Source organism: Candidatus Goldiibacteriota bacterium HGW-Goldbacteria-1, from assembly GCA_002839855.1.
Classification (GTDB): domain Bacteria; phylum Oederibacteriota; class PGYV01; order PGYV01; family PGYV01; genus PGYV01.
Genome location: PGYV01000003.1, coordinates 57,672 through 115,342 on the forward strand (window position 1 = coordinate 57,672; position 57,671 = coordinate 115,342).

Consider the following 57,671-nt stretch of genomic DNA (forward strand, 5'->3'; position numbering starts at 1 on the left):
GAATTTGCATCGCTGGTTATAATAGAAGGCGTGACAAGGCTTCTGCCGGAAGTGCTTGGCAATGAAGAGTCCGCCGTGCACGAATCCTTTGAAAAGGGCATACTGGATTTTCCCCAGTACACCAAACCAAGGGAGTATGAAGGGATGCAGGTTCCAATAGAGCTTGTGTCCGGAAATCACGAAATGATAAAAAAATTCAGAAGGCAGCAGGCCCTGTTAAAGACAAAAAAAAACAGGCCCGAACTGCTGGAGAAAATAAAACTGTCTGATGAAGACAGAAAATTCTTGAAAGGGTAAAGGAGTACAGAAAAATGGCGACAAAAATTAAGGAAATTATTGAAAAACAATATAAGAAGAAGGGTGTTGATTTCAGTAAGATTTCCGTAGGAAGCACGGTAAAGGTTAATACAAAAATTAAAGAAGGAAACAAGGAAAGAATACAGGCCTTTGAAGGCGTTGTCATAGCCAAAAAAGGAACAGGCTTAAATGCCATGTTTACTGTAAGAAAGATATCCTTTGGCGCTATCGGCGTTGAAAGGACTTTTCCGATAAACACCCCCAGCATTGACAGCATCAAGGTTACAAAAGAAGGAAAAGCAAAAAGGGCAAAACTTTATTACATCAGGGAATCTTTTGGAAGAAAGGCAAAGAAAGAAAACAGAAGGTTTGATACAGGCGTCGGCGCGTTAGCTGAAATGAGAGAAGTGGTTGCAGCGCCCGCGGAAGCTCCGAAGGAAACAAAAGAAGAAGCAAAATAGTTTTTTTATGATATTAAAAGCGGCAGGCTGAACAGCCTGCCGCTTTTTTTTTGCCTTAAACGCCCCGGGCCTCCGCGAAAACCCGCACAAGGCCCCCGGATTTTTATAAGGCAGTTTTATTATAATTATGTACTGCGCGCTGTTTTTAATGATATAATATGTAAACTATTGGAACGCAGGGGGCGTCAAAGAAGTATAAAAAACAGGAGGTAATTTATGAAAAAAACCAAAAAGTTTTTACTGTTGGGTGCCCTTATTACAGCAATGTTCTCATCCGGATGTACTGTTTACGTTCAGGATTCCCCTTATGATTACTCTTATACTGAAAGATATTATTCCAATGTAACACCTGTTATTGTACAGCCCGGAACGGCTGTTGCGGCAGCTACGGCGGTACCAACCGCGCAGGTTGTTGTAAATAGTGTTAATGTCACCAATATTGATGTGGAAGTGGTAATCAAGCAGGAAGGTAATAAGACGGTTTTTTACAGGGGGGATAAACGCATAGCAGTATGGAGCCCCGGCCCCGGTAATACTGTAATTAAAACAGGTGAAAAAATTACCGCAACCGTACGCAAGTATAACAGGAACGGCGTAATAATAGAAAAGGTGGATTACAAAAATAATTTAAAAAACGGCATCAGCAAGATATATGATGACAGGGGAAATCTTAAGGTTAAGACAACATACAGGAATGATGCTCCGGATGGCGCGTATTATTCTTATTATGAAAACGGCGCGGCTGAAACATACGGATATTACAGGGGTGGAAAAAAGCAGGGGGCGTTTAAATCCTATTACTCCAACGGGCTTTTAAAACAGTACGAAGAATTTGACAGGGATGTAAGGCACGGCAGGTTTCAGGCCTATGATAAAAATGGAAATCTTAAAGAGTCTTTCAGGTATATAAACGGAAAAAAGGAAGTGCCAACTGTTGTGGCTACAAATACAGTAACCGCTTCCAATACGCCGGTGCCTGCTGTGACAGTTATTTATATAAAAGAAGTGGTTGTTACGGCAACCCCGGTAAATACAATTGTTCCGGCGGCCACTGATGTACCAACTGTTGTTCCTTCGGCAGCCGCCACAAATGTCCCTGAACCTTCTGCTACAGCAGTGCCAAAAAAGGACAGGGATAAAACTAATAAAGGGAATCACTTTGGCGATAAAAAACACGCTGACGGATGGGAAAATTACAAGAGAATGAAAGAAGAACAGGCGAAGAATAAGGATGAGGTTAAGGGTAAGGAAATAGATAAGGATGATAAGGCAAAGGAAGAGGTTGAGGAAAAGGAAATAGATAATGATGAGAATGAAGACACAGAAAAGGATAAGAAAAAAGAAAGAAAAGATAAAAAATAACAGATACCCCCGCGCAGGCGGGGGTTATCTTATTGACAAAGTTTAAACGTATAAGTATAATTCACAAAAGCGGCAGATTATTGAAATATCTAAATCGGGGGTAATGAAAATGAAAATAGGACAGAGGGTTACGGTAAAGAATTTGGATTTTATGGATTCGGATGACAGCCTTAAAAGGCCCAAAAGCCTTATTGGAAAAGAAGGCACCATCAGTGATGTTTATCTGGGTGTTTTTAAGGTTGATGTTGACGGCAAGATATTAAGTTTTGACGGCAGGGAACTTCAGCTTAACGAGCATGTTACTGTTGTTAAGGCGGAATGGGTTTTTGTTTCATGGCAGAAGAACGGTAAATCCGTATATAATACAAAAGAAGGCGACCCTCTTTTTATAGGTGACTTTCATCACGGCACAGGATTTAAAGGCGAAATAGAACTTACCGATGAAGAGATATACAGGATTAATGAAGCCGCAAAAAAGGGCATAGCCCCTGTATTTGATTTAAGGATAGAAAAAGGCGAAAAAAGGAATAACAGAAGATAATAAATTTAGTTAACAGAAAATATATTTAAAACATGGGCTAAATGCCCATGTTTTTTTATAAATCTGTTTTAACGTAAAAACAAATGGAGCGCGACATGGAAGATATTCAGCTGACGAAAGGTTTTATTCTTGGAACCGCCACATCATCTTATCAGATAGAAGGCGCATGGGACGAAGACGGCAAAGGGGAATCCATATGGGACGAATTCTGCCGCAGGCAGGGCACAATTGTAAACGGCGATGACGGAAAAATTGCGTGTGACCACTACCACAGGTATAAAGAAGATGTAGCGCTTATGAAAAAGATGAACATAATGTCATACAGGTTTTCTATTTCATGGCCAAGGATTTTCCCCGGAGGGTACGGGGCGGTAAATGAAAAAGGGGCTGCTTTTTATGATTTGCTTATTGATGAACTTATTAAAAACGGCATAGAGCCGTCTATTACTTTATATCACTGGGACTTGCCGCTTAAATTTCATGAGGAAGGCGGCTGGTTAAAAAAAGAAAGCGCGGACATCTTCGCGGATTACGCCGGCTATTGTTTTAAGCGTTACGGGGACAGGGTTAAAATGTGGGCGACGTTTAATGAGATGTATGTGGCGGCGCACCTGGGTTATGAAAACGGGAAATTCGCACCCGGCATTAAAGACACAAAAAAAGCGCTTCAGGCGGCTCATCATATGCATCTGGCGCACGCCAAAGCGGTAAAGGCATTCAGGGAAGAAAAAATTGAAGGCGGAAAAATAGGAATAGTGCACTGTATGTCGCCGGTGCATGATATGGACAAAACAAAAAATTCCGCGGTAAACACGCGGCAGGTTGACGGAATCTGGAACAGGTGGTTCTGTGAGCCGTCGTTAAAGGGCACATACCCTGAAGATATTATGGAACTTAGAAAAAAACAGGGCACAGCCCCTGAAATCACGCCGGAAGATATGGAATTAATAAAAAACAACAAGTCTGACTTTTTAGGGATAAATTTTTATTTCCGTTTCAGGATATATGACGGGGAGAGTGAAGAGTTTAACTGGATGAAATGCGTTAACAGCAAGCCGGTTGAAAACGCGAAAATTACGGAAATGGGGTGGGAAGTCTACCCTGACGGGCTGTTTGAACTGGTGAAAAGGATAAATGATGAATACGGAAACATACCTGTGTATGTTATGGAAAACGGAATGGCGGCAAAAGATATAGTCAATGTTAAAGGCGAAGTGGACGATGATGACAGGCTTGAATATATAAAAGGCCACCTTAAAGCGTGTGAGCGGGCGGTTAAGGCGGGATATAACCTGAAAGGTTATTACTACTGGTCATTAATGGATAATTTTGAATGGTCTTCCGGATATTCCAAACGTTTTGGCATTGTAAGGGTGGACTATGGCACGCAGAAGAGGACTATAAAGAAAAGCGGCAGGTGGTACGGGCAGTTTATAGAAAACCACCGCGGTTAAAATCAATATACGCGTAAAACACGCTTTCCAAATCATCTGTTTTAGATTATGATTATCCTGTGGTTTGATTAAAACGCAGGGTGCCTGCAGGGAGGCTTAATATGAAAAGAATAACAGCGGTTTTACTGGCGGTAATAATGTTATCAATTACAGGGTGCGCGTCTGCCGGAAAAAAAGCGTCGGACGGGCAGCAGTTTCTTGGCGCTGTTATAGTGACCGGGGCAGTGGCGGGCGGCGCTATAGCAGGCACACAGATGGCTGATTCAAATAATATGTCTGACACGCAGGCGGTTTTAACAGGCGCGGGCATGGCTGTTGCGGCGGGTGTGGCAGCCGGTTTTATATACGACCTTATACTTGAAGTTTTTAATTTGAAAGAAAGTGCCGTTGAAAAAACACCTGCAACAGACGAGGGGGAAACGCCCGATTTTATGCTTCAGAAACGGTAATAGGCGGCTGTTTACTTGGTTTAACTTTGGTATTTCTTAAAGCCAGCCATATTCCAAACGGCGCCAGCGAAATCATAAAGATAGTGGCTTTGATTCCGTGAACAGGAAGGTGCTGAAGCAGAAACATAAAAAACAGCATCATTGATATCCTTCCCGCCGCAATGGGAAGGTCGCGCGCCACAAGGTATTCCATTTTTCTTTTGCCTTCAGGGTCGCTTTCCGAAATTACATCCATTGAATACGCCGATATGGGGATTCTTATTAAATTATCGCCTATGGGGAATAAAAGGCCCTGGATCACAAGAAAGATAAAATCTATTTTTACAAGCAGCACAAGCGATGCGGCAAACTGAATTATGGCGCCGTAAAGGATAAGCTTTTCCCGGTGTACAGGTTTTGAAATTTTGCCAAGCAGGTAAGCGGAGGTAATTGACACCGCGGAAAAAAGAATGGTTATTTTTCCAAAGGTAAATTCACTGTCCGTTACTTTTACAAGCAGCACCGCGAATAGGAACATTGTTATGGCATCGCGCGCCGCAAGAAAAAAGTAAGCGATTAAAACCCCGCGCCACTTTTTATCACGGGTGAAGATAAGGTCCTTAATTCTGTATGGATGGTCAACGGGCTCTGATTTAAGGCTTGATGACATAAGTATGGCGCCTATGAAAAGAACAGCGGAAGTGATGAAGATAAAATAATACCCGTTATACCCGCCAAGTTTTACTATCATATATCCCGCCACCGGCGGCGCAAGCAGTGAAGTAATTCCGGAAGCCACAGACGTAATGGAATAAAACTTATCCCTGTTTTGGGGGCTTGTGTAATCAAAAGTTAGTACGTGGTAGCCAAACCAGTAAAATCCCATTGCCAGGCCTTTTAAAACTCCAAGCAGAATCAGGTAGTCTGTCACTTTTTGGTTTAAGACAAGCACGCAAAGGTAAAAAGCCGTGTAAAATAGTATTCCAATCCTGTAAATTGACACGCGGTCCAGTTTTCTGGCAATAAAGCTGTTGGCGTAAAAAATAAAGGGGACAACGGCATAAGTGGAAAGCATGTATAAGGATAAAGACGCATAGTTGTTCTTAAGCCGCCAGATGTAAATATTTACGAAAACGTCCGAAAGTACGACGGCGACGGTAAAAAGCACTGTAATGCCAATAAGCCTGTTTAAACGTAATTGTTTTTCCATAATGTTGAATATTATATAATATGAAAGCGGGGTTATCAATCGGTAAGTTAAACGATTTTTCTGTTGATTTTATGATTATGTTAAGGTATTATTTGTGTGTAATGGGGCGGTAAAAAATCGGAGTGTTAAATGAAATTTAATAAGACTAAAAAAAGGTCTATTTTTATAACTTTGATATTACTTTTTATCTCTTCTATTATATATTCGGCAACCACCTACACCGAAAACTTCACAACAGACAATTTTAAGGATAATTCTGCCACAACTGCAAACTGGGATACTGTAAACAATCAGGGGATTTTGTTAAGAGAGCCGCGGTTTGCGGAAACTACCGGTGTAATAAACTGGGGCGGCGGCATAGAAGCGATAAAATATGACGGGGTTGGCACATGGGTAATAGCCGGTGACGGCGGAAAAATAAACAGTTATGACGGCTCGCATTTTGTTAACTTAAGTGTGGAAGCGGGTTTTGGCACTGATAATATTTATACAGTATGGCACAACGGAAGCAGCTGGTTAATAGGCGGCGCCGGCGGTAAGGTAAAAGGGTGGAACGGCACAACAACCTGGACAGATTATTCCGCAGGCCTTCAGAATTTCTCGGGCGACATCAGGGCAATTGGATACAAGAACACGCCGACGACATACTGGATGGTAGGCGGAACAAGCGGTTCGCTGAACAGTTTTAACGGGACCACATGGACAGACTTAAAGGCGCAGTTAAATTTTGGAACAAATGATGTCCTGGCGGTAAAGTGGAACGGCAGTTACTGGTTAATAGCGGGAAAGGGGGGAAAGATAGTAAAGTACGACGGCTCAACAACGTGGAGCGACCATTCATCTGCGCTTGCAACCGCACTGGGCGGAACGTATGACATAAACACACTGGAATGGAACGGAACCACATGGCTTGTGGGCGGCGGCGGAAGAATAGCGTCGTCAGCAGACGGACAGAATTTTACAAATAAAAGCACAAGCATCACAATGTCCGCGGTATACAAAATAAAGTGGAATGGCAGCTATTGGTTAATAGGCGGCGCAAACGGTTCGGCCACGGCATTATACACTTCCACAGATTTAAACACATTCAACCTTCAGACAAACCCGGCGTATTTCACGTCTGGCCCAATCTGGGCGATAGAAAGTAATGCAGGCGGGCTTAATTTACTGGGCGGGCAGAACGGAAAGTTTTATTCAAGGACAGGCACAGCCACAAGCCCGGTAAACACCGACCTTTCAAAAAGCATAAAGGATTTTGGAAAAGAAAATATAAAAGCGTCTGACTGGAACGGCAGCTACTGGCTTATAGTGGGAAATAAGGGGTGCATAAACAGGTATGACGGCACAACGTTTACGGATTTAAAAGCAGCACTGGGTTTTGGCGACAGCAATGTACTGTCGGTAAGATGGAACGGAAGCTACTGGCTGATAGGCGGGGCAGACGGCAAACTGGCATCATATGACGGTACAACATTCACTTTAAGGACCACGCAGCTGGCATTTGGCGGATACGCGGTAAACGCTATAGAATGGGCAAACAGTATGTGGTATTTAGGCGGGGACAATAATTATTTAAAGACCAGCACAGACGGGGTTGTTTTTACTGACAGAAGCTCTGTTTTAAGCGGCGGCGGATGGACATCCGGCGCGTCTGTAAACACAATAACATACAGGGGGCCGTCAAACGGGGATGTAATGATAGGCGGCGCTTCGGGGAATATAGGATTTTATGACGGCAATTTAACATATACGGATTTAAGGGCGGATTTAGCCGGCGCGCTGGGCGGATATTATAATGTAAACAGGATAGTATGGGATCAGGACGATACTTTTACCGCTACAATGAAAATAGCTTGCGACAGCGGAAAAATGGCGGATTTTTGGTTTGGCGCAATGAATGACAGAAGCGGTGATTTAACAGGCACCGGAGCCAACAACTTATACGGAATGGATTATGACGGCAACGCAAAGAAATTTTTTGTGGCTGGCGGCAGCGCAAAGATAAACAGCATAACCGGTGATTCTACAGTCGGATACACGTATGCGGATTTAAGTTCGCAGCTGGATAAATTTGGCGCGGTAACAATAAACACGGCAAAATATAACGGGGAGTACTGGATAGTGGCGGGGGATAACGCCAAACTAAATGTTTACGGTCTGGCGTACACATCGCCGGGGACGCTGCAGTCAATATCTGTGGCGCATTATTTTGCCAATTACAGTTCAATAACATTAAGTGCAAATTACACTCTTAATAATGAAGAGATAGTTTTTTCCCTGTCATCAAATAATGGAGCCACGTGGATACAGGTAACGCCGGGGACAGGAATATCATTTGACAGCCGGCCAGCCGACCAGGGGACAGACATATTATGGAAAGCGGTATTAAGGACTTATGACAATTTTATATCCCCGTTTATAAACAGCGTGACTTTAAGCTGGACAGAATATCCGGCGCCAACATACACAATAACGCCCACGTTTACCAATTCGCCGACAATAACACCCACGCCGTCAATTACAATGACTTCCACAGACACGCCCACTGATACAGTAACACCCACAGTTACACAGACAGTAACGGGCACGGTAACAGAAACGGTAACGGGTACAGTAACAGAAACCTCCACGCCGACAGCCACGCAGACTGTGACGCAGACGGTGACACAGACTAATACGCCAACATTTACACCTACGGTAACGCTTACAAATACACAGACTGTAACAGAAACCACTACGCAGACTGTTACCGGGACAAATACACAGACCAATACACAGACGATTACGCAGACATCCACACCCAGCACCACATGGACGATAACAAAGACAATTACGGGCACGGTAACGCCTACGGTTACTCAGACTGATACACAGACCGTCACGCAGACAAACACACAGACAGTTACCGGTACTATTACACGGACCAACACACAGACAGTCACGCAGACCAATACGCAGACAGCTACCGGGACTGTGACACGGACCAATACGCAGACAGTTACCGGGACTGTTACACAGACTAATACGCAGACGGTAACGCAGACGGTAACCGGAACGATAACACAGACCGCAACGCCCACGATTACATTTACAATAACAATTACGGCAACGCCTACAAGTACAAGGACGGTAACGCTTACAAATACAAGGACTGTTACTGCCACATCCACCCGTACGGTGACGCGCACAAATACGCGGACTGTAACACAGACCAATACGCAGACTATAACAGGGACAATAACACAGACCAATACGCAGACTGTGACGCAGACAGTAACCCCCACAATTACAATAACGGCAACACCAACGGCAACGCCTTCATCCACGCCGACAATGGTAACGGGAAGCCTTCTGGTTGAAGCACCGGATACAGTCACCGCGGGGGTTGCCTTCTTTATAACGGTCACCGCAAAAACAACCGCGGCATACGGCGATTTGACTGCGGAAAATTATGAAGGCACGGTTCACTTTACCACAAGCGCTTCTTTATACGCGCTTCCGGGCGACTACACCTATGTGGCGACAACAGATTTTGGCGTGCATATATTCCAGGTAATCATAAACAACACAGGCACGCAGTCTATTACATCCACTGATACAGTCATTCCGTCAATCACGGGTACTGATACGGTAAACGTGGTATCCGCAATGCCCACAAACTTTACTGTTTCCGCGCCGTCAGATGTAACTGCGGGCGGCTTGTTCTATATAACTGTTACTGCAAAGGACTCGTTTAATAATATAGTGACCGGGTATACCGGGCAGGTTAATTTTACCACCACTGACCCTTACACACCGTCGGGAATGCCGGCGGATTTAACGTTCCTTCCTTCATATCAGGGAGTGACAATTGTGGCAGTTACGCTTTACACAAAGGGAATACAAAGAATTTATGTGGCTGATACTTCAGAAACAAGTATTAACGGCACCAGCAATGAAATAAACGTGCACGCAGGCATACTGCACCACTTTGTGGTGGTGGCGCCAAGTTTTGTAAATTCCGGCGCGTTATTTAATTTTGTGGTAACTGCAAAGGATCAGTTTGCGAATACACTTGATAATTACACCGGAACTGTGGCGTTTACAAGCGGAGCAACAACAAAAACATTACCTGCCAACTATACTTTCCAGCTTGCGGATAATGGCACAAGGATATTTGATGCGTCAATTGTAACCGCAGGCACGTGGACAATTACAGCAACTGATACTGTAAATTCAATGAACGGCGTCAGCAATAACATTCTTGTAAGCACCACGGCCACGTCATACAACCAGCCGATAATGTTAACAGCTTATTTAACGGCGGCAAATACATATTCTTACTGTTATGTAAATATTGATAATGATGATGATTATCTTTTACCTGCAAATGCTGCTTACCTTATGTATGACCTTTTTGTTCCGGATGCAAGTTCCAACTTTTATACATCAATGGAAGTGGATGGAAATTGGACGGGCGGGCAGTTAAGAGATTTTGTACCATATATAATGGACCAGAATAGCATAAGAATTCATCCTTCAATGGATACCAAGGCTTATTCAAAGGGCAAGTGGTACCACAGAGTATTTGATATAAATGCCGTAAATGGAAGAACGGAGGCTATTTCACTTTCGCAGGATACGGGCAACATAGGAAACAACGGTGCGCCGACAAACAGTGCCGGAACATTTAACGGTTTCTTTGATAATATAAGAATCACTGATTCCAGCGGAGTAACAATACATGATATCTTCTCCAATGCAAATACATTACCAATAGGCGGAGTTTCCGGAAACAGCACGGCTAATTCCGGGGGAGTATCGGCAGGTTCAACAAATAACTGGGTTTATATAATCGGAAGCTTTTCAGGTGCTGCCTATCCCACAAATAATGTAGTGGCAAACGGGGTTGACGGGGCAAGAATTACGGCAACTGTAAGGACTCCGTCAGGTACTGCGGTACAGTATGCCATAGTTGATTTTAATTCCGAGAGGGAAGAAGACACTATAATCCCTGTAAGGACCGGCCTTAATAATTATGCTGTAACCAACGCCAGCGGTTTAGCTTTCGCGGATATAAAGTCCACAAAAGCGGGTTCCGCAAACGTTGAATTAACTATGGGACATTTATCAAGGATAGTAACTGTTAACTTTATAGCAGGGCCGCCTGCAAAGGTAAGTATATTACCGGATGTTTTAAACACACAGACAGGCGTTACCGGCACTCTTGCGGTAAAACTTGTGGACCAGTACGGAAACTGGGCAACAACCTCCGCAAGGGGAATTACGGTTTCGTCAAGTTCCGCCACCATGACATTCTCGCGCGATAACGGCGCAACGTGGAGCAGCAGCGTAATTCTTGATGGTTCTAAACAGACAAATATTCTTGTGGTGGATACCACGGCTAATACGGCAACGGTCACCGGTATTGCAACAGCTATGACAAGCGGAACTGCAACCGTTTATGTTAATAATGCCGCACCCACTTATCTTACGGTAAGCCCGCTTCTAAGCACCACAGAAGCAGGCGTACCTTACCCCGTAACGGTGCAGGCTAAAGATGTAAACGGTAACAACGCGTTTTCAAGCGCTGCCATTACAATTTCAAGGCCAATAGTGAACGCCACAATGGAATTTTCAGAGAACCTTTCAATTTGGGCATCGTCGCTTGTCACCAATTTAAAAAGCGGTGTCGCGCATTTATATTACAGGGATACTTTGGTAAACAGCGGCATCACAATTACAGCCAAAGATACATCAGGGGCACCTGTTCCCATGACAGACGGAACCGCTTACGCCAACATAACTGCAAACGACCCTTATCTTCTTGAAGGGTGGGCAAATAAATATACGGTTGTAGTAACAGGAAATAGGGCAGTTACAGTTACAGCAAAAGTCACGGATTATTACGGGAATCCCGTTGCCAATAAATGGGTTGGTTTTATTCCTTATGCGCAAAACGGAACATCAACAGTTAATCCGACAAGTGGTATTACAAATGCAAATGGTCTTATTACTACCTGGTTTACGGCAAGCAATCAGGTAGGCTGGAACTATGTGGGTATTACATCCACAGCATTGCAGGGCGTCACCCTTGCCATAACAGGGACTAATGGTTATGCAAATGCAATTAACATACTTCCAAATCCGATGTCACTTGGCGCGATGAAGGTTGGACTTCTTAATATAAATGGATGGAGGACTGGTCCTCCTGCTTTAAATGCGGCTTATCCTCCGGGTGACGAAAACATATATGTATCCAGTAATAATGCCAATGTCAGGTTCTCATCTGACGGCGGAAATACCTGGGTTCAGAATCTGACCATCAGGGCAAACGACAGCGGCGGGCTTACGCTTAATGTAAGGTCGTCTGCGATAGGTACTGCTGTAATAACAGCGCACAACGTTAGTAATGGGGCTATAACTGACGGAACAACAAACCTTACTGTTACAGAAGGGCTGTTCTTAAGAATGTCGCCGGTTTCCCAGACATATGCTGATGCCGGTTCTTATGTAACAATAACAGCGCAGATAGTTGACCATAACGGAAATACAAGAAATTTCCAAAATGTATCGGTAAAGTTCACCACAAACTATGGATATGTTTTCCCGCCTGAAGGCGTGACAAACGTAAATGGTTCTTTAACCGCGGGATTAACACTTTCAATAGTTTCCGGACTGCATCACATAGTCACAGGCACAATGACAAGCCCGGATGACGTAAGTTCCACAGCGGAAATAATCTCACAGCCTGTTACTTCTTTTGCCGTATCAGCGCCGTCAAGCGCTTATAACGGAATTCCTGTGTACGTGACGGTAAGGGCAAGAGACCCGTATGGTGTCACAGTTTCAGATTACACAGGCACGGTGCACTTAACTTCAACTGATGGGGCTGCCAATCTGCCTGCTAATTATACATTCACGGCAGGGGACGCGGGCGTTAAAGCGTTCCTTGTGACATTCAATACAAACGGAATTCAGACTGTCACCGTAACAGACACGGTTGATTCACAGATTAACGGAACAAGCAACAGCGTGCTTGTGGTAAACGCTCCTACGCCTACGGTAACACCGTCCGCCACAAAGACCATAACCGCCACTATTACAATTACAAGCACTCCTACCGTTACAAAAACAATTACGCAGACAGCCACACAAACTGTGACACAGACAAATACACAGACAGTGACACAGACTGTGACGCAGACAGTCACGCAGACGGTTACACAGTCAACAACACAGACTGTGACGCAGACTAATACACAGACCGTAACGCAGACCAATACAAATACAATAACCAGGACAAACACTCAGACCGTGACACAGACCAATACACAAACAGTAACACAGACAGTAACACAGACAAGGTCGCAGACGGTCACAAAGACTGTGACAGCTACAGTCACGCAGACAGTTACAGCCACTGTTACAAAGACAAACACAACCACGGTTACACAAACTGTAACGGGAACAGTAACACGCACAGTCACGGAAACTGTGACTGGGACAGTGACGCGTACTGTGACAAAGACAAATACACAGACTGCAACGCAGTCAACCACACAGACCAATACACAGACCAATACAGAAACCGTGACACAGACAAACACGCCTACAAATACAATTACAATAACCTTTACTGTTACCGCCACGCATACCCATTCACCGACTATTACAATGACGCACTCTATAACGGAAACGCACACGGTCACGCCGCAGTTTACGGCTACAACCACGCCTACAATAACTATTACGCTTACGTCAACGGCTACTGTGACAAATACTGTAACAGAAACGGTTACAAAAACGGCAACATCCACAGTGACGCAGACTGTAACGCAGACAGTGACGCAGACGGTTACGCAGACGGTTACGCAGACAAATACACAGACCGCTACAGGGACGGTAACAATAACTGTTACGCAGACGGCCACTTGCACAATGACACCAACAGTAACGCTTACGCTTACCTACACAAATACGCCCACTATAACTCAGACGTGGACAATTACAGAGACTATTACAGTAACTCTTACGTGGACAATCACGCCCACATGGACAATAACGCCCACATTTACGCCGACCCCCGAAGAAGTGCTGGTTTATCCGAACCCGCTGGACAGGGAAAAAGCACACGGACGAACCCTTAAATTCATACTTCCCATACCCTGTGATATTGAAGTGTTCAATATAGAAGGGTTTAAAATATTTGAAGTTAAGCGGGTTATCGGAAGGATAGAATGGAACGGAAGGAATAAAGCGGGAGAAAAGGTATCGCCGGGAGTCTATTACTACATAATAAAAAATGACAGGCAGACCATAAACGGGAAACTGTTTATAATAAAATAGTGCTGTTGATTACGGGAAAAATAATGGATATAATTAATTTATAACATAAGAGGTAAAATATGAAAAAAATATTAATGGCATGCGCGGTATCTGTGTTTATGCTGCCGGCACTATTACAGGCAGGCCCCGGAACCGCCGCTGTGGATATCTTAAAACTACCCACAGGTATTAAAGCGCAGGCAATGGGCGGTGCGTATATAGGGCTGGCGGAAGGGCTTGATGCCATGGACATAAACCCGGCCGGCATATCCTTTATTTCAAAAAATGAAATTTTGTTTGTCCATGACGTTTATTTTCAGGATACCTTTTTTGATTCCGTATATTACGGCAGGGGAATGGGGGAATCCGGTTCTTTCGCGGTAAGCCTTAAATATATGAATACCGGAATAATAACTTCCACGCTTGAAGACGCGCAGGGCAATTACGCGGGCGAAGGCGAAGAAGTATCCGGTTTTAATTATCTGCTGGGCGCCGGCTACGGCGTTGATTTTGGAAAACTTTTATACAATGAATTTACAAAAAATTTAAAAGCCGGAATAGCATTGAAGTTAAGCGGCGAATCATTGTCTTCGGACTACGCAAACCTTGCAATTTCCGTTGATGTGGGCGGAATATATACCATTGTTCATGAAGAAGCTGATTTTATGTCCAACAGGGGCGAAACCATATGGAATAAGACCGGATTCGGGGTTGTTTTCAGGAATCTGGGCACAAGTTTTTCTTCCGGAATTACGCCTATGTCTTTTGCCGCGGGTATGTACACGCAGATTTTAAACATGTTTATTCAGAGTAATAAAGTAAGGATAGGTGCTGATGTAGATTATAACCTGGGCAACGGAATTAATTTAAGGGCGGGGCTTGAATACAGTCAGAGGATAGAAAATTACATTTTATCCGGAAGGTTTGGCACCAATTTTAACCCTGAAGAGCGGGCTTTTTCGGGTATTGCCGCCGGCCTTGGGGCAGGGCTTGACATTAACGGGACTGTGTATGAATTCAATTACGCGTTTCTTCCTTATGGCGAACTTGGCAATAATCACAAGTTCGGACTATACATCAAATTCTGACACTTACCATTTTAATTGACACAAGATAGAAAATAATATACTATGTTATAAATATAAAAAATGCTTTTTAAATATTTCAGGAGGAAAGCATGAAAAAAGCAATATTATTACTTACGGTTGTATTTTTTGCCCTTTCAGTTTCATTTTTTGCCGGATGCGGCAAAAGCCAGAAAGTGAACGGGGTGTCTGATGAACAGTCACAGGTAATGCAGGAAGGCCAGGAAGCACAGCAGGAAGAACTTCCTACAACTTATGTTGTTGAAGAAGGGGATACACTATGGGGAATCGCGGAAAAGGCGGATATATACGGCAACAAGTACCAGTGGCCGCTTATCTATGACGCAAACAGAGACATCCTTGATTCGTACGAAACACTTGATGAAGGCCAGAAGTTAATAATACCCAGAAATGTAAGCGCGGTTGAAATAGAAGCCGCCGCAAACAGGGCGCGCGAATTAGGGCTTCCTCCTGCGGCTAAGACAGCTTACGCTGAGAACGAATATGAAGATTCATTATCTTCAGGCTCGGTTGCAGGTTTAGGCAGGGACAGCGATATGGAAACAGCAAGCAGGCAGGCAGCCAACAGGATAGAGTCCGAATCAGAAACAGCAATGGGTTCTGAAGAAGATATGTCAATGCCGACACCTGTTCCGGAACCGGCAAAGAAAGCAAAGGCCCCCAAGAAAGGCATGAACAACGGAATATTGCTTATGCTGCTTCTTTTAATCGGCGGCGCTGTTGCGATATACATGTACTTCCGCAAGAAGAAAAAAGAGGAAGAAGATGAAACAGAAGGCAAGGACGACAACAATATTCTCAATTAAGCGTAAAGAGAAAATATAAAAAACAAAGGGTGCGGCCTTGTGCTGCACCCTTTGTCATTTTAAGGGTATGATTGATTAAAATAATAAAGTTTAACAGGAAAAAATATGAAAAAATTTTTAAATTTATTGTTTTTAAACCTTGGCATACCGCTTATGTATGTATTCATCAGGCTTATCGGTTTAACTTGGCGTTTTAAAGAACTGAATGAAACCGGATTAACGCCTTTTCAAAACAAGAAGGAAATATATATTTATGGTTTTATGCATTCGCAGCTTATCCCCACAATATTTTTCTACAGCGGTACAAAGACTGCGTCTTTGGCGTCACAGCACAAGGATGGGGAAATTGCCGCAAGAGCAGCTTCGTTGTTTGGTATCAGGATGGTAAGGGGCAGTTCCACGCGCGGCGGGGCAGGGGCGCTTATTAAGCTTAAAACCTGCATAGAAGAAGGTTGGGATGTGGCAATAACAGTGGACGGCCCCAGAGGCCCCATAGGCAACGTTAATAATGGGGTTATGTATCTTGGCAAGCTTACCGGCAAAAAAGTGATTCCTGTGGCTTTTTATTGCGATAAAAAAGCGGAGCTTAGGTCCTGGGATAAAATGGTGATACCGCTTCCGTTTTCAACGGGAGGATTCATGTATGGCAAACCATTTGAAATACCTGCGGACCTGGATGATACCCGGCTGGAACAAATAAGGCAGGAATTAATTAAAGCGGTAAAAGAATTAAATGAGCAGTGCAAAGCGGCGGTAGAGGGGAACAATGGATAATATTTCTTATGACGCGGAAATGAAAGCTATCTGCGAAGGTTTCGCGCCAAGCGGTGTGGAGCTTCTGCAGAAATCATATGAGTTTGCAAAAAAAGCCCATGAGAACCAGAAAAGAATGTCCGGGGAGCCGTATTTGGTTCACGCGGTTGAAGTTGCAAAAATATTAAAAGAAATGAAGATGGATCCGGTGACAATAGCCGCTGGTTTTCTTCATGATGTCCTTGAAGACACCGACTGCAAAGTGGAAGATATAAAAGAAGTGGCGGGAGAGTCTGTGGCGTTTTTAGTGGAAGGCGTAAGCCATGTGACCGCGAAAGTGTTCCGCACAAAAGGGCAGGTCTTCAGCGAAGCCCTTAAAAAAATGTTTCTGGCCATGGCAAAGGATATAAGGGTAATAATCATAAAGCTTGCCGACAGGCTTCATAATATGCGCACAATAAAATATCTGCCCGAAGACCGGCGTAAGGTGATAGCGCAGGAAACGTTAAGTGTTTACGCGCCGTTAGCGCACAGAATAGGTATGGCAAAGGTAAAATCTGAACTTGAAGACATTTCTTTTTCCGTAATCAATCCGCAGGCTTACAGGGAAATAAGCAATTTAATCGCGGAAAAGAAAGAAGAACGGCAGAACCGCGTGGATATGATAAAAGATTCCATAAGGCGCGAGCTTGAAAAGACAGGCGTCAAATGCGAAATTAAAGGCAGGCCAAAACACTTCTACAGTATTTATAACAAGATGATACGCGATAATAAACCCTTTGAAGCCATATATGACCTTTTGGCGGTAAGAATAATTACCGATACGCCCAATAACTGCTATGCAATACTTGGCCTGGCACACAGCATGTGGAAACCGGTTCCGGGCCGTTTTAAGGACTATATAGCAATGCCCAAGTCTAACATGTACAGGTCGCTTCATACTACCGTCCTGGACAGCGGCGGTAAACCGATAGAGATTCAGATAAGGACATCAGAAATGGACAAAATCGCGGAAAATGGAATTGCCGCGCATTGGAGTTATAAAGAAGACAGGGAATTTGACGCCAAGGAAGACGTGACATATAACTGGATGCGCCAGCTTCTGGATTGGAACAGCAGTAATAAAGAAAATGATGATTTTCTGACGGATCTTAAAGTGGATCTTTTTGACGAAGAAGTATTTGTGTTTACCCCCAAGGGTGAAGTTAAAGAGCTTGTAAAGGGCTCCACAGTGCTGGATTTTGCCTACAGCGTTCATTCCAAACTGGGTGATACATGCATAGGCGCCAAGGTGAACGGCAAATGGGTTACCATAAAATATGAATTAAAAAACGGCGACAGGCTGGAAATTTTAACCGGCCCGAACCAGCATCCAAATCTGGACTGGCTTAAGGCGGTAAAAACCACAAAGGCAAAAAACAGGATACGCCATTGGATAAAGACAAATACAAATATAGCAGAGACAGTGGAAAAGGGCAGGCAGCTTTTGTCCGCGCGCCTGAAAAGATTTAATATTTCGCTGGAAACCGTTCCTGAAGAAGCTATAAATAAAGTTCTGGATTTAAACACCCTTAAAGAAATGGATGACCTGCTGGCAGGAATAGGCAGCGGCGAGTTTTCAGATACCAAGATTGCCAATATTTTAAGGCGCGCCGCGGGAGAAATAACCAAACCGGAGCAGAAAACCTCGTCAGCGGAAAAAAAGATATTAAAGGGTGAAATTATAGTGCAGGGGGAGTATTCTGACATACCGTATAAATTCGCCAAATGCTGCAGTCCGGTACCCGGGGATTTAATTCAGGGTGTAATCACAAGAAAAGGCATATCCATTCACCGTTCTAACTGCGAAAATATAGATGTAAACAGGATAAACGCCCCGCTTGTCGCCGTGTCGTGGAATGACAGTTCCGAAAGTTACTATACATGCAGAATGAAAGTGCAGGCAAAGACCCGCGACGGAATTATAAACGACCTTGTCAGCACGGTCACCAATAACGAAGCGTATCTGATCTCTGTAAATACAACAGGCGCGGGCACCGCAATGCTGGAAATTGAAATAGCGGTAAGGGTAAAAGGGCAAAAACACATAAACGACCTGACTGCATCGCTGAAAAAAGTTAAAGGTGTGGCAGAAATAGAAAGGGCGGGCTAATAAAAGGAGGCATTAATATGGACAGGCAGTACTGGGATAATGTGGCGGATAATTATGAAAAAGAAATTTTTATATCTTTAAAAAGCGACATCAGCGGTAATATAAAAAAGACAATTGAAAAGTACGGCAGTAAGAAAGCGGAAGCGTGTGATTTTGGGTGCGGTATCGGTGTTTATCTTCCGCTGCTTGGGGGATTATTTAAAAAGGTACACGCTTTTGACCTGTCGGAACGCCTTATAGAAAGGGCAAGAAAAAATACAGCCGGGCATAAAAATATAAACTGCACCGCATGTGACCTTGCGGATCCAAAGGTTAAACTTCCAAAAGCGGACTTTGCGGTTATGATGAATGTGCTGATTGTGGCTTCTTATTACATACGCAGCAGCATCCTTAAAAACGTCAGAAAATCACTAAAAAAAGGCGCTAAAATTGTAATTCTGACACCGTCGCTGGAATCGGCAATTTATTCCAATTACAGGTTTTTTGAATGGAACTTAAAAGACGGCATGAAACCCGCGGATGCCCTTAAAAGGTCAATGAAATATGAACACATAAGCGAAAAATTTTCTGTGTCTGACGGTATTATTAATTTAAACGGAGTGCCTACAAAGCATTATTTAAAGGAAGAGTTTATTGTTTTTATGGGGAATCACGGCTTTAAGGTAAACGAGATAAAAAAAGCTGAATACGGCTGGGAGACTGAATTTGAAAATCCGCCGGCGTGGATAAAGGCCCCTTATCCGTGGGACTGGCTTTCAGTCTGTGAAAGGGCATAAAAAAAGCCCTGCGCGAAAGCGCAGGGCTTTTTGTTTGATTAAGGTTTACGCGGCTTTCTTTACTTTGCCTGAACGAAGGCACCTTGTGCATACCCATTCACGGGTTACTCTGCCTTTCAAAACTATCTTTACGTTCTGAAGGTTCGGTTTGTTCGTTGTCCTTGTCCTGTTGTTCGCGTGAGAAACATTATTTCCTGTTACTACCTGCTTATCGCAAACCACACACTTTTTTGCCATAAATATTGCCTCCTTTGAAATATCAAATCAGATACATTTTATATCATAAAATGGGCTAAATGGCAACTATTTTTAAACGGTGTTTTATCCCTGTTTAGGTGCGTTTAAGAATGTCTGTTTATTTGGAACAAAAACACACCCTTTTCTGTCTTATTATCATCAGGGGAAATAAATACAAAAAGTATAAAAGGGGAAAAAATGAAAAAAACAGCGGTTCTAATCTTTATCGTTCTTATAACATCATTTCCGTTATCGGCAGGCCAGCACCAGATAAAGAAAGACAAACATATTGACGATAATATACTTATGGCGGCAAAAGAAAGGTCACAATACCGCGTTTATCTGGAAAACCTGGGATATAAAAAATCCGAAATCGGCATAATTGCCAAAAAGGGCTACAGCCCATATTTAATGTATCTTTACCTTAGAATAGCGGAAAAGTCCAAATCCCCGGTATCCCGGATTATTAATCTGCGGTCGCACGGCTATTCAACGGCGGATATCTGCAGAAAAGTAAAACTGGATTATTACAAATTTATGGATGAAACAGACAGGGAAGTGATAGAAAAAAATATTGAATTCCCGGCTGCTACGGGCGATGAGCACAGTGTCGATGCCGCCACAATGCCAAAGACGGAGGTGCAGGAATGAGAAAATCCGCCGTTTTATCGCTGATATTTCTGCTGGCTTTTTTCTCTGCGGCTTATGCGGAATGGAATCAGTATCAAAGGGATTCCAAACATCACGCTTATACTGACGAGCAGTTTGAAACATCCATACCGCTTTGTATAAAATGGAGGCATCAGATTTGGGCATGGAAAGGCGCTGTACCTTTGATTGATAATAACGGTATTGCTTACATACACGGCAGGGCGGGGCTTATGGCGATAGATATAAAAACAGGGGAAGCATTGTGGTCAAACGGGCATAATAACAGGGCGGATACGGCGGCAGTGCTGTATAAGGATAAAATAATAGCCCTTACATATGACGGGGGTTCCGGGTTTACCGCTTTTAACACAAAAGACGGCAGCATCGCGTGGAAAAGCATTCCTGCCGGATTGCCATATAATTCCTTTCTTCCTGACGGATACACTTATGGAAACGGAATGAGGGCCACCCTTGCGGGTGATTATATTTACGCGGGCACAAAAGAAGGGTATTTAATAAAAGTAAGCGCCATTGACGGCTCGCTTGTGTGGCTGAAAAACCCCACCAATACTAAATGCACATATAACGGCGCGCCTGCTGTTGATGATGACGGAAGCGTTTACGCGGGAAATTCCGCCAGAAGGCTTGTGGCTTTAAGGCCGGACGGTTCTGTGAAATGGGCAAGGGATATGGGAGTCGGAATATATTCCTCCGTCACTATTGACAACGATAATATATACTTTGGAGGGCTTAACAGTATGGTTTATGCTTTAAATAAGGTTACCGGTGCGCTTAAGTGGTCATACAGGACCGGCAGTTTTATTGCCGGCGGCGGCGCGTTAAAAGATGGAATCTATTATGTAGGTTCTGATGACAGGCATGTTTACGCGATAAGGACGTCAGACGGCACGCTTAAATGGAAAACACAGCCTCTTGTGGATAATTTTGCCAGTATGGGATGTATTGTTGTGGGAAGGCTGGTGATTATAAACGGATGCGCGTTTAACAATTACTATATTGATATAGAAGACGGTGCAGTGGAGCGCGTTTGTTCGTCAACGCAGGAAAATTTTACCACTCCCGCTTTCGGTTTTGGCACATATATATACACATCTATGGACGGGTATATTTACGGAATCGCGCCCTGCCCGCCTGAATGCGATGTCTGCGAATGCAAAGCAACGCTGCTTCCAACCCTGACTGTCGTAAGTTCTTCCACCAAAACGCTTACCCCCACAAAAACTCATACCCCCACGCATACGTGGACAGATACTTATACCGGCACGCCGACAAATACTTTCACCCATACAAATACCGCGACTTTCACGGAAACTTTTACGGACACCAATACGCCCACATTTACAGCCACGTTTACGGATACAAATACGGCTACCTTTACGCCGACTTTCACGCCGACATTTACAGATACAAACACCTCTACCCTGACGCCCACAAATACAAGCACCGCCACTTTTACCGCAACGCTCACGTTTACTAATACATTCACGCATACTCCCACTGCCACAAATACAAGCACTCCTGACCCGTGCGTTAAAGAGCCGCCGCCGGATTTCAAAGTTAAGATGATATTTAATCCGGAGCATACGGATGACATTATCTTTGAAATAGATTCAACGCTTGAGCTTGCAGAGCCGCCGCTGGTTACAATTTATCCTCATGGCGCCACGGATAATAAGGATATTCTTACGTTCACCGCGGTATTGATTCCCGGTGAAACAAAAAAATACAGGGTACTTTATCCCAAACAGACAGGATTCGGCGATATTGATAAGGTGGTTGTAAAAGGCACAAGCATATGCGGTAAAACGGGGCAGAGCAGCGGGGATTTTGACAAAAGCGTAATATCAGAGAAAGACGTAAAAATTATTGATAATGTCATTGAACCGGACAAAGGGGAGCGTTCCACCATAACATGGAAAGTCTATGAAGGCGGAGAAGCGTATGTGAAAATTTACAATAGAAACGGGTCGCTGTTAAAGGTGTTGTTTGAAGGTGTAATGACCAAGGAAGGCACATACAGCACCATGTGGGATGGCACGGACGCGAATGGGCGGAAGGTTTCCAGCGGAACGTATATTGTAGTTGTAAAAACCCCGTATTATGAAGCAAAAGACAAGATAAGCGTTTTAAGATGAAAAATTACGTTATGACTACAGTGTAGGATAATTGTTTTCTCCACGCACAGGGCCGCATCAGCTGAAAAGAGCGAAATGTTTGCAGGGAAAGCGTTTCTGTTCTGCCCGTTTTTTTAAAGAAGTATGTTTCCAAGTATTAAAGAAATTATAGTATATAAATGTGTATATTTGTATTGGCAGGCGCAGGCTTTAGATTGTATTAGTTGTTCCGATTTTTTTTTATAATAGGTGAAGGTTTTTAATGTCCGGGTAAAATCATTCATTACAGGGCGATACCTGTATTAGTTATGACAACTTAAACTGCTTAAGTTTAAATGGTATCATACTTGAATCGAAAAGAGAGCTTACTTAACAAAACAAATATATAAGATTATTATTTGCGGGAAGATATTTATATTGTAAGGATGACAAAAAGTATTGATTTTTATCTGTTCTGTTTGGCAGATGTTCAGTGTCTTGTTTGCGGTATGATGAAAATATTTCTTTCGGGGATATTGTATGATATAGTTAATTTTAAGGAATGACACAACTGCGAAGGTCAATGATAAAGTTAAAAAATAAATAAATAGGTATTATGATTTAACGGAGATTATAAAATGAAAATAAAACTAACTGTTGCCATGATTGTAGTATTTATAATATTTTTGGGGTGTGGAAAATTAAGAGGACCTTCGGAACCGGTAAAGTCAGATCCCGTTGCTACTCTAATACCTACTGTGGAGGCAACAAAGACTGTGCCTGATGTGGTTCTGTTTGATCCTGAAGCACTTGTTTGCGTGCAGGGGGGGACGTTTATTCAGACTTATACTGACGAGGATAGTTTTCAACATACTATTTCCGGTTTTATGATAGGCAAATACGAAGTAACTTATGAGTTGTGGTATGAAGTATATGGCTGGGCGCTGATCAATGGATACACTTTTCAAAATCCAGGAAAAGAAGGTTCAAAAGGAAATGTTGGATTGCCTCCAACGGATAAAAAATATGAACCTGTGACAAGTGTAAGCTGGCGTGACTGTATGGTGTGGTGCAATGCCTATAGTCAGAAAATGGGTCTGATTCCGGTTTATTATTCGGATGCGGCATTTTCAAACCCGATAAAAAACAGTTATGCTGCCGGAGAAAATGAAATCAACATAAATACAACTCCCGGCAGTTTTGATTATCCTTATGTGAATTGGAATGTCAATGGTTACAGGCTTCCCACGGAAGGGGAGTGGCAATATGCGGCAAGTTATATAGACGGCGTAAATTGGACTCCATATAATTATGCAAGCGGAGCAACTGCGGACTATCAGGATGATGCAGCGACAGATGTGGTAGCTTGGTACTATGAGAATGCAGATGATACAACGCATGTTGTAGGTGAAAAAAAATCTAATGCGTTGGGGATTTATGATATGTCGGGAAATATACAGGAATGGTGTTGGGATTGGTATGGCGCTTATCCGGAAGGGGCGGTTACTGATTATAAAGGGCCTGAATACGGAGGCGGCCGCATGGCACGCGGGGGATATTATGATTACTATAAAGTGATTTTGCAGATTGGCCTTCATAACTATTACAGTCATGACCCTTATAAAGCTGAGCAAAAATATGGTTTTCGATTTGCCAGGAAACAGTAAACTGTTGATTTTAAGTTGTTATTACTCATATGTGTCTTGTGTTAAATTGTGACGGCATACCCATCAAAGGAAAACCCTTTATTTTATTCGAAGAAAATCCAATAAATCACCTGCAACTATTATGCTGCCGCGTTGTCTAATGAAAACACAAATATTCTGTATTTACAGGTAAAACCATGTTATTGACAAGATAATGATATGTGTTATTATTAATAAATATTAATCCATATCAGGTTCAGGAGGTTTACATGAAATTAAGATATTTACTGGTGATTGCGGCGGTTTTTGCGTTTATGACAGGCTGTGCGACAACAGCATCCCATTATGAACTTGGAATGCAGTATTACGAATCAGGCAAGCTTGATGATGCAATTGAAGAATTTCAGCTTTCACTCTCTGTAACGCCTTCGGACCCTGTGGTTCATAAGGCTCTGGGAGATGTATTTGCGGATAAAGGGCTTATTCTTGAAGCGATTTCTGAATGGGAAGTGGCGGTTAATTTAAGGCCGGCTTATGAAGAGGTTAAAGGCAAGCTTGAAGCTTCTTATGTAACACTTGGAAAAGAAGAATTTGATAAGGGAAGGACTAAAGACGCCATTGAACTGTGGAAAAAAGCTGTTGCATTAAATCCCATGAACCTTGAAGCAAGAAAAAGGCTTGGCCTTGCGTACTTAAGCGAAAAAGACACGGATAGCGGCATACTTGAGCTTGAATTTGTAATAGACAAAAATCCCACAGACGCCCTTATATACAAAAAACTTGGGCTTGCTTACTTTCAGAAAGGCAGGTTTGAAGACGCGGCAAAAGCTTTTGAAAATCTTGTAAGGATAGACCCAACAGACGCCATGGCTTATAACAACCTTGGTTCAATCTACATTAAAATAAAGAAATATAACGAAGCTATAGGAGTGCTGCAGCAGGCAATAAAACTTGACCCTGATAAAACAGAAATTCTTAATAACCTTGGCAACGCGTATTTTAACAAGGGTGATTATAAAAATGCCAGGGCGCAGTGGGCAAAAGTAATACAGATGAAACCTCTTGATAAGACAGCGCGTGATAATATTAAAGTTCTTGATGAAATGGGAGAATAGAAGGGTTAAAGATAAATAATAAAACACAGCCCGCAGGGCCTTAACCGGAGCTGCGGGCTGTTTAATAAACGCATTCAATACACTTACATGGAGAGACTCTTATGAAGAATGTGCTTGAAAATCTTGTTAAAGTTTCAGCTTTTATACTTGCTATAGCCGCAATTCCGGCCGTTATGAAACTGGGGCCAAAATGGATTCTTCCCGTGCTTTTTATTCTTAATTTCTCTATTGCCGCAGCTTATGTGCTTTCAGGATTTATAGCCGGCATGACGGTTCTTTTTATTTCTTCGGCCGCGTATATCCTTGCGTTTTTAAGGTTAACCGCGCTTAAGGCGGAAATCTGGCCGGTCATTGCGGATGCTGTTATCGCCATAGCGGTTTTTATGATAGTAAAAAAATATGACGAAGCAAGCTCTTATCATAAAAGTTCCATGTCTGATGAATTAAAAAAACTTGAAGGCGAACATGATGCCCTTATTAAACATAAAATAAGCCTTGAAGCCGGGCTTCAGGCAAACAGGGATAAAGCGGAAAAATATAAAAAACTTGATGAAATCCGCTGCGGAATAGGCCGTTATGAAATGTTCAGCGACAAGATGCGTTATCTTTTAAAAAGCATTATTTCAATTTTTCACAGCGATAAAAAGATAACGCTTTTTCTTATAAAAGAAAATAAATCCATTAAGATATCGGCGGACAGGGAAAATGACGTAATGGTGGCGGAACGGGACGCAGAAAGCCTGTACCTTAAAAACTTTGATGAGTGGATAATTTCAAGCAAAAAAAGCATAATAATATCGGATATGAACAAAGAGATAAGGTTTAAAGAACACAAATCCGACGATATACGCTCGCTTATAGGCGTGCCTGTTTTTGCGGGCAGTGAAATAGTGGGGCTGCTTAAAATCACTTCCGCTTCACCATCTGTTTTTAACCAGGAAGATTTAAGATTTCTTGATATGGTGGGCGCGGTAGCGGGTAAAGTGCTGGAGGTGGAAGAGTATGCAAAATAAGAATTTAGTGGTGGGATTTGCAATTGCGGTAATTGTTTTTTCCTGCGTAATGACTGCGCTTGCCGATGAGGCAAAATACGGGCATATCTTCTTTCACCTGTTTATAATCGCGGCGGGTATTTTTGCGGTGTATCTTCAGGCAAAAAACGCTGTGATAACACTTATGATAGCAGCGTCGGCGGTGTGGGCAATAGGGCTTTTTGGCGGGCTGGAAGATGTGGCGCCTTTAATGGCGGAAACCGCAGTGATTATTTTATTTGCCGTTATTATGGGGTTAAAAGAGGCGGCTTTTAAAACAGAAAAACTTAAACTTGTAAACGTCCTTACATATAAGAAAGAACAGCTTGCAATAACGCATAAAGAAGCGCTGGCAATGGAAAAAGAGAACACGCATATAACCGAAGAAATAAAAAAATACAGAAAAAATCTGACGGGTAACTGATTTGCCGAAGCCCGGTAAACTTTATGTGGTCTCTACTCCTGTCGGTAATTTAAGAGACATGTCCGCCAGGGCAGTGGAGGTTTTAAAGTCAAGCGGCTTGGTCATAGCGGAAGACACCAGGGTAACGGGGAATTTATTTTCACATTTTGATATACATTCGCCGATAATTTCCTGCCATAAATTCAATGAAAAAAGCAGGACGGCGGAGATAATAGAAAGAATCAATAATGGGACAGACGTGGCGCTTGTATCGGACGCTGGAACCCCGCTTATGTCTGACCCCGGCTATGTGGTTGTAAACGCTGTAATAGAGGCCGGGCTTGATGTAATAGCGGTACCGGGAGCGTCTGCATTGCTTGCGGCTGCGGTAGTATCCGGTTTTGACCCCGGGCGGTTTTTGTTTTACGGTTTTCTTGAAAAAAAAGAGGGTGCGGCAAAAAAGGAACTGGAAACTGTGGGCAAACTGCCGTATCCGGTTGTGATATATGAAGCTCCTTCAAGGATTGTAAAGACGCTTGAACATATAGCGCAGGTGCTTCCCGGAAGGCAGGTGTCTGTATCCAAAGAAATTACAAAACTTTACGAACGCACCTTCAGGGGAAATCCTTTAGAAATAATTGAAAAACTGACAGGCGATTTGTTAAAAGGCGAGTTTGTAATAGTTTTAGGGCCGGCTGATGTTAAAGCGCAGGAAGAAGATAATGAAATAATGGCTGTTAAATATCTGGCGGAACTGATAGGACAGGGAAAGTCTAAAAGCGAAGCCGCGAAAATTGCCGCCGCGGAATACAATGTCAGCAAGAACGACCTGTATAAAAAAGCACACGAAGCATAAGGCAATGACGCAAGGCGCATAGCGGAGGTAATAATATGGAAATAATGAAGCTAAAGGTATCAGCGTCAAGCAATCCGAAATCCGTGGCAGGGTCAATAGTTAACAATATCAGGGAGGGAAAGGAAGTTGAAATTGTGGCAATGGGGCCCAATGCCATTAATCAGACTGTAAAAGCAGTTGCCATTTCACGCGAATACATTAACCCGGAAGGAATTGACCTTATCTGCAAAATTGGCTTTACCCACCTGGAACTTGACGGCGAGAAAAAAAGCGCCGTGGTTATCCGCGTTTTCCCGGAAAAGAAAGAACAGCAGTAATTTTTAGCAATAGCAGGTATTCAAGTATTAGCCCGCAGCGGGCTGTAAAAACATGGTATTAATTGATATTTTCAGGATTTAATCACGCAAACCGGACCGGAATTGGCGGATTTTTAAGTTATAAAGCGGCGCGTTTCATTTCATATCACGGAATTCTTCTTTGCCCTTATCGTTGTTGACCTGCCCCTGTTTTTTATATATAATATATTAATTAAAATACGTAATTGAATAATATGTTTTTTTTGGTTTTACCTGAAAAGTCCTTTTAAAAAAGGGTGAAAATGGCGTTTTACCATAAAAAGGAACAGAAGCGGGCTTATTTTACCGCTGAAAAAAATATTCGGAGGCCAATTTGAAAAAAATAATCAGTGCGGCTCTTTTTATCTTTTTATTTTCCGCCGGATTGTTTGCTGATACGGTTATCCTGAAAGACGAGCAAAAGTTTGAAGCGGATGTCATTTCGTTTGATTCATATTATCTTACGGTTAAACTGCCCAATGGCGTACAGACCAATATACCGTGGGGGGAAGTAAGATATATTAAACACACCACCACAGCGTCAAGCTGGCTTGAAGAAGAATACATGTCAGCGGATGACGCGGAAGTGACTTCTTTGATTACTCCTTTGAATAAGGATGAAGCTTTTCAGAAAGCTATTTTTCCGGGGCTTGTGCTGCACGGCGCCGGCCATTTTTATGGCAAGGACCAGAATACAGGGCTTTCTTTAATGAGCGCGGAAATAGTCTCCCTTATCATCATGGGAATGAGCGTACAGCAGTTCTTTGCACCTGCGGAACCGGGATATGATTACGGTGTGACCAAGGCAGTCTTTATTTCGGGTGTGACCATATTTACGCTTTCCTGGCTGTGGGATATTATTTTCGCTCCGCAGGCAGTTGAAAAATTTAATTCAGAAAACGAGTTTCTTATAAACGCCCTTCCCGGAGGCAATCAATGAAAATAGCGCTTGCCAGCGACCACGCCGGATTGGAATTAAAGGATTTCATAAAACACCATCTGGAAAAGCAGGGGCACGAAGTAAAGGATTACGGCACATACACGGAAGAGTCTTGTGATTATACCGATTTTGCTGAACTTGCCTGTGATGCGGTTATTAAAGGCGCTTCTGAAAGGGCAATGCTTTTCTGCGGCACGGGTATCGGAATGTCAATTGTTGCCAATAAGATAAAGGGCATTTACGCGGCGCTGGTGGATAATACATTTTCCGCCGGAATGACAAGGCGCCACAATGACAGTAATGTGCTGGTGATGCCGGGCAGGATAATAGGCAAAGATATAGCGAAAGAAATAGCTGATATCTGGATTGCCACCCAATACGAAGGCGGCAGGCACGACAGGCGGCTTAACAAGATCAAAGCAGTTGAAAATAAAAATATGAAATAATATTACGGAGGTAATAATAATGGATTTTACAAAGTACATTGAAGCTGTAGACAGTGAAGTGGCGGAAATAATTAAGGATGAAGTGAAAAGAAATCAGGAAACACTTTTGATGATAGCATCGGAAAACTACGCGGATGAAGCCGTGCTTCAGGCGCAGGGTTCTGTATTTACAAATAAGTACGCTGAAGGATACCCGACAAAACGTTTTTATCAGGGCGTGGGCAATTCAGACAGGGTGGAACAGCTTGCCATTGACAGGGCAAAGCAGCTGTTCGGCGCGGAACACGCTAATGTGCAGCCAAACTCGGGCTCGCAGGCAAACCAGGCAGTTTATCTTGCCATGCTGCAGCCGGGAGACGCCATACTTGGAATGAACCTTGCGGCGGGCGGGCATTTAACGCACGGGGCGTCGGCATCTTCATCCGGTAAACTTTACAAGGCGCACGCTTACTCTGTTGACAAAGAGACATACACCCTTGATTATAATGAAATTTCGGCAATAGCAAAAGAAGTGCAGCCAAAAATAATAGTGGCGGGAGCATCAGCATACCCGCGTCAGATAGACTTTAAAAAATTCAGAGAAATAGCGGATTCTGTGGGCGCGCTGCTTATGTGTGACATAGCACATTACGCCGGGCTTGTGGCCGCAAAACTTTTTCCTGACCCTGTCCCGTATGCCGATTTTGTCACAACCACCACGCACAAGACCCTAAAAGGGCCAAGGGGCGGAATGGTAATGTGCAAAGAAAAATACGCCAAACAGATTAATTCCGCTGTGTTTCCGGGACTGCAGGGCGGGCCCCTTATGCACGTGATTGCGGCAAAGGCTATTTGTTTTAAGGAAGCTATGACTCCGGCTTTTAAGGATTATCAGGTGCAGGTAATGAAGAATGCCCAGGCGCTTGCCGCTGAACTTCTTAAAAAAGGGTATAAAATTTTAACCGGCGGCACCGACTGCCACATGATACTTCTGGATTTAAGGCCTAACAAAATCAACGGGCGTGATTCAGCGCGCGCGCTTGAAGAAGCGGGAATAACATTAAATAAAAACGGAGTACCTTTTGATACTGAAAGCCCGTTTATCACATCGGGTATCAGGATAGGCACGCCGGCCATCACTGCGCGCGGAATGAAAGAAGGGGAAATGAAACTTATAGCGGACTGGATGGATCAGGTCCTTAAAAATATCGGGGACGCGGCTTTAAAAGAAAAAATACGGCAGGAAGTAAAGTTGCTTTGCGCCAAGTTCCCTGTTTACGACAAATAAAAGGGGGATAAGGGTGAAAACAGGGGGACAGAAAGGTTTTACTTTAATAGAACTGCTGGTGGTTGTTGCTATTGTAGGGCTGCTTGCAGCGGTGGCAATACCAAAATACAAGAACCTGCTTGAAAAGGCAAACCTTGGCACCACTATGGGTAATTTGTCTTCGCTTAGGTCTTCGCTGTCAATATATTACGCCACCAATATGAATTTTCCGGATTCAATAGATCCGGCAGTAGAACCTGCATTTATGTCTGCGCTTAACGGGTATGTCCCGTATGTTAAGGCGAAACATCCTGCGGACACTCCCCCTTATGGGAACGATGTAACTGTAAGTACGGCGGAAGGGCCGGCAACAGCAGGCACGGGATGGTATTACAATTATACTAACGGAGTGGTGCTTATTAATTCTATTGCTTCTGATATTAATGGAAATATTTATTCCGCTTATTAAATGGAGGGAACCTATGGATACAAAAGGTTACAAGCGTAAAATATATATAGTTGATAAGAAATTTCAGTTTAAGTTTGTAATAATGCTTCTTTTTTTTATACTGGTGACAGTTTTTACCGTATCATTTACAACTTTTTATGTGATATGGCAGAATGTCATTGAAGAGTTCTTTTTTGTTCCGGAAGCGTCAAAAAAACTGGGCGAAATATACCTGCGCACAAGCGAGCTTCTTATACTTCCTTTAATAGTCCTTTCGGCTATTGCAGGTATTGCGGGTGTGCTGATTTCTCACAGGATAGCCGGCCCTGTTTACAGGATGAAAAAGGTTTCTGAAGAAATTGCAAAGGGTAATTTATGCGTAAACGTAAAATTCAGAAAGAGTGATGAACTTCACGGCCTGGCTGATTCAATGAATGCCATGATAACAGGGGTAAGGAACCTTGTTAAAGAGGACAGAAGCACAATAAACAAAATTATGGCGGTATCTGATAAACTGACTAAGGACGTGAAAAAGAACAAAGGGCTTAAGTCGGAAGTTAAAAAAACAATTAATGAACTGAACAGCATAATAAAAACACTTAAAAAAAATTCAGGCAGGTTTAAAACAGAATAAATGTACGAAAATAATAAAGGTTTTACTTTAATTGAACTTATGGTGGTTGTTGCCATTATTGCTTTATTGGCTGCTGTTGCTGTGCCTAAGTTCGGGCAGATGCTGGAAAAGGCAAATCTTGGAGCCACGCTTGGAAATTTATCAGCTATACGCGGTGCGGTTCATATTTACTATGGCAGCAACACGTATTTTCCGGAAAACCTGAATGATGATGCTCCATGGGTAAAAGAGTTAATTGGCAATCAATTACCTGCGGTTAAGTGTGCATATCCGTTACACGCTTCTCCCAGGGGAAATCAGGTGACATTAGGCGATTTAATACCCTCAACTGAAGGTAAAGGGTGGTATTACAATTTAGGGAAAGGATGGATTTACATCAATTCCGTTGCAAGTGATATTAAAGGCATTAATTATACTGTTTATTAAATTAAAATAAAATCGAGGAAAAATGGATACCAGGAAACTTGGAGGAAAATTTATAGAACTTGCGGTGCTGTCAATGGTGCTGCTTATACCGGTTATTTTTTATACAAGGACTAATGATGTTTTCGAAATTAATAAAATGTATATTTTCAGATTTTTTACAATTATGGGAGCCGCGGTATGGCTTATAAAAATAATAATTGACGGCGGGTTTTCTTTTGTAAAAACCGCTTTTGATTTTCCGGTGCTTGGGCTTCTGGCGGTTTCTCTGCTCTCAACGGTTGTCACCGCAAATCTGAATGTATCGTTATTCGGAGTATACGAGGATTTTGAGGGTATTTTAACCGTGATTAATTACACGGTCTTTTTCTTTCTGCTTGTCAATTTTACCGGGACAGACCGTTCTGTTAAAAAAATAATAACCCTGACAATTACAGCCACTGTATTCATAACCGCCTACGGTTTCGCGCAGAATTTTGGCATTGATTTTATCAGGTGGAATCCGGAAACATATAACCCGGGAAGGTTCTTTTCAACGCTGGGCAACCCTAACTTTCTTGCGGCGTATCTGGTGGAAATCCTGCCGCTATTTTTTATCCTCTTCTTTATTACCAAAGATACCTTTAAGAAGTCAGCAGTCCTGTTTATGCTTGTTGCCGCTGTGGTAATACTTTTTCTGACAAAATCAAGGGCGGGTTTTTTAAGTTTTATTGTTACGCTTATTTTAGTGATAATTTATACATTCATAGATTCTAAAAAAGAAAAAAATGGAATTTTTGCATCCAATAAATATTGGTTTTTGGGTTTTGTAATTATATTTGGTGTAACCGCAGTTTTTTCTGACAAGGTGCAGGAAGCTTTCAGGGATCTTTATACAAGGATAACATTTATCTTCACAGAGGGTGTAAATAAGACGCCCAGGGTATATATCTGGAAAAGCGCGCTTATGATGTTTCGGGACAATCCCATACTGGGGAAAGGGCTTGATACGTTTCAGGTAATGTTTCCATATTACCGGCTTCCGGAATACTGGAGGATAGAGTGGAACGGAACTCCTGAAAAGACCCACAATATTTTTTTACAGTACCTTTCCACGCAGGGAATAGCGGGTTTTGGTATGTATATGCTGCTTTTGGCGGCTTTCTTTAAAAAAGCTTTTAATGTGGTTTTCGGCGAAAAAAATACCACAAGAAGGTATATAGCTTTCGGTTTTTTCATGATGGTAATAGCATATTTTATACAGGGCCTTTTTAATTATACGGTTGTGGCATATGGTTTTATGTTCTGGATAGCCCTCGCGGTGATTCTTATAATGGGCGGGATTAACAGCAGAACATCATGGCATCCGCTTGCGTTTATAAAAAACAACACCGTCTTATTTGTGTGGACATCGGCATTCCTTACACTTGCGTTAACAGCAATGCTGACCCGTTACTGGGCTGCTGATATGTATTATAAAGTGGGCAATATTGCGGCTGAGACGCAGGGGATAGAACAGCGGTCGCTGGAATTTTATAATAAAGCCGTAAAGATGAATCCGTTCAGGGAAATTTACTGGGTAAAATACGGAATAGGTTTTGAACGGTGCGCCAGGGCCGAACAGGACACCGCACGGGTGAAACACTTTATTCAGCAGGCAATAAATATACATACCCACACGCTTAAATTGAATGATAAAAACGGGTATAATTACAATAATATAGCGCGTTCTTACAAGTTTTTTGGGGAAAAAGTGGATAGAAATGGTTACAATGAAGCCGTAAAATATTACGATGAAGCCATGAAAAGGGATCCCAATAACGCTTATTTTGCGCTTGATCTGGCAACTGTTTTTATAAATTCCGGCGAATTTGAAAGGGCGGCGAATTTATGCCAAAAGTATTCGGAAATGTACCCGTTATTTGCCACCCCATACAGCTACCTTGGTTATATTCACATGCTGGCCGGCAGAAACGCAAAAGATAAAAAACAGACTGCGGAATTTCTGGAACGCTCAAGGCAATATTATGAAAAAGCGGTGGAACCTGATAAGCTATGGTACAGGGACAACATATCCATGTCTTCCAGTTTCAGTAATCTGGCGATAATTTATTTTAACAGCGGAAAGGTTAAGATGGCAGAAGATACTTTTAACAGGGCGCTTGAACTATGGCCGCAGTACAGGGAAGGGTATTATAACCTTGCCATGCTGTATGAAAATATTAACAACCTGCAGATGGCGGCAGACACCTATAAACGGATGCTTTCTATTTTTCCTAAAGATGAAAAGGCGATTGCTGAACTTGAAAAATTGTCAGGGAGGGGAATAAGATGAAGTGTCCTTACTGCAGCCATAAATCGGATAAAGTTGTTGATTCCAGGGAAAGCAAAGACGGTGAAGCCATAAGGCGCAGAAGAGAGTGCCTTAAGTGCACAAAAAGGTACACCACATATGAACAGATAGAACATTCCCTGCCCATGGTGGTTAAAAAAGACAACAGGCGCGAGCCGTTTGACCGCAAGAAAATATTAAACGGATTGATAAAGGCGTGTGAAAAACGGCCTGTATCTGTGGAACAGCTTGAAGAAGTGGTGGATGAAATAGAAAAACAGCTTTACAGCAAGATGGAAAAAGAAGTGCCTTCAACGGTTATCGGGAATATTATAATGGAAAAACTTGCGCTTATGGATGAAGTGGCATACGTAAGATTTGCCTCTGTTTACAGGCAGTTTAAGGACATAAACGCTTTTACTAAGGAACTTAAGAAGTTCCTTACGGAAAAGAATGATAAATAAATGATGCGTGCCGGAGGCGTAAAAAATTATCCGGCTAAAATTATAGAAATTTTAATTTTATCTTTCATCTCTGTTTTTCTGTTGTTTGGCGGGGCAACCGCTGTCTTTTATGAAAATCATACCGTAAAACTTATATGCCTTGGTATTTATGTTTCTGCGGCAGTTTTCTTTGGCATGTTTTACGGCGGTAAGAAATTAAGTCTTATGGCGCTTGCTCTGATAACATTGACGGCGGCGCTTTCTTTATCCGGGATTTTTAACAGGGAATTAAATAATGTTTTAAAGGCAGAGCAGCTGTATTTGTTTTTGAATATTCTTTTTATTACAGTTGTGGTGCAGTCTATACAGGTAAATGTAAAAAAAGCGTCTTTGATAATTGTACTGGCCGCTGCCGTGTCTGTAATCACCGGCTTGGTACAGGCAGTCTTTTTTACCTTTGGCGCCGAAATGCTCTTTAAAAATTATTTTTACGGCAGGATATATTCATTGTTTGGAAATCCTGATAATTTTGCGGTTTTTTTGGTTTTTTCCGCGCCGTTTATCCTGCAAAGAAATATTAATGCCGGGTATAAACTTAAAATTTTACTGTATCTGCTGTCGGTTTTAGCGGTGCTTTTAACCGGCAGCGCAGCGGGGATAGCTGTTTTTGCAGCTGTATCAGCCGCGGCATTAATAATACAGTCAAAGGACAAAAAGAAAACGCTTGTTCTGTCAGTTATAATAGTAATGGCGGCAGCCGTATTTTCTGTTTTTATATTGAACGGGAAAAAGGAATCTGTTTCTATAAGGCTGTTTTTATGGAACGCTTCTGTAAAAATGGCTGCGGCACAGCCTTTGTTTGGAATTGGGGCGGCGAATTTCAGGGTGCAGTCGCCTTATTATCAGTCACTTGTATTTGAAAAACAGGACAATAAGGCATTAACTCCGCATGATGAAGCGTATGCGCATAATGATTATCTGCAGATTATTGCGGAAACGGGTATATTTGGATTCCTGTGTTTTATTTTTGCCGTAATTGCCGCGCTGGCAGCTCTCTGCCGCGCGCGTAACTACACGGCAATTATGGCGCTGTCTGCTATTCTTGCATGCGCTTTTACGCATTTCCCTTTTAATATACCTTATTTTGCCGTGCTTTTTTTTGTTAGTGCGGCGGTTTTTGGAAAGGATATATTCATCATCAGTATTAAACCGATTTTTATAATCGCGGCAGCGTCAGTAATTATATTTTTCAATATCATTTTAACGGGCGATATTTTTATGAGAAATCATCTGGTATATCAGATGTCTTCATATATCAATGCGGGAAAAGCAAAATATGCGGCGCTTTACACGGAATTATTTCAGCGCCATATTAAAAATGATTATCAGGGTTCTTTTTACGCGGGCCTTGTTATGTCGGGCATCGGCCGGACAGCACAGGCAGAGGAGTACTACACCAATGCGCTGCGGTTATTTCCTTATTTTGAAGGCGCACTTTTTAACCGTGGTAATTTGTATTTCAGGGATGGAAACTTTGACAAAGCCGCAGAAAACTATACTAAACTGCTTCAAATAAACCCTTTAAACACATCGGCGATGAATAATATGGGCAAGGCTTTAATTGAACAGAAAGAATATGAAAAGGCCGTTTTATTGCTTGAAAAAGCACCGCCTTCACAGGACGATATGTATGTAAAATATAATCTTGCGCTTGCTTATTTTATGTTAGATAATACTATAAAAGCATCGGAGACACTGAAAAAAGTTTTAGAAAATTCACCTGATTTTATGCCGGCAAAAGAATTATTAAGTAAAATAAAAGACGGACACGGGGGCATATGAAAAGGTTTGTTTTATCGGTTTTAATTATGAACGTTATGTGTTCCTGTGTTTTTGCGGCTTTTGAAAAAGGCGCAATTCAGCAGCCCGGTGCGGTATCAGCCGGCGCCGGCTATGCGTGCACGGCAAAGTCTATTGGCGCAGATTCTGTATTTAATAATCCGGCATCTCTTTTTATTTCAGAATCGTCGGGTCTATCATTAATGTATGGGAACATTGCAAATACAAAAGCTCAGGATATGTATGGGGTATTGTATGGATATATAAGGCCCTATCTTTCGGTTGCTGCTTCTGCCGGGACAATGTACAGGGAAAACACGGGGGAATACACATATCAGCTTACATTATCTGTACCTGTTTACAGGGAGGATTCATATTACTTTGGCGGCGGCTTTAATGTGAAATATCTGGTTTCATCTTACGGCGGTCAGGCATCGGCATTGACCGCGGATCTGGGCATGATTACGGTAATAAAGGATATTTGGTTTCTGGAACAAATTTCATTAGGGGCGGTTTATAAGGACATAAACGCAAGGTTAAGGCATGAAAACGGGCTGGAAGAGGATATTGATTCTGCTTTAAGCGCGGGTATTGCATTGCGTTATTCAGGTTTTGAATTATCAGGCGACTTTGACTATATAATGGATAGTAATGCTGATTTTTATAATTATTCCGTGGGGTTGTCAAAAAGCCTTATGATGTTTACATTAAGAACGGGTTTCGCGGGTTTTCAGACAATAGCACCCGCTTTTACCGCGGGAGCAGGTATTATTCTTGGGGATTTTGCGGTAGATTATGCTTTTATAGGCCACACAAGCTCGCTTGGGGCCACCCATAGGATAGAGGCGTTATATCAGTTTGACAGGCCTGTCACGGGGTATATACCGGCTCCTGTAAAGTGCGCGGTATATTCCGGCGATACAAAAGCGCTGGTAAAGTGGAGCTCTGTTTCGGGGAAGATTACACGGTACAGGCTTTATATAACACCCAAAAATGGCGATACAATTCAAAAGGAAACAGAAGGCAAGGCTGATATGGACTTTATAATTACAGGGCTGGAAAATGGTACGCAGTATAATGTGCAGATAGCGGCTTTTTCCGGCGGCCTTGAAAGCGAAAGGTCGGCGGTGCTTGCCGCAAAGCCATCTGCCATGAAGGATAAAGTGAAAATGTTTTACAAAAAGGCAGAACTGTTATATATTGATGGTAAATATAAAGCTGCAATAGATGCCCTTAAAGAGGCGGGAACGGCAGCCGCATTGACGGCTGAATATGTAATCTTTAAGGAAAGGCTTGAAAAATTGCGTAAAATAAAGTAAACGGAGCCTAAAAAAATGAAAAAAGTATTTATCCTGTTTGTGATGTTTTTAATTCCCATACTTGTTTTTGCCCAGGATAAAACTGACGCGGTTGATCCGGAAAAGTATTTTTCACAGGCAGCCGTTGCTTACATGGACGGCAAACTTGATGACGCCACCGTGTTTATCATGAGGGCGCTGCAGTTAAAGCCAAACAACCCCAAGTATTCCGGCCTTTATGACCTGATTGTTAAAGAAAGGGCGAACTTTAAAGAAATTTCAATACTTAATACGGTGAAAAAACCCAAATACATGGACGACAAACAATATAACCAGCTGCTTAATTATATTAACGCTTTAGAAAAAAATATTAAACGGCAGGCGGAAATGTCAAGAAACAGGGCGGAAAAAACCATAATTCTGCTGTCTGAACGCACAGGCGTAATAGAGAAACAACAGGATGAAATTGTAACCGGTTTAATACCGGCACAGCAGAAGCAGCTGGATTCGCTTGTGAATATTCAGGAAACCGGCTTTAATACGGCAAAATACGTGTCCGCGGTTATTTTATCCTTTATTTTAGCCCTTCTTTTTGTTATCATAGTTCATTTAAGGAATCTAAAAAAAGCTGAAGAGAGCATAAAATTCCTTAAAGTCAGACAGGATGAGCAGTATCAAAGGCTTGCTAAGATGGAAGAAGAACAGAAACGCCTGTCTGAAAAACCGTAAAATACGGAGGAAATTCCATGAAAAAAGGTATAATTAGTACTGTCCTTATTTTGTTTTTTGCTGTTTGTTCTTTTGGTACACAGGCAAGGAATATAGAACTTGTTGATGTTCCCACGGCAAACTCTATGCTTAAGGCTGAACTGCGTTATGATGTTAAGTTTTATGCCGGCGGCGGTGTTTTGAACAGGATATATGTGGGTGTTTTTGACAGGCTTATGATAGGCGCCGCGCTTAATGTAACAAATTTAGTGGGAAACGGACAGATTCAGGTGGTCTTGCCGCCTAAACTTCTGGGCAAATTCAGGATAACCGATGATGAAGGCGGAGTACCTGCCATAGCTATAGGGTATGAAGGCGAATCTTACCTGGATATGTATACAAGAGGGGTATTCATAAGCGTAACAAAAGAGATTGCTTTGGGTTCTGCTTTTATGCAGCTGACGGGTACAGTTTATACAAGTCAGTTCAGCGATATTATTATGAGCATGGACATGGGGGCCGGCGCGGCATTTGCCATTACACAGGATTTTATGATTTCTGCCGAAGTAGACAGCCTGTTCCGTGACAGTTCATTAAATCTTAACTGCGGAATAAGTTACAGGTTTGAACCTATAACCATTGAAGTAATATTAAAATACGGGCTTGGTGAAGATGACGTAAGGCATTCCAGAGTTTTAAGGCTGACTTATATAAGCTACTTTTAAGGAGAACCCACATGCCGGTTGACAAACCACTTGAATTTGAAAAACCTATACTTGAAATTAAAAAGAAGATAGGGGAACTGAAACTTTTATCCGCTGAAGGCAAGATTAATGCCGATGCGGAGATTAAAACTCTTGAAGCAAAGATGGAAGTTTTAAGGCAGGATATTTATAAAAATCTTTCTTCCTGGCAGGTAGTTCAGATAATGAGGCATGTGGGAAGGCCCAAAATGCTGGATTTTGTCTCGTTAATGTGCACCGATTTCCAGGAGCTGCACGGGGACAGGGCTTTTAAAGACGATAAAGCCATGGTGGGCGGAACCGCAAAAATTGACGGTATTCCGGTTATGCTTATAGGGCTTCAGAAAGGAAAAGACACAAAAGAAAACCTTTTTAGAAACTTTGGAATGGCGCAGCCTGAAGGGTACAGAAAAGCTTTAAGGCTGATGAAAACAGCAGAGAAATTTAATGTGCCAATAGTGACATTTGTTGATACAAGCGGCGCTTATCCCGGTCTGGAAAGCGAAGAGCGCGGGGTGGCGGAAGCTATTGCAAGAAATCTTCATGAAATGGCAAGAATAAAGGTGCCGATAATTGTCTGTGTAATAGGCGAAGGCGGAAGCGGCGGAGCGCTTGGCGTGGGTGTCGGAGACAGGATACTTATGTTAAAGTATGCCACATACAGTGTTATATCTTTTGAAGGTGCTGCGGCCATTCTTTGGAAAGACAGTACAAAAGCCGCGGAAGCAGCAAAAGTTTTAAAGCCGACTGCGCAGGATTTGTTACAAATAAAAGTCATAGATGAAATAGTGGAAGAACCGGTTGAAGGTGCCCACAGGGATTATGATGCAACGGCAGCAAATCTTAAAACAGCAATTGTGAAGAATCTTAAGGAACTCATGGATACGCCTGCTGACAAGCTTCTTGATGACAGGTACAATAAATTCAGGAACATGGGTTTTTTTACCAGGAGTAACGGATAAAAATGAAAAAAATACTTACAGCTGTATTATTTATTATTTTCAGTATTTCCTGCTATGCGGCGCAGTCAACAATGCCGCCCGCATCAGAAGAACCGGAAAACAATTATCAGACAGTGGTGGTGCTTGACCCGGGCCATGGCGGGGGGGAATGGGGCGCGTCAGCCGGGGCAATGCAGGAAAAAAACATAAATTTAAAGATAGCCCTGCTGGTTAAAAAGAAGCTGGAAGCTTCAGGGAATTCATTAAAAGTCATAATTACAAGAAAGGATGATACCTTTGTTAATGTAAAAGACAGGGTTGGCATCGCAAATAACAGCAAGGCGGATTTTTTTGTATGCATACACAGCGACAATCTGCCGCAGGAAAATATAAAAGGTTACGCGGTTTATCATTTTTATTCGCCTTTCCCGGCACAGGGAAACGGGGAACTGGTGGTAAAGTGGGATGATGTTCAAAAAAAACACATGGGACAGTCGGCAAAAGCGGCCGAGTCCATATCAAAATACCTTTCGGCCTCGCTGATACCGGAGTCTAAAAATACTGCATCGTCGGGCAATGATATTCTTCCGCTTGCGTCGCGCGGGGTAAGAAAAACCAGGTCATACTGTTTAAATGGCGCTGATATGCCGGCTGTACTTATAGAAACGGGAAATATAAATAATAAAGATGATGCCTCGGCATTGAAGGACGATAAAGTATTAAATTCTATCGCCTATCATATAAAAGAAGGCATACTTGCCTATTTAAGGGTGAAATAATGAGTAAAAAAGTTTTTCTAATTTTAATTTGTGTGCTGGCAGCAGCCCTTGCCGTGTTTTTGGCGGTAAAAAAAGGCGCGGTAAAAAGTGATTCGCAGAGTGTAATTGCCGCGATTAAGGTTTACAGCGACGGTGACAAAAAAAGCCCGGTGGATATATATTTTACGGACACTGAAACGGAAAAATTTCTGGTTTATAAGACGGAAATATTTGAAAATAAGCTGATGGAAAACCGCATTAAGCAGGTGCTTTTAATACTTTTCTCCGCTCCTCCTGAAGGGTATCTTACATACATACCGCACGGAAGCGCGGTCAGGGAAGTGTTTATGGACCCGAACGGTATCTGTTATGTCGACCTTGACAGCGGAATTACCGCTAATTTTAAAGGCGGCACATCGGCGGAAAACCACGCGGTGTACGCTATTGTGAATACGATTATGAAAAACTTTGCAAAAGTAAACGGAGTAAGATTTTTAATAGACGGCAAAGAAGCGGAAACGCTTGCCGGCCATATAAAGATAGACGGCATTCTTAGAGCTGATTAAAATTACAAATTGATTTTTATAATTAAAGATGATAAATTATTTCCCGTTTATCGGTTCAAAAAATAAAGGAGTTCGTGTTGGATAAATATATTCCCGAAGAAATAGAAGGAAAGATATATTCTTTCTGGACAGAAAAAGGTTATTTTAAGGCGGATGAAAATTCAACCAAACCGCCTTTTTGTGTTGTTATACCGCCTCCGAATGTCACGGGTTCGCTTCATATGGGGCACGCGCTTAATAACACGCTGCAGGATATTTTATGCCGCTATAAAAGGGCGCGCGGATTTAATGTATTGTGGGTGCCGGGTTGCGACCATGCGGGTATTGCCACGCAGAATGTGGTGGAACGCGAACTGAAAAAAGAAGGAAAAAAGAGGCATGATCTGGGCCGTGAAAAATTTGTACAGCGCGTGTGGGAATGGAAAGAAAAATACGGCACGACAATCATGATGCAGTTAAGAAAACTTGGAAGCTCACTGGACTGGAGCCGCGAACGTTTTACAATGGACGAAGGGCTTTCAGAAGCCGTAAAAGAGGTTTTTGTAAGGCTTTATAATGAAAAACTTATATACAGGGGCGACTATATAATCAACTGGTGCCCGCGCTGCCATACGGCGTTATCTGATATTGAAGTGGAACACAAAGATTTAGACGGACATTTTTATCACATAAAATACCCTTATAAGGATAAACCGGGTTTTATTCAGGTGGCAACCACAAGGCCTGAAACGCTTCTTGGGGATACTGCTGTGGCGGTTAATCCCGATGACCCAAGATACAAAGATATTCCTGAAGGTACTATGATATTACTGCCGGAAACAGGCAGGGCAATACCTTTAATTAAAGACGAATATGTAGATAAGGAATTCGGCACAGGCGCGGTAAAAATTACACCTGCGCACGATCCGAATGACTTCCTGATAGGCCTAAAACATAAACTTGAAATGATAAAGGTAATGGATGAGAGCGCAAAAATGAACGAAAATGCCGGCGCTAAATATCAGGGCATGGACAGGTTTGAAGCCAGAAAAAAAATAATGGAAGCGCTTGAAGAGCAGGGGCTTGTTGTCAAAGTAGAAGATCACAAGCACGCTGTGGGGCACTGCTACCGCTGCAATACCGTAATTGAACCATATGTTTCCACCCAGTGGTTTGTAAAGATAAAACCGCTTGCCCAACCCGCCATAAAAGCGGTGGAAGACGGTGAAGTTCAGTTTACCCCTGATATGTGGAAAAAAGTATATTTTGAATGGATGAATAATATAAAAGACTGGTGTATTTCCCGTCAGCTGTGGTGGGGGCACCGTATACCCGCATGGTACTGTGAATGCGGCGAAATTATAGTTTCAAAGGAAACTCCTGCAGGCTGCCCCAAATGCGGCAGCCTGAAAATAACCCAGGATGAAGATGTCCTGGACACATGGTTTTCTTCTGCATTATGGCCTTTTTCAACGCTTGGCTGGCCTAAAGATACAAAGGATTTAAAGGCTTTTTATCCCACATCTGTCCTTGTAACCAGCTGGGACATTCTGTTTTTCTGGGTGGCAAGGATGATAATGACGGGTATAAAATTTATGGAAAAGCCTCCTTTTGCGCACGTGGTTATAAATTCGCTTGTGTGCGATTCAGAAGGCAAAAAAATGAGCAAATCAAAAGGCAATGTGGTTGACCCGCTTGATATTATTTCAAAGTATTCCGCGGATTCGCTGCGCTTTACCATGGCAACGCTGGAAACTGCCACGCGCCATATAGCGTTTTCAGAAGACAGGCTTAAGGGCTACAGCAACTTCATGAACAAGATATGGAACGCCGCTAAATTTGTAAAACAGAATCTGGAAGGTTATAAAGCTGTGGACCTTGATAAAGCGCAGCTAAAGCTTCCGGAAAAGTGGATATTATCACGCTTAAATTCTGTGGTGGACAAAGTGACTGACGCGGTGGAAAGTTTTAAATTCTCGGAATCTTCGCTTTTATTATATGATTTCTTCTGGCACGATTTCTGTGACTGGTACCTTGAAATAGCAAAGATAGACCTTTATAAAGAAGGGTCCGATTATAAAAATACTGTTCAGACAGTGCTTGCCAAAGTATTAAAGGATTCGCTTATATTAATGCACCCGTATATACCGTTTATAACCGAAGAAATTTACGGGCATATGGGTTTTGCCGGAGCAAAAGAAAGTATTATGAAAGAAAGCTGGCCGTTTGTGCATGAACCTTTTAATTTTGACGCCAAAGAAATGGACACGGTTATGGATGCCATTTACGTTTTAAGAAACGCCAGGGGGCAGTTTAACATATCCCCGGCTGAAAAACTTGACGGCTATATTGTAACGGATAATAAAGCGCTGGTGGAAGCCAACAGGGATATAATGATAACTCTTGCAAAACTCAGCTCGCTTAACTTTACGGATAAGACCGGGGAAAATGTGGCAGGCAGGGAAGTAAAAGATTTAGGATTTGCCGGTATTGACATGAAAGGAAAAGTGGATACGGCAAAAGAAACAGAAAAAGCAAAAAAAGCCATAGAGAAATTTAATAACGGCATAAAGTCAATAGAAACAAAACTTTCTAACCCCAAGTTTACGGAAAATGCGCCGAAAAAACTTGTGGATGAAGAAAACGCGAAAATAGAAAAATTGAAATCAGATATAGCTGATGAAGAGAAGAAAATAAAACTGCTGGAAAGGCTTGCGTGATATGTATGGAAATGCTTAAAAAATTTGAAAAAGAAATGAACGAAATAATAAAGCTGGCTTTAAAAGAAGACATTGGAGCCGGTGATATTACCACAGATGTGCTTATATCGCAGTCTGCGGAAACAAAGGCTGTTTTTGTCGCAAAAGATCACGGTATTATATGCGGCCTTCCTGTGGCGAAAAGGGTTTTTCAGGTGCTTGATAAAAATATAAAAGTCACATTTAAGAAGAAAGACGGAACATGGGTAAAGCCGGGAGAGATACTGGCAACGGTAAAGGGCAGGGCAAGGGCGCTTTTATCCGGCGAAAGGCTGGCTCTTAATATTATCCAGCGCTTATCCGGAATTGCCACATATACAAGCAAATTTGTTGATATAGCAAGGCCATACGGGGTTAAAATACTTGATACAAGAAAGACCACCCCGCTGATGAGGCTGCTTGAAAAATATGCCGTAAAGACAGGCGGCGGAGTTAATCATAGAATGGGGCTTTATGACGCGGTGCTTATCAAGAACAACCACTTAAAGCAGATTGATATAGAAAAAGCGTATGTGGACATGAGGCGCTGGATACCAAAAGAGATGAAAGTTGAAATAGAAGTCGAAACAATAGAGATGCTGGAAAAAGTGATAAAACTTCAGCCGGATATAATAATGCTGGATAACATGAACGTTGAAATGCTGCACAGGGCGATTCCCATGGTGCGCAAGTCAGGCATACCTTCCAAAATTGAAGTGTCAGGCGGCATTAATATGAGCAATATCCGTGACGTGGTTAAGACAAGGCCTGATTTTGTATCTATCGGCTCTATTACCCATTCTCCGCCATCAATGGACATAAGCTTAAGGATGATAAATTAACCTTTTTTTAAGGCGGAAGAATCAGTGAAAATCAACCCTATTGAAGCTGTCCTGAAAAACAAACTTCTTAATAATGTTATTGTTTTTGATACAATTGAATCCACAAATAATTATCTTATTAATAACAGCAATCCGTCCGGGACTGTTGCCGTGGCTGCTGTGCAGAAATACGGCAAAGGTAAGCAAGGGGCATCGTGGATATCCGCAAGGGGAGGGCTGTGGTTTTCGTTTATAATCCATAAGAAAATAAAAATGCCTTTTTTATTTGTCATATTGTCATCTGTAGCGGTGGCGGACACCCTGAAATCTTACGGCGTAAAACCGGAAATAAAGTGGCCCAACGACGTGCTTGTAGGCGGAAAAAAAATATGCGGTATCCTTATAGAAAACGACTCCTATAACGGCAGAATTGTGACAGGGGTTGGCATTAATTTAAATAACCGCGTTCCTGCGGGTAAAGGGATTAATGCTGTTTCATTATCAAAACTTACCGGTAAAAAAACAGATATAGATGAATTCTTTTGCGGTGTATTAAAGCGGATAGACCAAAATCTTGCGGATATTAAAACCGGGCGTGCGCAGCTTATATCGCGGTGGGTAAGGTATCAGGAAAGTCTTAAAGGCAGGCAGATTAAGGTTATTAAAAATGGTTCTGTGAAAATATATAAGGCGTTAAATGTGACATCTAAAGGCACAATTATGACTGAATGCGGGAAAGAAATTAAAGGGGAAGTGTTTTTTCTGTAACTGACAATCATTCTTAAATTTTGCATCCAAGTTTATCAAAATACATTAACCGGATTATTTTAAATATCTTTTTTTCAGGCTTAAAGTCCTGTATATCCTGTCCAGCATAAGCAGGCTTGTTATGGTTTTTGCATCCCGAATCTTGCCTTTATCTATCATCTCAAGCGCTTTATCAAGCGTTAATGTAATTACTTTAATGTCTTCGTCCCAGTCAGGTTTTTTAACCGCGGGGGTTAAACCTGTGGCTATATAAATATCCATGTTTTCGTTCATTACTCCCGGGGTGGGGTAGAAGTTCAGGATTTTTTTGAATCTTTCCGCGGTAAAGCCGGTCTCTTCCATAATTTCACGCCTGGCGCACGCAAGGGTAGATTCATTGTTGTCCCTTGTACCGGCAGGCACTTCCACCATATATTGTTTTGCGGCGTACCTGTATTGTTTTATCAGGATGATTATTTTTTTATTTATATCAAGAACCGGGATAATCACCGCGGAACCGGGGTGTGTGATAAGGTCGCGTTTAAGCCTGCGCCCTTTAAGGCTTATGACGTCGCTAAATACAGTTATTATTCTTCCTTTATATCCAAGGCGTCTGGAAAGAAGTTTTTCGGGCGTTTTCATGGTTTTTACCTCGTATCTCTGCAGTTTACAATCTCTTTTTCGGTTATGATAAAGTCCATTTTAATATCATGCTTTTCCGCGGGAATGTTTTTTACCAGCTGGCAGGAAAAAGCAAGAGCGGCTTTGATTGTTTTGGAAGGAAGCTTTTTTAAGAATCTGTCATAATAACCCTTTCCAAAGCCAATTCTGTTTCCATGTATGTCAAAACCAATACCTGGCGCCGCTACAACGTCTATTTTTTTCATATTTGTTATTACTTTCTTAATGACGGGTACCTTTATACCATAAGCATCTTTTTTTAAATGATTACCTTTTGTTAAAATTACAGGGACAATATCATTGCCGCGCACCCAGGGAACACAGACTGTGGCGCCGGTTTTATGCAGGTAATTTATAAGGGGGGCTGTTCTAACTTCACTTTGTGTGCTGATGTAGGCCATGACTGTCATGCCTTTTTTAAAGGGTATCAGCCCTGAAAGTTTTTTAATTATAAGCCTGCTTTGCGGAGCAAGCTCTGTTTGGGGAAGGCAGTTACGCTTCACGCGCAGTTTTTTTCGTAACGAAGTTTTATCCATAAAAACATAATACAATAAATCACGGCCCTTTTCAAGACAGCGCATTGTAAGAGTGTGGATGGGGGTTAGCAGTTTAAGCTATATGCAAATATGCAAAAGCGATTAACTGACTCTCTTTTATAGTTGGCCGGGAACTTACCGTTTAGCCTGATGTTTTATGTTTGCTGCTCTTCCGTCCCTCCGTGCATCCGGGCTTCCGTCCCTCTGACTTAATGAATTTAAACGCTTAAGTATTGACTTTTAGGTATTTTCTGATAGAATTGGTTAAAATATAGAGGAGGGTCATCAAATGGTTGAAATGCCTCAGAATAAAAGAGAATTCACAAGAATAAATGCTGAAACCCAGGCAATATATAAAGTGCTTGGAGAACCCATTGACCTTTCAGGTACAGGATATTTAAAGACAACCACCAAGAACATATCAAATGGCGGCTTATGTATCAGCGCTCCCCGCAAAATAACAAAAGGCTATATCGTTAAAGTGGGGCTGGAACTTGAAACATCTGAAAAACCTATCAGTGCGTTTTGTGAAGTGAAATGGTGCGCCAAATCAGGTTCTGAATTTGAAGCAGGTTTGAAATTTTTAGGCCTTGAAGATGAAGATCTGGAAAATCTAAAAACATATGTGTCAGGCAGTCTAAACATCCATTAGGGTGTTATCAGGAGGCATTGATGGCTTTGCAGCGCAGGGAAGTCAGGACATCTGAAAGATTTGAGTGCAATGCTACAGCTTCATACAAAAAGCTTGGTGAATATATAAGCTCCATAGACCTTGGATACAGGTCTGCCACGGCGAAAAATATAAGCAGGGGCGGTGTCTGCGTTTTGATGCCTGCGCCTGTTGAAAAAGGCGATGTGCTTCTGCTTGATGTGGCACTTGAAGGTTCTGCCAGACCAATAAATGCCATTTGTGAAGTCATGTGGTGCTGCAAGTCCGGCGAATACTATGAAACAGGCCTTTGTTTTATTAATATTGAAGGAAAGGACTCAAAGTGCGTTGAAAATCTGGGCGTAAAATCAAAGAAGGTAAACTGATACAGTTTTTTTGAAAAACAGTTTATCTTTCCGCGGTATCTGAGTTGTAAACACCGGTATGTAATGTAATTCTATTGATACTGTATTTTTACGGTGTTCTTTTGGGGCGCTTGTGATGCGGGTATATAATCTGCCGCTGTTATTTCTTATGATGGGGATAAAACCTTTAAATTTAACAAAGACAGGCAGAATGACTTCATAAAAACCAAAAAAAAATTAAACGGTTTTTTTTATTTAAATGTTGTAGAATAACATTTAAAAAAGCGGAGCAAGCGGGCTGAAAATGTCAAAAAAGGATAGAAAAAGCACAGGCATTTATAATTATATTGTAAAAAGGGCGGCGGGATTTATCGCCCATACGGGTGTAATGACCACGGGCCGCTGGATATATTTTGGGGCTATTGTGGGTGTTATTTCCGCTGTGTGCGCCATGTTATTTGCTTTGTCGCTTAAGTTTACGGGATTTATTTTTCTTGAAACTATTGCCGGAATTAAAACGTCTTCACTTGGCATGATGATATTTGAAGAGGGATACAAAAAATGGCTTATCCTTGTGGTGCCGGCTTTTGGCGGCCTTGTTTCCGGATGGCTTACGACAAAATTTGCCCCTGACGCAAAAGGGCACGGCACGGATTATGTCATTAAAAGTTTTCATAAAAACGCGGGAAATATATTTTTAAGGGTGCCTGTAGTTAAAATAATTGCCACGGCATTTGTGATTGGAACAGGCGGGTCGGCGGGACGCGAAGGCCCCATAGCGCAGATAGGCGCGGGGTTTGCGTCTGTGCTTGCAAGGTTTATGAAGTTAAACGACAGGGAAAAAAGGCTTTTAATAATGGCCGGCGCGGCAGGCGGAATTGCGGCGATTTTTGGAGCACCGTTAGGGGGCGCGATTTTTGCGGCTGAAGTCCTTTACAGAAATCATGAACTGGAAGCGGAAGTTATTCTTCCTTCTATTATTTCATCAATCGTGGCGTTTTCTATATTTCGCAGCGTGATGGGGATAGAGCGCCTTTTCAGCATCGGATCGGTGTCATTCAGTTCGGCGTATGAACTTATTCCCTATACCATACTTGGTGTGGGCTGCGCTGTTGCGGGGATAGTGTTTGTAAAGTTATTTAACCGGGTGAAAACAGCTTTTAACGGATATAATAAAATATCAGTAATTTTTAAACCCGCGCTTGGCGGATTTTTGCTTGGGGTTATGGCTTTATATCTGCCGGGAGTGCTTGGCGGCGGTTATCAGTATATGCAGATGGCTTTTGACGGTTCTATTCCGGTTCTTCTTATGTTTCTTCTGGCTGCCGGAAAAATGGTTTCAACATCGCTTACTATAGGCTCCGGCGGTTCCGGCGGTATATTTGCGCCGTCGCTTTTTATAGGGGCGATGACCGGAGGCGCGATTGGAGGAGTATTAAGATATATGCTTCCTCCGGGCTGGATGCCGCCGGAAGCGGCATTTATTGCCGTGGGGATGGGCGGCCTTTTCGCCTGTGTTGCCAGAGTACCGCTTGCCAGCCTTATAATGGTATCTGAAATGACAAGGGGTTACGACCTTCTTGTGCCTATGATGCTTGTATCTGTTATTGCTTTTTTGCTTAACAGAAAACCTTATACTGTATATGACGAACAGGTTAACGGGCTGGTTGATTCACCCGCTCACAGGGGGGATTTTGAAATGGACGTTCTGGAGGATATAATTGTAACGCCTGATATAATTGAAAAAGGGGCCGTTGTACTTCCAAGGCGCGCGCCTATTAAAAAGGCAATTGATACGGCTATGAATTCAAAACAGGGAATTTTTCCTGTAATTGATCAGAAAGACGGAGGCCGGGTTGTGGGGGTTTTTTCCCTGCAGGACATAAAGGAATATTTGCTTGAAAGCGGCCTTGGGGAAGAGGCGCTTGTGGAAGATATAACGCAGCATAATTTTATCCGTATTCATATCGGAGACAGGCTTCATTCAGTGGTGGATAAATTTACAGCCAATGATGTTGACGCGCTTCCCGTGATTGATGAAAAAACGGGAATGCTTATGGGAATGTTTTCAAGGGACGGGCTTATTAAACTTTATAATAAAAAGCTTATAGCGTTATCTTTAAGAAAAAGCAAAGCGGGAAATATGCCTGCAGGACAGTAATGTGAAAAGATAATTTAAAGGCAGATACAGCAGCTTTAAAAGTTTTATATAATGGAGGACTGATGGAATTTTCAGCCGCGGTTTTATTTATAGGATTAATGGTTTTTTTCGCACATTTTTTTTCTGCCACGTTTAACCGCACAAAGATTCCGGACGTTCTGCCTTTGGTAATCATAGGAATACTTGCAGGCCCGGTCTTTAATTTTATAAATCCGGAAATTCTTGGAAGGTTTGGGGAAATTTTCAGTACGCTTACCCTTGTGATAATACTGTTTGAAGCCGGGTTGTGCCTTGATATTTCTGTCATCAGGTCATCCGCCGGCAGCGGCGCCAAACTGGCTGTTTTCAGTTTTTTATTGACTTTCGCGGGGGCAGGTTTTATTTCATATTTTTTTATGGGTTTGGAACTTCTTCAGGCGGCTGTTTTTGGGGCAATATTGGGCGGCGGCGCGCCTTCAATAGTAATACCGATAATTAAAAAGATGAGCGCGGGCGGTAAGACGGCGTCTGTTGTTGTATTTGAAAGTACAATAAGCGAGGTGCTTTCAATAGTTATCGTGCTGCAGCTTATAGCCACTGCCGGGGCAGGCGGTATTGACGCCGTACACATGTCCGCAAAAGTATTTTTTGCGTTTCTCATTGCGGTGGTAATAGGCGTTGTGTCAGCCCTTTTCTGGTCAATGATGTTAAACAGAATAAGGCTTCTGGAAAACAGCGCTTTTACAACCCCTGCTTTTGTGTTTATTGTTTTTGGCGGCGCGGAAATAGCCGGTTTCAGCGGGGCTATTGCGGCGCTTTGCTTTGGGATAATGCTTGGCAACATGCAGAAAATAAACGTGGGCCCCCTTAAGCATATTAACGTTACCATGAATGAAGCTGAAAAAAGTTTTATGGCGGAAGCTGTCTTTTTAATGAGGACTTTTTTCTTTTTATATATCGGGATTTCCATAAAGCCTGCGGGTTTTGATGTATTTGCATTTGCGCTGGTGATTACGGCTGTTATCTATGTTGCCAGGGTCATTTCGGCTCAGCTGTCGTTTAACAGGAAAGAAAACAGGTTTGATGTTACAGCTGCCGGCGTGATGGTTTCAAGGGGGCTTGCATCAGCGGTTCTTGCGGGTATTCCGCTTCAGGCGGGAATGGAAGGCGGGGAGATAATAAGGGATACCGTTTATGCCGTTATTCTTCTAAGTATTCTGCTGAATTCATTTTTATCATATTCTGTTGAAAGGCAAAAGGGTATGTACAGGATTATATCCGCTTTCTTTTCCGGATTCAGCACGGAAAAAACAGATGACACGGCAGCGGATAATAATGAAAAAGGCGGCTTTTAATAACTTTTGGTTAAGGGTTGCTTGTGGGCTGCTTATTATATATAATAAATACAGGTTAAAAAGTGTTTTTTATAAAGTAAACTTACAGGCAGCCGGGCTTATGCCCTTTAATTCCGGAATTCTAAAAGCATAAAAAAATATTTTCATTGCCTGCTGTTTTTGTACTTGGTGTGATTTTTCCGGGCAAAAGAGTTTACTAAAAATACGGCTGTATTGTTTAAGGAGGGTAATGATGGAAGGGAATGCGGATGAAAAAAGTTTCAGATTTTACACGCGGATGCACCTGTCTGAATTAACCGGCGTTTCAGCCGGAAATCTGGAAGAACTTTTAAAATGCATAAAAAGCATTGACGGTTCGTCCATCTACCACCATACTCACAGATTTCTTCAGCAGCACGAATACCTGAATCCGGAACCTGCCAATGACTTTGCGTATTGGGTTGATGAATCGCTTGGTGAAAGCAGGCTTGCGGAAGCCCTTGCAAGCATTGATACGGTAAGTTTTAAAAGCATAAGGATGTTAAGGGAGGAATTATCAAATGTAATAGCAAATTATCTTGAATCAAATAAAGGCAGGCAGTTAAGGTCGGCTATGCAGGGGATGGAATTTAATTTTGTAAAATCGGTAAGTTTTGTTTTTCCCACCGGTTATACGGCGTCTTCAGCGGGCGAGTTTGTGGAATGCCTTGAAAAAATAACCTCGGATTCGCTTTATTTTCATATGTTTGAATCAAGGCTAAGGCTTGATAAACAGGAAAATGATTTTTCCCTGTGGCTAAGAAGTTCGCTGGGGCTGGATAAACCTGCTGACGCCATAAACAGGCTTGACCCTTATACCCATACTATCGGGCAGCTGCGCAGGGTTATTATTGATATTTTAAGAAAGGGCGGTGTTATATGAACAGCATAAATGATTACGCAAAAATAGTGGGGCAGGCGGTTCTGGATGACCTTAAAATTGCGGCTGAAAAATTAAAAGGAAAAAAAATCACGCATGTAAATTCCACGCCGGTAGGCGGCGGAGTCGCGGAAATACTGACAAGAATGGTGCCCCTGCTTAATCAGCTTGGGGTTCGGTCTGACTGGCAGGTAATAAAAGGCAACAATTCATTTTTTGATGTCACAAAAAAAATGCATAACAACATACATGGAAGCGGTGAGCCCCTTACCGGAAGTGAAATAAAGACTTTCATTGAAAACGGCGCGTTTAATGAGGAAAATATGCCCTGTGATTCGGACATAATGTTTATTCATGACCCTCAGCCGATAACGCTTATTAATAAAAAACGGGATAATAAATGGATATGGCGGTGCCATGTTGACGCAAGTAATCCAGTTGCTTCCACATGGAAATTCCTAAGGGAGTATATTGACCGTTATGATTCCGCCGTATTCTCTTCGCCCCTTTTTGCAAGGCAGCTGCCCATAAGGCAGTTTTTAATCTCTCCGTCAATTGACCCGTTAAGCGATAAAAACAGGGATATGGAGCCGGAAGAAATAAAAAAGTACCTTGATAAATACAATATACCGACTGACAAACCTTTAATTACCCAGATATCCAGGTTTGACAGGTTGAAGGACCCTGTGGGGGTAATACAGGCGTACAAAAAGGTAAAACCTTATGTTGACTGCAGGCTTCTGCTGGCAGGCGGGACGGCGGTGGATGACCCGGAAGGTAATGTTGTTTATAATGAAGTGCTTGAAGCCGCGGGAAAAGATAAAGACATAATGATACTTAACATGCCGCAGGATGATAACGCCGTTAACGCCATTCAAAGGGCGTCAACGGTGATAATGCAGAAATCACTTAAAGAAGGCTTTGGGCTTACAGTCAGCGAGGCGCTGTGGAAGTCAAAACCGGTTTTGGCTTCACATGTGGGCGGGATCCCGCTTCAGATTAAGCATAAATATTCGGGGATGCTGTGCCATTCAATAGACGGAGCCGCGTTTGCGCTGAAAATGCTGCTGAATAACCCTGATTTCGCGGACAAACTGGGCAAAAACGGGAAGGAACATGTAAGGAATAATTTCCTGCTTACAAGGCATATTAAAGAATATATGCTGCTTTTTCTATCCCTTTATTCCAAAGAGGACGTTGTGCTTTTTTAACCCTTGCTTTATTTGCCATTTAAAAATATAATGTTTAAAGGAGGCCGTAATAAGGCCTCCTTATTTTTTGATGTTAATCGGAGTTAAGGAGCAAAATGAAAAGTGATTTTACGGTTTTAATTGTAGGAAGGGAAAATGTCGGCAAATCCTCCATTTTCAACAAACTAATCAACCAGCAGAAGGCCATAGTTGACGATTATCCGGGGGTAACCCGCGACAGGCTTTACGGCGATGCCGAATGGTTTGGAAAAAAGTTTACGCTTGTGGACACGGGCGGAATTCTGTTTGACGGCGAAGACCTTATAAAAACAAAGGTTGTGGATACCATAAAAGATGTCATTAAAAGCGCTGACCTTGTGCTTATGGTGGCGGACGGCAAAAGCGGACTTATTCCGGATGACAAAAAGATCCTGACTTTTATAAAAGAAAATAACCCCAATTACGTTGTCGCGGTCAATAAGATTGATTCGCAGGCGGCGGTTGATAAGACATACGAATTTTATAATATGGGGATTGACAAAATTTTTCCGGTATCTTCAGCGCATTCGCTTGGGCTTGATGACCTGCTTGATTACATAGCGGAGAAAATACCAAAAGTAAAACCGGACGAAGATGACGGCAAGCTTCCCAAGATAGCAATAACAGGAAGGGAAAATGCCGGCAAATCATCGCTGTTTAACGCCCTGCTTAAAGAAGAGCGCTCCATAGTAACTGAAATACCCGGCACCACCCGTGACGCGGTGGATTCAATGATAGAGCTAAACGGAAAGAAATTTATAATTATAGATACCGCGGGCGTGAAAAAACGCAGGAATATGAAGGGCAAGCCGGAAGCGTTTGGAATAGGCAGGTCTTTTTCCAATGTTAAAAGAAGCGACGTTGTCCTGCATGTCATTGATATCACCACGGGAATTACTGAAGTGGACAAGAAAGTGCTTGGCTATGCCGCGGAGCATTTAAAAGCTGTTGTTATCTGTGTTAATAAGTGGGATCTTGTAAAACCTTCAGACAGGGACGCTAAAAGAAAAGAATATATTGAATATCTTCGCGATGAAATGAAATTTATGGACTACGCGCCGGTTGTTTTTGTATCCGCTAAAAATTCGGCTGGCCTTGAAAAGCTTATAGATATTGTAATTCGTGTTGAAAAAAAGTATAATTTCAGGGTAAAGACGTCAATTTTAAACAGAATGATAAGGGAAGCGGTTTTCAGAAAGGCGCCTGTGACAAAAAAAGGCAGCCTTAAAATATACTATGCGACGCAGGTTTCTGCCGCGCCGCCCACTTTTACGCTTTTTGTAAATTCGGCGGATAAAATTCACGAAAGTTATTTAAGATATGTTGTAAATAAGATCCGCGAAGATTTTGGATTTGACGGATGCCCTATTAAACTTAAAGTAAAGCAGAAGGAAAAAAAGGAGGCTTAGCACGTGGGAATAATTATAATTCTTGCAAGCATTGCAGCTGCGTACCTTATGGGTTCCATACCGACAGGCTATCTTATCGTTAAAGGGTTAAAAGGCATTGATATCAGAACTGTGGGAAGCGGAAATATAGGCGCGACAAATGTTAAACGCGTGCTTGGCATGAAATGGTTTTTTGGAGTTTTATTTCTTGATGCTTTAAAAGGTTTTTTGCCGGTTCTTGCGGTAAAAATATTATTTCCGCAGTATCAGTTTCTTCCCGTACTGGCGGCTTTGTTCGCGGTTCTGGGCCACACTTTCACGCTGTTTCTTAATTTTAAAGGCGGCAAGGGTGTAGCCACAGGGCTTGGTGTTTTTCTTGCGCTGGCGCCTTTATCCGTAATTTGTTCTGTTGCGGCGTTTGCCGTGTTCTTATGGATGTTTAAATACATTTCACTGGGTTCAATAGTGGCGGCAATTCTGCTGCCGGCTTTTGTTTTTATATTCGGGGAAAACGGCTTTTTAAATCTGGTACTGATATTCGCCATCTTTACGGCATTTTTTGTGGTGTATAAACATAAAGAAAATATTAACAGGCTTAAGGAAGGCACGGAAAATAAATTCACGTTAAAGACACAGCAGAAAGAAGAAGGACCGGTAAAGCCTGAAAATAAAAAGAAGGCGGTAAAGAAATGAAGGTATCTGTAATCGGCGCGGGCGGATGGGGAACGGCACTGGCGCTTATACTGCATTCAAACGCAAACGAAGTGCTTATATGGGAATTTGTACCCGCCTACGCGGAAGAGCTTAAGCAGAAAAGGGAAAATGTAAAATTCCTTAAGGGCGTAAAAATACCGGATAATATTGAAATAACAAATGATTTAAAACGCGCCATTGATTTCGCGGAAGTGGTTGTGCTGGCTGTGCCGTCGCACGTCATGCGTTCGCTGGCTTTAAATATAAAAAAATTAAACTATAAGAAAAAAATATTTGTAAGCGTGGCAAAAGGGATAGAACAGGACACTTTAAAGACTATGTCCGCTGTCATAAAACAGGTTTTAGGGCCGGTTCAGTTTGCGGTGCTTTCAGGGCCTTCGCACGCTGAAGAAGTGGGCAGGCAGGTTCCCACCACTGTGGTTGCGGCTTCCAAAAAAGCGGCTATTGCAAAAAAGATACAGGTGCTTTTTTCCAATAATGCGTTCAGAGTGTACAGCAGCACTGATATAAAGGGAGTTGAACTTGGCGGCAGTTTAAAAAATGTTATTGCCATTGCCGCCGGGGTTTTAGACGGGCTTGGGCTTGGCGACAACACCAAAGCCGCGCTTATAACAAGGGGCCTTGCGGAAATGAAAAGGCTTGGCGTAAGGATGGGCGCGAAGGAAGACACTTTCTTTGGCCTTTCCGGAATAGGCGATTTAGTCGTAACCTGCGAAAGCAAACACAGCCGAAACAGGTCCGTGGGTGATCAAATCGGGCAGGGCAAAAAAATAGATGATATATTAAAAGGTATGGAAATGGTGGCTGAAGGCGTAAAGACCGCGAAATCCGCCCATGACCTTTCAAAAAAATACAAAGTGGAAATGCCGATAACAAATGAAATATATGAACTGATATATTCAGGTAAAGACCCAAAACAGTCCATTAGCGACCTTATGACAAGAAAGTTAAGGTCAGAGCGCGAACTGTTAAATAAAGAGTAGGGGGTACGGCATATGGAAATAAGGGATAAAAAGTACTACCCAATAAGGGAAGTGGCACAGATAACGGATGTCAAAGAGTCCGTAATAAGGTTCTGGGAGCAGAACTTTGATGAATTAAAACCCATAAAGAACAGGGTAGGGCAGAGAAAATATACAAAAAAAGACATTGATGTTATCTTTATTATAAAAAGGCTTCTTTATGATGATGAATATAAAATAAGCGGCGCGCAGAAGAAGGTAAAAGAGATTCTTGCCGCGGAAGACGGCCAGCAGCTGGAACTTTTTGAACTTGAAGAGAAATTAGGCCAGCAGAAGATTGAAGATGTTAAAAAAGGACTTATGGAGTGCCTGGAAATATTAAGGAGTTAGGAAAAACCTTTTAAACAAGGGCAAAAATATCCTTGAAACAAATAGTTCACAATGGTATATTATAAAATCTTAGTTGTGCAATAACTTATTCGTATAGTCGGGGCGTAGCACCTGACGATAGATGAGGAAAAGATTTATGATAGTCGTCAGGTACACTTCCGCCTGACATGATAGATTTTATGTTTGAAAAGTCGGGGCGTAGCACCTGACGATTGATGAGGAAAACGCTTCATGATAATCGTCAGGTACACTATCCTCTCGATAGAATAGGAAATTAAGGTAAGGTCGGGGCGT

52 protein-coding genes (1 of these 52 only partly in view) are annotated in these 57,671 nt (G+C 42.4%); 48 read left to right on the forward strand and 4 right to left on the reverse strand.

Features of this window, described 5'->3' with window-relative positions:
- From CVV21_03310 to CVV21_03335, 6 genes are all read left to right on the forward strand, one after another.
- Positions 1–297: the 3' end of a tRNA (guanosine(37)-N1)-methyltransferase TrmD gene (locus tag CVV21_03310; protein ID PKL92442.1), read on the forward strand. 417 nt of this gene lie to the left of the window's left edge; only the last 297 of its 714 coding nucleotides appear in the window; its start codon lies beyond the left edge, outside the window; the stop codon is at positions 295–297.
- Between the two features lie 14 nt (positions 298–311).
- On the forward strand, positions 312–758 hold the full coding sequence (locus CVV21_03315) for a 50S ribosomal protein L19 (protein PKL92352.1): 447 nt from the start codon (positions 312–314) through the stop codon (positions 756–758).
- A 216-nt stretch (positions 759–974) separates the two neighbouring features.
- A complete protein-coding gene (locus tag CVV21_03320; protein PKL92353.1) occupies positions 975–2,120 on the forward strand; it encodes a hypothetical protein in 1,146 nt (381 codons plus the stop codon).
- A gap of 109 nt (positions 2,121–2,229) precedes the next feature.
- Complete coding sequence (locus tag CVV21_03325) at positions 2,230–2,661, forward strand: hypothetical protein (protein ID PKL92354.1); 432 nt, start codon at positions 2,230–2,232, stop codon at positions 2,659–2,661.
- 95 nt (positions 2,662–2,756) lie between these two features.
- Positions 2,757–4,115, forward strand: a complete 1,359-nt coding sequence (locus CVV21_03330) for a beta-glucosidase (GenBank protein ID PKL92355.1) — start codon at positions 2,757–2,759, stop codon at positions 4,113–4,115.
- Between the two features lie 101 nt (positions 4,116–4,216).
- Positions 4,217–4,564, forward strand: coding sequence for a hypothetical protein (locus tag CVV21_03335; GenBank protein PKL92356.1), 348 nt, complete (start codon positions 4,217–4,219; stop codon positions 4,562–4,564).
- Here the strand turns inward: CVV21_03335 and CVV21_03340 are convergent.
- Positions 4,545–5,792, reverse strand: coding sequence for a hypothetical protein (locus CVV21_03340; GenBank protein PKL92357.1), 1,248 nt, complete (start codon positions 5,790–5,792; stop codon positions 4,545–4,547). The two genes, CVV21_03335 and CVV21_03340, sit on opposite strands and share 20 nt — an antisense overlap.
- A 90-nt stretch (positions 5,793–5,882) precedes the next feature.
- Between CVV21_03340 and CVV21_03345 the strand changes: the two genes are divergently transcribed.
- The 6 genes from CVV21_03345 to CVV21_03370 all read left to right on the forward strand — a co-directional run bounded on the left by CVV21_03345 (position 5,883) and on the right by CVV21_03370 (position 19,653).
- Entirely contained in the window at positions 5,883–14,081 is an 8,199-nt protein-coding gene (locus CVV21_03345; protein PKL92358.1) for a hypothetical protein, read from the forward strand.
- Between the two features lie 59 nt (positions 14,082–14,140).
- On the forward strand, positions 14,141–15,148 hold the full coding sequence (locus CVV21_03350; protein ID PKL92359.1) for a hypothetical protein: 1,008 nt from the start codon (positions 14,141–14,143) through the stop codon (positions 15,146–15,148).
- An 89-nt stretch (positions 15,149–15,237) separates the two neighbouring features.
- Positions 15,238–15,972, forward strand: coding sequence for a hypothetical protein (locus CVV21_03355; protein PKL92360.1), 735 nt, complete (start codon positions 15,238–15,240; stop codon positions 15,970–15,972).
- 105 nt (positions 15,973–16,077) lie between these two features.
- Positions 16,078–16,746 (forward strand): hypothetical protein, encoded by a 669-nt coding sequence (locus CVV21_03360; GenBank protein ID PKL92361.1) that lies wholly within the window; start codon positions 16,078–16,080, stop codon positions 16,744–16,746.
- Positions 16,739–18,877 (forward strand): hypothetical protein, encoded by a 2,139-nt coding sequence (locus CVV21_03365; GenBank protein ID PKL92362.1) that lies wholly within the window; start codon positions 16,739–16,741, stop codon positions 18,875–18,877. Before CVV21_03360 ends, CVV21_03365 begins: the two co-directional genes overlap by 8 nt.
- A gap of 17 nt (positions 18,878–18,894) precedes the next feature.
- Positions 18,895–19,653, forward strand: a complete 759-nt coding sequence (locus CVV21_03370) for a hypothetical protein (protein ID PKL92363.1) — start codon at positions 18,895–18,897, stop codon at positions 19,651–19,653.
- A gap of 45 nt (positions 19,654–19,698) precedes the next feature.
- On the opposite strand, the gene rpmB is transcribed toward CVV21_03370, so the two are convergent.
- Positions 19,699–19,890, reverse strand: a complete 192-nt coding sequence (rpmB, locus tag CVV21_03375; GenBank protein PKL92364.1) for a 50S ribosomal protein L28 — start codon at positions 19,888–19,890, stop codon at positions 19,699–19,701.
- 198 nt (positions 19,891–20,088) lie between these two features.
- Between rpmB and CVV21_03380 the strand changes: the two genes are divergently transcribed.
- The 26 genes from CVV21_03380 (at position 20,089) to CVV21_03505 (ending at position 46,091) form a co-directional block, all read left to right on the forward strand.
- The gene (locus tag CVV21_03380) at positions 20,089–20,541 is read left to right on the forward strand and encodes a hypothetical protein (protein ID PKL92365.1); all 453 of its coding nucleotides are present in this window, start codon (positions 20,089–20,091) and stop codon (positions 20,539–20,541) included.
- Positions 20,538–22,697, forward strand: coding sequence for a hypothetical protein (locus CVV21_03385; GenBank protein PKL92366.1), 2,160 nt, complete (start codon positions 20,538–20,540; stop codon positions 22,695–22,697). The genes CVV21_03380 and CVV21_03385 overlap by 4 nt, the downstream gene beginning before the upstream one ends.
- Before the next feature lie 596 nt (positions 22,698–23,293).
- Positions 23,294–24,322, forward strand: a complete 1,029-nt coding sequence (locus tag CVV21_03390) for a hypothetical protein (protein PKL92367.1) — start codon at positions 23,294–23,296, stop codon at positions 24,320–24,322.
- Positions 24,323–24,570: 248 nt separating this feature from the next.
- Positions 24,571–25,416 carry a hypothetical protein gene (locus CVV21_03395; GenBank protein ID PKL92368.1) on the forward strand — a complete coding sequence of 282 codons (846 nt, stop codon included), beginning with the start codon at positions 24,571–24,573 and terminating at the stop codon, positions 25,414–25,416.
- Between the two features lie 101 nt (positions 25,417–25,517).
- Entirely contained in the window at positions 25,518–26,429 is a 912-nt protein-coding gene (locus CVV21_03400; GenBank protein PKL92369.1) for a hypothetical protein, read from the forward strand.
- The gene (locus CVV21_03405; GenBank protein ID PKL92370.1) at positions 26,419–26,871 is read left to right on the forward strand and encodes a hypothetical protein; all 453 of its coding nucleotides are present in this window, start codon (positions 26,419–26,421) and stop codon (positions 26,869–26,871) included. The genes CVV21_03400 and CVV21_03405 overlap by 11 nt, the downstream gene beginning before the upstream one ends.
- A 58-nt stretch (positions 26,872–26,929) precedes the next feature.
- Positions 26,930–27,706, forward strand: a complete 777-nt coding sequence (rsmI, locus tag CVV21_03410; protein ID PKL92371.1) for a 16S rRNA (cytidine(1402)-2'-O)-methyltransferase — start codon at positions 26,930–26,932, stop codon at positions 27,704–27,706.
- A 35-nt stretch (positions 27,707–27,741) separates the two neighbouring features.
- On the forward strand, positions 27,742–28,023 hold the full coding sequence (locus tag CVV21_03415; GenBank protein PKL92372.1) for a stage V sporulation protein S: 282 nt from the start codon (positions 27,742–27,744) through the stop codon (positions 28,021–28,023).
- 352 nt (positions 28,024–28,375) lie between these two features.
- The gene (locus CVV21_03420; GenBank protein ID PKL92373.1) at positions 28,376–28,981 is read left to right on the forward strand and encodes a hypothetical protein; all 606 of its coding nucleotides are present in this window, start codon (positions 28,376–28,378) and stop codon (positions 28,979–28,981) included.
- Complete coding sequence (gene rpiB / locus CVV21_03425; GenBank protein PKL92374.1) at positions 28,978–29,427, forward strand: ribose 5-phosphate isomerase B; 450 nt, start codon at positions 28,978–28,980, stop codon at positions 29,425–29,427. The genes CVV21_03420 and rpiB overlap by 4 nt, the downstream gene beginning before the upstream one ends.
- 19 nt (positions 29,428–29,446) lie before the next feature.
- On the forward strand, positions 29,447–30,694 hold the full coding sequence (locus CVV21_03430) for a serine hydroxymethyltransferase (GenBank protein ID PKL92375.1): 1,248 nt from the start codon (positions 29,447–29,449) through the stop codon (positions 30,692–30,694).
- Positions 30,678–31,142: a hypothetical protein gene (locus CVV21_03435; protein ID PKL92376.1), complete on the forward strand. Its 465-nt coding sequence runs from the start codon at positions 30,678–30,680 to the stop codon at positions 31,140–31,142. Before CVV21_03430 ends, CVV21_03435 begins: the two co-directional genes overlap by 17 nt.
- On the forward strand, positions 31,117–31,755 hold the full coding sequence (locus CVV21_03440) for a hypothetical protein (protein PKL92377.1): 639 nt from the start codon (positions 31,117–31,119) through the stop codon (positions 31,753–31,755). The genes CVV21_03435 and CVV21_03440 overlap by 26 nt, the downstream gene beginning before the upstream one ends.
- Entirely contained in the window at positions 31,756–32,181 is a 426-nt protein-coding gene (locus tag CVV21_03445; protein ID PKL92378.1) for a hypothetical protein, read from the forward strand.
- 22 nt (positions 32,182–32,203) lie between these two features.
- Entirely contained in the window at positions 32,204–34,492 is a 2,289-nt protein-coding gene (locus CVV21_03450) for a hypothetical protein (protein PKL92379.1), read from the forward strand.
- A complete protein-coding gene (locus CVV21_03455; GenBank protein ID PKL92380.1) occupies positions 34,489–34,953 on the forward strand; it encodes a transcriptional regulator NrdR in 465 nt (154 codons plus the stop codon). The genes CVV21_03450 and CVV21_03455 overlap by 4 nt, the downstream gene beginning before the upstream one ends.
- Positions 34,954–36,774 carry a hypothetical protein gene (locus CVV21_03460; protein ID PKL92381.1) on the forward strand — a complete coding sequence of 607 codons (1,821 nt, stop codon included), beginning with the start codon at positions 34,954–34,956 and terminating at the stop codon, positions 36,772–36,774.
- Positions 36,771–38,090: a hypothetical protein gene (locus tag CVV21_03465; GenBank protein ID PKL92382.1), complete on the forward strand. Its 1,320-nt coding sequence runs from the start codon at positions 36,771–36,773 to the stop codon at positions 38,088–38,090. The genes CVV21_03460 and CVV21_03465 overlap by 4 nt, the downstream gene beginning before the upstream one ends.
- Before the next feature lie 15 nt (positions 38,091–38,105).
- Positions 38,106–38,798 carry a hypothetical protein gene (locus CVV21_03470; GenBank protein ID PKL92383.1) on the forward strand — a complete coding sequence of 231 codons (693 nt, stop codon included), beginning with the start codon at positions 38,106–38,108 and terminating at the stop codon, positions 38,796–38,798.
- Positions 38,799–38,815: 17 nt separating this feature from the next.
- A complete protein-coding gene (locus CVV21_03475) occupies positions 38,816–39,502 on the forward strand; it encodes a hypothetical protein (GenBank protein ID PKL92384.1) in 687 nt (228 codons plus the stop codon).
- An 11-nt stretch (positions 39,503–39,513) separates the two neighbouring features.
- Complete coding sequence (locus CVV21_03480) at positions 39,514–40,482, forward strand: acetyl-CoA carboxylase carboxyl transferase subunit alpha (protein PKL92385.1); 969 nt, start codon at positions 39,514–39,516, stop codon at positions 40,480–40,482.
- Positions 40,483–40,484: 2 nt separating this feature from the next.
- A complete protein-coding gene (locus CVV21_03485; protein PKL92386.1) occupies positions 40,485–41,240 on the forward strand; it encodes a hypothetical protein in 756 nt (251 codons plus the stop codon).
- On the forward strand, positions 41,240–41,785 hold the full coding sequence (locus CVV21_03490; protein ID PKL92387.1) for a hypothetical protein: 546 nt from the start codon (positions 41,240–41,242) through the stop codon (positions 41,783–41,785). Before CVV21_03485 ends, CVV21_03490 begins: the two co-directional genes overlap by 1 nt.
- Positions 41,786–41,847: 62 nt before the next feature.
- On the forward strand, positions 41,848–44,484 hold the full coding sequence (locus CVV21_03495) for a valine--tRNA ligase (GenBank protein PKL92388.1): 2,637 nt from the start codon (positions 41,848–41,850) through the stop codon (positions 44,482–44,484).
- Entirely contained in the window at positions 44,481–45,344 is an 864-nt protein-coding gene (gene nadC, locus CVV21_03500) for a nicotinate-nucleotide diphosphorylase (carboxylating) (protein PKL92389.1), read from the forward strand. Before CVV21_03495 ends, nadC begins: the two co-directional genes overlap by 4 nt.
- Before the next feature lie 24 nt (positions 45,345–45,368).
- Complete coding sequence (locus tag CVV21_03505) at positions 45,369–46,091, forward strand: biotin--[acetyl-CoA-carboxylase] ligase (GenBank protein ID PKL92390.1); 723 nt, start codon at positions 45,369–45,371, stop codon at positions 46,089–46,091.
- Positions 46,092–46,145: 54 nt separating this feature from the next.
- Here CVV21_03505 and CVV21_03510 read toward each other — a convergent pair whose 3' ends face one another.
- Positions 46,146–46,712 carry an ADP-ribose pyrophosphatase gene (locus CVV21_03510; protein PKL92391.1) on the reverse strand — a complete coding sequence of 189 codons (567 nt, stop codon included), beginning with the start codon at positions 46,710–46,712 and terminating at the stop codon, positions 46,146–46,148.
- A gap of 5 nt (positions 46,713–46,717) precedes the next feature.
- Positions 46,718–47,332: a 5-formyltetrahydrofolate cyclo-ligase gene (locus CVV21_03515; protein PKL92392.1), complete on the reverse strand. Its 615-nt coding sequence runs from the start codon at positions 47,330–47,332 to the stop codon at positions 46,718–46,720.
- Between the two features lie 244 nt (positions 47,333–47,576).
- Here CVV21_03515 and CVV21_03520 point away from each other — a divergent pair, with 244 nt between their 5' ends.
- The 10 genes from CVV21_03520 to CVV21_03565 all read left to right on the forward strand — a co-directional run bounded on the left by CVV21_03520 (position 47,577) and on the right by CVV21_03565 (position 57,377).
- Positions 47,577–47,939, forward strand: a complete 363-nt coding sequence (locus tag CVV21_03520; GenBank protein PKL92393.1) for a hypothetical protein — start codon at positions 47,577–47,579, stop codon at positions 47,937–47,939.
- Between the two features lie 20 nt (positions 47,940–47,959).
- Positions 47,960–48,322, forward strand: a complete 363-nt coding sequence (locus CVV21_03525; GenBank protein ID PKL92394.1) for a hypothetical protein — start codon at positions 47,960–47,962, stop codon at positions 48,320–48,322.
- 283 nt (positions 48,323–48,605) lie between these two features.
- Positions 48,606–50,462: a chloride channel protein gene (locus CVV21_03530; GenBank protein ID PKL92395.1), complete on the forward strand. Its 1,857-nt coding sequence runs from the start codon at positions 48,606–48,608 to the stop codon at positions 50,460–50,462.
- A 62-nt stretch (positions 50,463–50,524) separates the two neighbouring features.
- On the forward strand, positions 50,525–51,796 hold the full coding sequence (locus CVV21_03535) for a sodium:proton exchanger (protein PKL92396.1): 1,272 nt from the start codon (positions 50,525–50,527) through the stop codon (positions 51,794–51,796).
- 232 nt (positions 51,797–52,028) lie between these two features.
- Positions 52,029–52,697: a hypothetical protein gene (locus tag CVV21_03540; GenBank protein PKL92397.1), complete on the forward strand. Its 669-nt coding sequence runs from the start codon at positions 52,029–52,031 to the stop codon at positions 52,695–52,697.
- Positions 52,694–53,905 carry a glycosyl transferase family 1 gene (locus CVV21_03545; protein ID PKL92398.1) on the forward strand — a complete coding sequence of 404 codons (1,212 nt, stop codon included), beginning with the start codon at positions 52,694–52,696 and terminating at the stop codon, positions 53,903–53,905. Before CVV21_03540 ends, CVV21_03545 begins: the two co-directional genes overlap by 4 nt.
- A 95-nt stretch (positions 53,906–54,000) precedes the next feature.
- A complete protein-coding gene (gene der, locus CVV21_03550; GenBank protein PKL92399.1) occupies positions 54,001–55,332 on the forward strand; it encodes a ribosome biogenesis GTPase Der in 1,332 nt (443 codons plus the stop codon).
- 9 nt (positions 55,333–55,341) lie between these two features.
- The gene (gene plsY, locus CVV21_03555) at positions 55,342–56,004 is read left to right on the forward strand and encodes an acyl-phosphate glycerol 3-phosphate acyltransferase (protein PKL92443.1); all 663 of its coding nucleotides are present in this window, start codon (positions 55,342–55,344) and stop codon (positions 56,002–56,004) included.
- The gene (locus tag CVV21_03560) at positions 56,001–57,008 is read left to right on the forward strand and encodes an NAD(P)H-dependent glycerol-3-phosphate dehydrogenase (GenBank protein PKL92400.1); all 1,008 of its coding nucleotides are present in this window, start codon (positions 56,001–56,003) and stop codon (positions 57,006–57,008) included. The genes plsY and CVV21_03560 overlap by 4 nt, the downstream gene beginning before the upstream one ends.
- Positions 57,009–57,020: 12 nt before the next feature.
- Positions 57,021–57,377 (forward strand): MerR family transcriptional regulator, encoded by a 357-nt coding sequence (locus CVV21_03565; GenBank protein PKL92401.1) that lies wholly within the window; start codon positions 57,021–57,023, stop codon positions 57,375–57,377.
- Positions 57,378–57,671: the final 294 nt, after the last annotated feature.

Excerpts from the sequence above, each read along its gene's own strand:
- CVV21_03325 (PKL92354.1), top strand. The coding sequence starts at position 2,230 with ATGAAAATAGGACAGAGGGTTACGGTAAAGAATTTGGATTTTATGGAT.
- CVV21_03335 (PKL92356.1), top strand. The coding sequence starts at position 4,217 with ATGAAAAGAATAACAGCGGTTTTACTGGCGGTAATAATGTTATCAATT.
- CVV21_03445 (PKL92378.1), top strand. The coding sequence starts at position 31,756 with ATGTACGAAAATAATAAAGGTTTTACTTTAATTGAACTTATGGTGGTT.
- CVV21_03450 (PKL92379.1), top strand. The coding sequence starts at position 32,204 with ATGGATACCAGGAAACTTGGAGGAAAATTTATAGAACTTGCGGTGCTG.
- CVV21_03385 (PKL92366.1), top strand. The coding sequence starts at position 20,538 with ATGAGAAAATCCGCCGTTTTATCGCTGATATTTCTGCTGGCTTTTTTC.
- CVV21_03485 (PKL92386.1), top strand. The coding sequence starts at position 40,485 with ATGAAAAAAATACTTACAGCTGTATTATTTATTATTTTCAGTATTTCC.
- CVV21_03395 (PKL92368.1), top strand. The coding sequence starts at position 24,571 with ATGAAATTAAGATATTTACTGGTGATTGCGGCGGTTTTTGCGTTTATG.
- CVV21_03540 (PKL92397.1), top strand. The coding sequence starts at position 52,029 with ATGGAAGGGAATGCGGATGAAAAAAGTTTCAGATTTTACACGCGGATG.
- CVV21_03545 (PKL92398.1), top strand. The coding sequence starts at position 52,694 with ATGAACAGCATAAATGATTACGCAAAAATAGTGGGGCAGGCGGTTCTG.
- CVV21_03510 (PKL92391.1), bottom strand. The coding sequence starts at position 46,712 with ATGAAAACGCCCGAAAAACTTCTTTCCAGACGCCTTGGATATAAAGGA.
- CVV21_03370 (PKL92363.1), top strand. The coding sequence starts at position 18,895 with ATGGACAGGCAGTACTGGGATAATGTGGCGGATAATTATGAAAAAGAA.
- CVV21_03525 (PKL92394.1), top strand. The coding sequence starts at position 47,960 with ATGGCTTTGCAGCGCAGGGAAGTCAGGACATCTGAAAGATTTGAGTGC.
- CVV21_03360 (PKL92361.1), top strand. The coding sequence starts at position 16,078 with ATGAAAAAATTTTTAAATTTATTGTTTTTAAACCTTGGCATACCGCTT.
- CVV21_03565 (PKL92401.1), top strand. The coding sequence starts at position 57,021 with ATGGAAATAAGGGATAAAAAGTACTACCCAATAAGGGAAGTGGCACAG.
- rsmI (PKL92371.1), top strand. The coding sequence starts at position 26,930 with ATGTCCGCCAGGGCAGTGGAGGTTTTAAAGTCAAGCGGCTTGGTCATA.
- CVV21_03365 (PKL92362.1), top strand. The coding sequence starts at position 16,739 with ATGGATAATATTTCTTATGACGCGGAAATGAAAGCTATCTGCGAAGGT.
- CVV21_03475 (PKL92384.1), top strand. The coding sequence starts at position 38,816 with ATGAAAAAAGGTATAATTAGTACTGTCCTTATTTTGTTTTTTGCTGTT.
- CVV21_03490 (PKL92387.1), top strand. The coding sequence starts at position 41,240 with ATGAGTAAAAAAGTTTTTCTAATTTTAATTTGTGTGCTGGCAGCAGCC.
- CVV21_03535 (PKL92396.1), top strand. The coding sequence starts at position 50,525 with ATGGAATTTTCAGCCGCGGTTTTATTTATAGGATTAATGGTTTTTTTC.
- CVV21_03415 (PKL92372.1), top strand. The coding sequence starts at position 27,742 with ATGGAAATAATGAAGCTAAAGGTATCAGCGTCAAGCAATCCGAAATCC.
- CVV21_03350 (PKL92359.1), top strand. The coding sequence starts at position 14,141 with ATGAAAAAAATATTAATGGCATGCGCGGTATCTGTGTTTATGCTGCCG.
- CVV21_03400 (PKL92369.1), top strand. The coding sequence starts at position 25,518 with ATGAAGAATGTGCTTGAAAATCTTGTTAAAGTTTCAGCTTTTATACTT.
- CVV21_03355 (PKL92360.1), top strand. The coding sequence starts at position 15,238 with ATGAAAAAAGCAATATTATTACTTACGGTTGTATTTTTTGCCCTTTCA.
- CVV21_03405 (PKL92370.1), top strand. The coding sequence starts at position 26,419 with ATGCAAAATAAGAATTTAGTGGTGGGATTTGCAATTGCGGTAATTGTT.
- CVV21_03460 (PKL92381.1), top strand. The coding sequence starts at position 34,954 with ATGATGCGTGCCGGAGGCGTAAAAAATTATCCGGCTAAAATTATAGAA.
- CVV21_03560 (PKL92400.1), top strand. The coding sequence starts at position 56,001 with ATGAAGGTATCTGTAATCGGCGCGGGCGGATGGGGAACGGCACTGGCG.
- CVV21_03320 (PKL92353.1), top strand. The coding sequence starts at position 975 with ATGAAAAAAACCAAAAAGTTTTTACTGTTGGGTGCCCTTATTACAGCA.
- CVV21_03470 (PKL92383.1), top strand. The coding sequence starts at position 38,106 with ATGAAAAAAGTATTTATCCTGTTTGTGATGTTTTTAATTCCCATACTT.
- CVV21_03315 (PKL92352.1), top strand. The coding sequence starts at position 312 with ATGGCGACAAAAATTAAGGAAATTATTGAAAAACAATATAAGAAGAAG.
- rpiB (PKL92374.1), top strand. The coding sequence starts at position 28,978 with ATGAAAATAGCGCTTGCCAGCGACCACGCCGGATTGGAATTAAAGGAT.
- CVV21_03390 (PKL92367.1), top strand. The coding sequence starts at position 23,294 with ATGAAAATAAAACTAACTGTTGCCATGATTGTAGTATTTATAATATTT.
- CVV21_03530 (PKL92395.1), top strand. The coding sequence starts at position 48,606 with ATGTCAAAAAAGGATAGAAAAAGCACAGGCATTTATAATTATATTGTA.
- CVV21_03520 (PKL92393.1), top strand. The coding sequence starts at position 47,577 with ATGGTTGAAATGCCTCAGAATAAAAGAGAATTCACAAGAATAAATGCT.
- CVV21_03480 (PKL92385.1), top strand. The coding sequence starts at position 39,514 with ATGCCGGTTGACAAACCACTTGAATTTGAAAAACCTATACTTGAAATT.
- rpmB (PKL92364.1), bottom strand. The coding sequence starts at position 19,890 with ATGGCAAAAAAGTGTGTGGTTTGCGATAAGCAGGTAGTAACAGGAAAT.
- CVV21_03330 (PKL92355.1), top strand. The coding sequence starts at position 2,757 with ATGGAAGATATTCAGCTGACGAAAGGTTTTATTCTTGGAACCGCCACA.
- CVV21_03430 (PKL92375.1), top strand. The coding sequence starts at position 29,447 with ATGGATTTTACAAAGTACATTGAAGCTGTAGACAGTGAAGTGGCGGAA.
- CVV21_03455 (PKL92380.1), top strand. The coding sequence starts at position 34,489 with ATGAAGTGTCCTTACTGCAGCCATAAATCGGATAAAGTTGTTGATTCC.
- CVV21_03440 (PKL92377.1), top strand. The coding sequence starts at position 31,117 with ATGGAAATATTTATTCCGCTTATTAAATGGAGGGAACCTATGGATACA.
- CVV21_03345 (PKL92358.1), top strand. The coding sequence starts at position 5,883 with ATGAAATTTAATAAGACTAAAAAAAGGTCTATTTTTATAACTTTGATA.
- der (PKL92399.1), top strand. The coding sequence starts at position 54,001 with ATGAAAAGTGATTTTACGGTTTTAATTGTAGGAAGGGAAAATGTCGGC.
- CVV21_03465 (PKL92382.1), top strand. The coding sequence starts at position 36,771 with ATGAAAAGGTTTGTTTTATCGGTTTTAATTATGAACGTTATGTGTTCC.
- CVV21_03515 (PKL92392.1), bottom strand. The coding sequence starts at position 47,332 with ATGCGCTGTCTTGAAAAGGGCCGTGATTTATTGTATTATGTTTTTATG.
- CVV21_03380 (PKL92365.1), top strand. The coding sequence starts at position 20,089 with ATGAAAAAAACAGCGGTTCTAATCTTTATCGTTCTTATAACATCATTT.